Origin of the sequence: Streptomyces sp. NPDC000229, from assembly GCF_040300825.1 — a bacterium.
In the GTDB taxonomy this organism is placed as follows: Bacteria; Actinomycetota; Actinomycetes; order Streptomycetales; family Streptomycetaceae; genus Streptomyces.
This window is the reverse complement of sequence record NZ_JBEPEL010000005.1, coordinates 1-55938: the sequence shown is the minus strand read 5'-3', so window position 1 is coordinate 55938 and position 55938 is coordinate 1. Positions and strand designations below refer to the sequence as shown.

The 55938-nt window shown below is 72.0% G+C and carries 53 protein-coding genes (1 of these 53 only partly in view); 28 read left to right on the top strand and 25 right to left on the bottom strand.

Going from position 1 to position 55938, the window contains the following annotated elements:
* Positions 1-182, top strand: the 3' end of a protein-coding gene (locus ABT360_RS04825; protein ID WP_351810718.1) for an SMI1/KNR4 family protein. The gene continues 472 nt to the left of window position 1, outside the view; only the last 182 of its 654 coding nucleotides appear in the window; the start codon falls outside the window, past its left edge; it ends in the stop codon at positions 180-182.
* A gap of 226 nt (positions 183-408) precedes the next feature.
* The gene (locus tag ABT360_RS04820) at positions 409-2235 is read left to right on the top strand and encodes an acyl-CoA dehydrogenase (protein ID WP_351810715.1); all 1827 of its coding nucleotides are present in this window, start codon (positions 409-411) and stop codon (positions 2233-2235) included.
* 254 nt (positions 2236-2489) lie between these two features.
* Here ABT360_RS04820 and ABT360_RS04815 read toward each other — a convergent pair whose 3' ends face one another.
* Positions 2490-2954: a DUF6083 domain-containing protein gene (locus ABT360_RS04815; protein ID WP_351810712.1), complete on the bottom strand. Its 465-nt coding sequence runs from the start codon at positions 2952-2954 to the stop codon at positions 2490-2492.
* Between the two features lie 134 nt (positions 2955-3088).
* Here ABT360_RS04815 and ABT360_RS04810 point away from each other — a divergent pair, with 134 nt between their 5' ends.
* From ABT360_RS04810 to ABT360_RS04800, 3 genes are all read left to right on the top strand, one after another.
* Entirely contained in the window at positions 3089-4381 is a 1293-nt protein-coding gene (locus tag ABT360_RS04810) for a M18 family aminopeptidase (protein ID WP_351810709.1), read from the top strand.
* A gap of 65 nt (positions 4382-4446) precedes the next feature.
* Complete coding sequence (locus tag ABT360_RS04805; protein ID WP_351810706.1) at positions 4447-4671, top strand: DUF6458 family protein; 225 nt, start codon at positions 4447-4449, stop codon at positions 4669-4671.
* Between the two features lie 60 nt (positions 4672-4731).
* The gene (locus tag ABT360_RS04800; protein WP_351810703.1) at positions 4732-5103 is read left to right on the top strand and encodes a hypothetical protein; all 372 of its coding nucleotides are present in this window, start codon (positions 4732-4734) and stop codon (positions 5101-5103) included.
* A 3-nt stretch (positions 5104-5106) separates the two neighbouring features.
* Here the strand turns inward: ABT360_RS04800 and ABT360_RS04795 are convergent, their stop codons facing one another.
* A complete protein-coding gene (locus tag ABT360_RS04795) occupies positions 5107-6945 on the bottom strand; it encodes an NHL domain-containing thioredoxin family protein (RefSeq protein WP_351810700.1) in 1839 nt (612 codons plus the stop codon).
* Between the two features lie 153 nt (positions 6946-7098).
* Between ABT360_RS04795 and ABT360_RS04790 the strand changes: the two genes are divergently transcribed.
* Positions 7099-7581: an LURP-one-related/scramblase family protein gene (locus ABT360_RS04790; RefSeq protein WP_351810697.1), complete on the top strand. Its 483-nt coding sequence runs from the start codon at positions 7099-7101 to the stop codon at positions 7579-7581.
* A 157-nt stretch (positions 7582-7738) separates the two neighbouring features.
* Here ABT360_RS04790 and ABT360_RS04785 read toward each other — a convergent pair whose 3' ends face one another.
* Positions 7739-8536 carry a carbon-nitrogen family hydrolase gene (locus ABT360_RS04785; protein ID WP_351810694.1) on the bottom strand — a complete coding sequence of 266 codons (798 nt, stop codon included), beginning with the start codon at positions 8534-8536 and terminating at the stop codon, positions 7739-7741.
* A gap of 168 nt (positions 8537-8704) precedes the next feature.
* Between ABT360_RS04785 and ABT360_RS04780 the strand changes: the two genes are divergently transcribed.
* The gene (locus ABT360_RS04780; protein WP_351810693.1) at positions 8705-9529 is read left to right on the top strand and encodes a maleylpyruvate isomerase family mycothiol-dependent enzyme; all 825 of its coding nucleotides are present in this window, start codon (positions 8705-8707) and stop codon (positions 9527-9529) included.
* A 6-nt stretch (positions 9530-9535) separates the two neighbouring features.
* Here ABT360_RS04780 and ABT360_RS04775 read toward each other — a convergent pair whose 3' ends face one another.
* Positions 9536-10840 carry an MFS transporter gene (locus ABT360_RS04775; RefSeq protein ID WP_351810690.1) on the bottom strand — a complete coding sequence of 435 codons (1305 nt, stop codon included), beginning with the start codon at positions 10838-10840 and terminating at the stop codon, positions 9536-9538.
* Positions 10837-11478 carry a GntR family transcriptional regulator gene (locus ABT360_RS04770; RefSeq protein WP_351810687.1) on the bottom strand — a complete coding sequence of 214 codons (642 nt, stop codon included), beginning with the start codon at positions 11476-11478 and terminating at the stop codon, positions 10837-10839. Before ABT360_RS04770 ends, ABT360_RS04775 begins: the two co-directional genes overlap by 4 nt.
* A gap of 292 nt (positions 11479-11770) precedes the next feature.
* On the opposite strand from ABT360_RS04770, the gene ABT360_RS04765 reads away from it, so the two are divergent.
* Positions 11771-12697, top strand: coding sequence for a D-alanyl-D-alanine carboxypeptidase family protein (locus tag ABT360_RS04765; RefSeq protein ID WP_351810684.1), 927 nt, complete (start codon positions 11771-11773; stop codon positions 12695-12697).
* A 64-nt stretch (positions 12698-12761) separates the two neighbouring features.
* Here the strand turns inward: ABT360_RS04765 and ABT360_RS04760 are convergent, their stop codons facing one another.
* From ABT360_RS04760 to pdhA (ABT360_RS04750), 3 genes are read right to left on the bottom strand one after another with little or no spacing between them, the layout of a single operon-like run.
* Positions 12762-14189, bottom strand: coding sequence for a dihydrolipoamide acetyltransferase family protein (locus ABT360_RS04760; protein WP_351811027.1), 1428 nt, complete (start codon positions 14187-14189; stop codon positions 12762-12764).
* A 29-nt stretch (positions 14190-14218) separates the two neighbouring features.
* Complete coding sequence (locus ABT360_RS04755; RefSeq protein ID WP_351810681.1) at positions 14219-15199, bottom strand: alpha-ketoacid dehydrogenase subunit beta; 981 nt, start codon at positions 15197-15199, stop codon at positions 14219-14221.
* 2 nt (positions 15200-15201) lie between these two features.
* Positions 15202-16365 carry a pyruvate dehydrogenase (acetyl-transferring) E1 component subunit alpha gene (gene pdhA, locus ABT360_RS04750; RefSeq protein ID WP_351810678.1) on the bottom strand — a complete coding sequence of 388 codons (1164 nt, stop codon included), beginning with the start codon at positions 16363-16365 and terminating at the stop codon, positions 15202-15204.
* Between the two features lie 357 nt (positions 16366-16722).
* On the opposite strand from pdhA (ABT360_RS04750), the gene ABT360_RS04745 reads away from it, so the two are divergent.
* From ABT360_RS04745 to ABT360_RS04735, 3 genes are all read left to right on the top strand, one after another.
* Complete coding sequence (locus ABT360_RS04745; RefSeq protein ID WP_351810675.1) at positions 16723-17385, top strand: response regulator transcription factor; 663 nt, start codon at positions 16723-16725, stop codon at positions 17383-17385.
* 137 nt (positions 17386-17522) lie between these two features.
* The gene (locus ABT360_RS04740) at positions 17523-17948 is read left to right on the top strand and encodes a pyridoxamine 5'-phosphate oxidase family protein (protein ID WP_351810672.1); all 426 of its coding nucleotides are present in this window, start codon (positions 17523-17525) and stop codon (positions 17946-17948) included.
* Between the two features lie 15 nt (positions 17949-17963).
* On the top strand, positions 17964-18977 hold the full coding sequence (locus ABT360_RS04735; RefSeq protein ID WP_351810669.1) for a phosphotransferase: 1014 nt from the start codon (positions 17964-17966) through the stop codon (positions 18975-18977).
* Between the two features lie 28 nt (positions 18978-19005).
* Here the strand turns inward: ABT360_RS04735 and ABT360_RS04730 are convergent, their stop codons facing one another.
* Positions 19006-20697, bottom strand: a complete 1692-nt coding sequence (locus ABT360_RS04730; RefSeq protein ID WP_351810666.1) for a protein kinase domain-containing protein — start codon at positions 20695-20697, stop codon at positions 19006-19008.
* Positions 20698-21042: 345 nt separating this feature from the next.
* On the opposite strand from ABT360_RS04730, the gene ABT360_RS04725 reads away from it, so the two are divergent.
* From ABT360_RS04725 to ABT360_RS04700, 6 genes are all read left to right on the top strand, one after another.
* Positions 21043-22644 (top strand): protein kinase domain-containing protein, encoded by a 1602-nt coding sequence (locus ABT360_RS04725; protein WP_351810664.1) that lies wholly within the window; start codon positions 21043-21045, stop codon positions 22642-22644.
* Between the two features lie 121 nt (positions 22645-22765).
* Positions 22766-23413, top strand: a complete 648-nt coding sequence (locus tag ABT360_RS04720; RefSeq protein ID WP_351810661.1) for a hypothetical protein — start codon at positions 22766-22768, stop codon at positions 23411-23413.
* An 86-nt stretch (positions 23414-23499) separates the two neighbouring features.
* Complete coding sequence (locus tag ABT360_RS04715) at positions 23500-24162, top strand: PadR family transcriptional regulator (RefSeq protein WP_351810658.1); 663 nt, start codon at positions 23500-23502, stop codon at positions 24160-24162.
* A gap of 92 nt (positions 24163-24254) precedes the next feature.
* The gene (locus ABT360_RS04710; protein ID WP_351810655.1) at positions 24255-25025 is read left to right on the top strand and encodes an ABC transporter ATP-binding protein; all 771 of its coding nucleotides are present in this window, start codon (positions 24255-24257) and stop codon (positions 25023-25025) included.
* The gene (locus ABT360_RS04705) at positions 25022-27886 is read left to right on the top strand and encodes an ABC transporter permease (RefSeq protein WP_351810652.1); all 2865 of its coding nucleotides are present in this window, start codon (positions 25022-25024) and stop codon (positions 27884-27886) included. The genes ABT360_RS04710 and ABT360_RS04705 overlap by 4 nt, the downstream gene beginning before the upstream one ends.
* Before the next feature lie 99 nt (positions 27887-27985).
* A complete protein-coding gene (locus tag ABT360_RS04700; RefSeq protein ID WP_351810649.1) occupies positions 27986-28528 on the top strand; it encodes a bacterial proteasome activator family protein in 543 nt (180 codons plus the stop codon).
* A 304-nt stretch (positions 28529-28832) separates the two neighbouring features.
* Here the strand turns inward: ABT360_RS04700 and ABT360_RS04695 are convergent, their stop codons facing one another.
* The 7 genes from ABT360_RS04695 to pdhA (ABT360_RS04665) all read right to left on the bottom strand — a co-directional run bounded on the left by ABT360_RS04695 (position 28833) and on the right by pdhA (ABT360_RS04665) (position 36872).
* Entirely contained in the window at positions 28833-29822 is a 990-nt protein-coding gene (locus tag ABT360_RS04695) for an NAD(P)H-quinone oxidoreductase (protein WP_351810646.1), read from the bottom strand.
* Between the two features lie 10 nt (positions 29823-29832).
* Positions 29833-30891 carry a potassium channel family protein gene (locus tag ABT360_RS04690; protein WP_351811025.1) on the bottom strand — a complete coding sequence of 353 codons (1059 nt, stop codon included), beginning with the start codon at positions 30889-30891 and terminating at the stop codon, positions 29833-29835.
* 20 nt (positions 30892-30911) lie between these two features.
* Positions 30912-32246: a molybdopterin molybdotransferase MoeA gene (locus tag ABT360_RS04685; protein ID WP_351810643.1), complete on the bottom strand. Its 1335-nt coding sequence runs from the start codon at positions 32244-32246 to the stop codon at positions 30912-30914.
* Positions 32243-33181 carry an NTP transferase domain-containing protein gene (locus ABT360_RS04680; RefSeq protein ID WP_351810640.1) on the bottom strand — a complete coding sequence of 313 codons (939 nt, stop codon included), beginning with the start codon at positions 33179-33181 and terminating at the stop codon, positions 32243-32245. The genes ABT360_RS04685 and ABT360_RS04680 overlap by 4 nt, the downstream gene beginning before the upstream one ends.
* 102 nt (positions 33182-33283) lie before the next feature.
* Positions 33284-34714, bottom strand: coding sequence for a dihydrolipoamide acetyltransferase family protein (locus tag ABT360_RS04675; RefSeq protein WP_444852178.1), 1431 nt, complete (start codon positions 34712-34714; stop codon positions 33284-33286).
* Complete coding sequence (locus tag ABT360_RS04670) at positions 34714-35739, bottom strand: alpha-ketoacid dehydrogenase subunit beta (RefSeq protein ID WP_351810634.1); 1026 nt, start codon at positions 35737-35739, stop codon at positions 34714-34716. The genes ABT360_RS04675 and ABT360_RS04670 overlap by 1 nt, the downstream gene beginning before the upstream one ends.
* Positions 35736-36872: a pyruvate dehydrogenase (acetyl-transferring) E1 component subunit alpha gene (gene pdhA, locus ABT360_RS04665; RefSeq protein ID WP_351810631.1), complete on the bottom strand. Its 1137-nt coding sequence runs from the start codon at positions 36870-36872 to the stop codon at positions 35736-35738. The genes ABT360_RS04670 and pdhA (ABT360_RS04665) overlap by 4 nt, the downstream gene beginning before the upstream one ends.
* A 183-nt stretch (positions 36873-37055) precedes the next feature.
* Between pdhA (ABT360_RS04665) and ABT360_RS04660 the strand changes: the two genes are divergently transcribed.
* Entirely contained in the window at positions 37056-37583 is a 528-nt protein-coding gene (locus ABT360_RS04660) for an Lrp/AsnC family transcriptional regulator (RefSeq protein WP_444852176.1), read from the top strand.
* Positions 37584-37840: 257 nt separating this feature from the next.
* Here the strand turns inward: ABT360_RS04660 and ABT360_RS04655 are convergent, their stop codons facing one another.
* Positions 37841-38434, bottom strand: coding sequence for a TetR/AcrR family transcriptional regulator (locus ABT360_RS04655; RefSeq protein ID WP_351810629.1), 594 nt, complete (start codon positions 38432-38434; stop codon positions 37841-37843).
* Positions 38431-39963 carry a 3-hydroxyacyl-CoA dehydrogenase gene (locus ABT360_RS04650; RefSeq protein WP_351810626.1) on the bottom strand — a complete coding sequence of 511 codons (1533 nt, stop codon included), beginning with the start codon at positions 39961-39963 and terminating at the stop codon, positions 38431-38433. Before ABT360_RS04650 ends, ABT360_RS04655 begins: the two co-directional genes overlap by 4 nt.
* Positions 39964-40086: 123 nt before the next feature.
* Between ABT360_RS04650 and paaN the strand changes: the two genes are divergently transcribed.
* Positions 40087-41781: a phenylacetic acid degradation protein PaaN gene (paaN, locus tag ABT360_RS04645; RefSeq protein ID WP_351810623.1), complete on the top strand. Its 1695-nt coding sequence runs from the start codon at positions 40087-40089 to the stop codon at positions 41779-41781.
* Between the two features lie 49 nt (positions 41782-41830).
* On the opposite strand, the gene ABT360_RS04640 is transcribed toward paaN, so the two are convergent.
* Genes ABT360_RS04640 through ABT360_RS35335 form a run of 3 tightly spaced genes read right to left on the bottom strand, consistent with a single transcriptional unit; the run spans position 41831 to position 44927 of the window.
* Complete coding sequence (locus ABT360_RS04640) at positions 41831-42478, bottom strand: TrmH family RNA methyltransferase (protein ID WP_351810620.1); 648 nt, start codon at positions 42476-42478, stop codon at positions 41831-41833.
* Positions 42475-43683, bottom strand: a complete 1209-nt coding sequence (locus ABT360_RS04635) for an HTTM domain-containing protein (protein ID WP_351810618.1) — start codon at positions 43681-43683, stop codon at positions 42475-42477. Before ABT360_RS04635 ends, ABT360_RS04640 begins: the two co-directional genes overlap by 4 nt.
* Positions 43680-44927: a DUF5819 family protein gene (locus tag ABT360_RS35335; RefSeq protein ID WP_444852175.1), complete on the bottom strand. Its 1248-nt coding sequence runs from the start codon at positions 44925-44927 to the stop codon at positions 43680-43682. Before ABT360_RS35335 ends, ABT360_RS04635 begins: the two co-directional genes overlap by 4 nt.
* A gap of 118 nt (positions 44928-45045) precedes the next feature.
* Between ABT360_RS35335 and paaA the strand changes: the two genes are divergently transcribed.
* From paaA to ABT360_RS04600, 6 genes are all read left to right on the top strand, one after another.
* Positions 45046-45999 (top strand): 1,2-phenylacetyl-CoA epoxidase subunit PaaA, encoded by a 954-nt coding sequence (gene paaA, locus ABT360_RS04625; protein ID WP_351810615.1) that lies wholly within the window; start codon positions 45046-45048, stop codon positions 45997-45999.
* Complete coding sequence (gene paaB / locus ABT360_RS04620; protein ID WP_351810612.1) at positions 45996-46283, top strand: 1,2-phenylacetyl-CoA epoxidase subunit PaaB; 288 nt, start codon at positions 45996-45998, stop codon at positions 46281-46283. The genes paaA and paaB overlap by 4 nt, the downstream gene beginning before the upstream one ends.
* Positions 46280-47008, top strand: a complete 729-nt coding sequence (paaC, locus tag ABT360_RS04615; protein ID WP_351810610.1) for a 1,2-phenylacetyl-CoA epoxidase subunit PaaC — start codon at positions 46280-46282, stop codon at positions 47006-47008. The genes paaB and paaC overlap by 4 nt, the downstream gene beginning before the upstream one ends.
* Complete coding sequence (paaD, locus tag ABT360_RS04610) at positions 47002-47511, top strand: 1,2-phenylacetyl-CoA epoxidase subunit PaaD (protein ID WP_351810607.1); 510 nt, start codon at positions 47002-47004, stop codon at positions 47509-47511. Before paaC ends, paaD begins: the two co-directional genes overlap by 7 nt.
* A complete protein-coding gene (locus ABT360_RS04605) occupies positions 47512-48573 on the top strand; it encodes a 2Fe-2S iron-sulfur cluster-binding protein (RefSeq protein ID WP_351810604.1) in 1062 nt (353 codons plus the stop codon).
* Positions 48574-48664: 91 nt separating this feature from the next.
* On the top strand, positions 48665-49798 hold the full coding sequence (locus tag ABT360_RS04600; protein ID WP_351810601.1) for an acyl-CoA dehydrogenase family protein: 1134 nt from the start codon (positions 48665-48667) through the stop codon (positions 49796-49798).
* Positions 49799-50386: 588 nt separating this feature from the next.
* On the opposite strand, the gene ABT360_RS04595 is transcribed toward ABT360_RS04600, so the two are convergent.
* The 3 genes from ABT360_RS04595 to ABT360_RS04585 form a co-directional block, all read right to left on the bottom strand.
* A complete protein-coding gene (locus tag ABT360_RS04595) occupies positions 50387-50731 on the bottom strand; it encodes a rhodanese-like domain-containing protein (RefSeq protein ID WP_351810598.1) in 345 nt (114 codons plus the stop codon).
* Between the two features lie 54 nt (positions 50732-50785).
* Positions 50786-51586 (bottom strand): hypothetical protein, encoded by an 801-nt coding sequence (locus ABT360_RS04590; protein WP_351811017.1) that lies wholly within the window; start codon positions 51584-51586, stop codon positions 50786-50788.
* Positions 51587-51730: 144 nt separating this feature from the next.
* Positions 51731-53167, bottom strand: coding sequence for a DUF2252 domain-containing protein (locus tag ABT360_RS04585; RefSeq protein WP_351810595.1), 1437 nt, complete (start codon positions 53165-53167; stop codon positions 51731-51733).
* 310 nt (positions 53168-53477) lie between these two features.
* Here ABT360_RS04585 and ABT360_RS04580 point away from each other — a divergent pair, with 310 nt between their 5' ends.
* The gene (locus tag ABT360_RS04580; RefSeq protein ID WP_351810593.1) at positions 53478-53903 is read left to right on the top strand and encodes a MarR family winged helix-turn-helix transcriptional regulator; all 426 of its coding nucleotides are present in this window, start codon (positions 53478-53480) and stop codon (positions 53901-53903) included.
* Positions 53904-54038: 135 nt separating this feature from the next.
* Here ABT360_RS04580 and ABT360_RS04575 read toward each other — a convergent pair whose 3' ends face one another.
* Positions 54039-54761, bottom strand: coding sequence for a GbsR/MarR family transcriptional regulator (locus tag ABT360_RS04575; RefSeq protein WP_351810590.1), 723 nt, complete (start codon positions 54759-54761; stop codon positions 54039-54041).
* Positions 54762-54982: 221 nt separating this feature from the next.
* On the opposite strand from ABT360_RS04575, the gene ABT360_RS04570 reads away from it, so the two are divergent.
* Positions 54983-55654: a DUF4097 family beta strand repeat-containing protein gene (locus ABT360_RS04570; protein ID WP_351810587.1), complete on the top strand. Its 672-nt coding sequence runs from the start codon at positions 54983-54985 to the stop codon at positions 55652-55654.
* Between the two features lie 13 nt (positions 55655-55667).
* The coding region (locus tag ABT360_RS04565; protein ID WP_351810584.1) for an ATP-binding cassette domain-containing protein at positions 55668-55938 on the top strand (271 nt) is incomplete at its 3' end.

Below are 55938 nucleotides of genomic sequence, written 5' to 3'. Positions count from 1 at the left end.
TCTGCCTGTCCACCGTCGGGTGCGCCCGGCGCCAGTGGCTGGTCGTGTCCGGCCCCGAACGGGGCCGTATGTGGGACGACCCGCGCTGCGACGACGCCGACCTCGCGCCGATGGGCGTCACCTTCGCCGAGTGGTACCTGGACTGGCTGGCCGACGCGTACCGCACGGCCGGACTGGCGTGACGGTCAGCACTCCGCGCGAGCTCACCGGCACCCAGCGTGCCGCTTTCCGCGGGCTCCCCCGGGCCACCCGGGCCGCCACCGCGCCCTGCCCGGGGCGGCCGGGGGCGTAACGCGTCACAGATCGGCCGAAAGGGTTGCTCTTATTACCGACGGGTAGCATCATCGTAGCTACTTGCTGGTACGTGTACGAGGATCCCGCCTCCCCGAGCCTTACGGAGCCGTCGCCATGGGGCACTACAAGTCGAATCTCCGCGACATCGAGTTCAACCTCTTCGAGGTCCTCGGGCGCGACAAGGTCTACGGCACCGGTCCGTTCGAGGAGATGGACGTCGAGACCGCGAAGAGCGTCCTGGACGAGATGCGCCGTCTCGCCGAGAACGACTTCGCCGACTCCTTCGCGGACGCCGACCGGAACCCGCCGGTCTTCGACCCGGAGACGAACACCGCGCCGATCCCGGAGACGTTCAAGAAGTCCTACAAGGCCTTCATGGACTCCGAGTACTGGCGCCTCGGCCTGCCCGAGGAGATCGGTGGCACCACCTCACCGCGCTCCCTGATCTGGGCGTACGCGGAGCTGATCCTCGGCTCGAACCCGGCGATCTGGATGTACTCCTCCGGCCCGGCCTTCGCCGGCATCCTCTTCGAGGAGGGCAACGAGGCGCAGAAGAAGATCGCCGAGATAGCCGTCGAGAAGCAGTGGGGCTCCACCATGGTCCTCACCGAGCCGGACGCCGGCTCGGACGTGGGCGCGGGCCGCACCAAGGCCGTGCAGCAGGACGACGGCTCCTGGCACATCGAGGGCGTGAAGCGCTTCATCACGTCCGGTGAGCACGACATGTCGGAGAACATCCTCCACTACGTGCTGGCCCGCCCCGAGGGCCACGGCCCCGGCACCAAGGGCCTGTCGCTGTTCCTCGTGCCGAAGTTCCACTTCGACTGGGAGACCGGCGAGCTGGGCGAGCGCAACGGCGTGTACGCGACGAACGTCGAGCACAAGATGGGCCTCAAGGCGTCCAACACGTGCGAGATGACCTTCGGCGACAAGCACCCCGCCAAGGGCTGGCTGATCGGCGACAAGCACGACGGCATCCGCCAGATGTTCCGCATCATCGAGTTCGCCCGCATGATGGTCGGCACGAAGGCCATCGCCACCCTCTCCACGGGCTACCTGAACGCGCTGGAGTACGCCAAGGAGCGCGTGCAGGGACCCGACCTGGCGAACTTCATGGACAAGACCGCGCCCAAGGTCACCATCACGCACCACCCCGACGTGCGCCGCTCGCTGATGACGCAGAAGGCGTACGCGGAGGGCATGCGCGCCCTCGTCATGTACACCGCCGCCATCCAGGACGAGATCCAGATCAAGGAAGCGGCCGGCGAGGACGCCAAGGCGCTGATCGGCCTGAACGACCTGCTCCTGCCGATCGTCAAGGGCTACGGCTCCGAGCGGTCCTACGAGCAGCTCGCCCAGTCGCTCCAGACCTTCGGCGGCTCCGGGTACCTCCAGGAGTACCCGATCGAGCAGTACATCCGTGACGCCAAGATCGACACCCTGTACGAGGGCACGACCGCGATCCAGGGCCAGGACTACTTCTTCCGCAAGATCGTCCGCGACCAGGGCGCCGCGCTGAACGCCCTCTCCGAGGAGATCAAGAAGTTCCTGGCCGTCGGCACCGGCGGCGAGGAGCTGGCCCCGGCCCGCGACGCGCTCGCCAAGGCGGCCGTGGACCTGGAGGGCATCGTCGGCAAGATGCTGACCGACCTCACCGCCACCGGCGAGGACGTCAAGAACATCTACAAGGTCGGCCTCAACACCACCCGCCTCCTCATGGCCTCCGGTGACGTGGTCGTCGGCTACCTGCTGCTGCGCGGTGCCGCCGTCGCGGCGGAGAAGCTGGAGACCGCCTCCGCGAAGGACAGGACGTTCTACCAGGGCAAGATCGCCGCGGCGAAATTCTTCGCAGCGAACGTCCTGCCGGGCGTCTCCACCGAGCGCGCCATCGCCGAGGGCATCGACAACTCCCTGATGGAGCTGGACGAGGCCGCGTTCTAGTCCCAGTACGCGACCGGTCCAAGGCGGCCCGCTCCCCCGAGGTTCCCGGGGGGCGGGCCGCCGTCGTTCGCTGGGTCACCGAGACAGCGATTCACCGGGACACCGGGTCATCGGGTCATCGGGTCACCGAGCGCGGCGTCCCCGCGTCACCGGGGCGCCCTCACCGAGACACCCGGTCACCGAGACGCCGGATCACCCTCGCCGGGCTCACCGATTCGCCGAATCGCCGAATCGCCGAGACACGGCGCCCCGCGTCACCGGGCGGTGCACACCGAGAAGTGGCTCACCCGGCAGGTGCCCGACGGCACCGCCCCGCGCAGTTGGACCGCCGTGCCGTCACCCGCCACGTACCACCGCTCGCCGCGCGGGACGCCCGCGACGGGGCGCTCGCCCGGCTCCATCGCCACCCAGCGGCCGTGCACCGTGCGGTGCCACCGTGCCTGGGCCCCGCAGAAGCGACAGGTCATCAGCGAGCCGGTGCGCGAGGGGCGCGGCTGCGCGGGTATCGAGGCACGAGGCGCCGCGGGGGCCGAGGCCCGCAGCGTCGCGGCGGTCACGGGCAGGATGTCCCCGAGGCGCACGGGGTCCCGGTCCGGGGTGCCCGTCGCCGCGGTGGTGCACGCCGCGCAGAGCGACATCCCGAGCGCGGCGCTCCACTCGGCCCCGGGCGTTTCGCATGCGGCACAGACGGGCGAGACGGGCATGGTCGTCGTGGTCACCAGTGCACCTCCGGTCGCGACCGGCGAGTCAGCGGACTGCTGTCCCGCTACGTCTTCCGATAGTCGCAGCCACCACTGACAACGGGCCGTTCACGACCGTTCCCCGCACCGGCCCCGCCCGTAAAGTGAGGGCCATGAGCAGCTCATCCCCCCGCTTCGACCGCGGTCACACCGACGACCTCATGACCTTCCTGGCGGAATCCCCGACGCCGTACCACGCCGTGGCCAACGCCGGTGAACGGCTGGAGAAGGCCGGCTTCCGGCAGCTCGACGAGACCGCCGCCTGGGACGGTACGAGCGGCGGCAAGTACGTCATCCGCGGCGGCGCGATCATCGCCTGGTACGTGCCGGAAGGCGCCGACCCGCACACCCCCTTCCGGATCATCGGCGCCCACACCGACTCGCCCAACCTCCGGGTCAAGCCGCAGCCCGACATGGGCGCGTACGGCTGGCGGCAGGTCGCCGTCGAGACGTACGGCGGAACCCTGCTCAACACCTGGCTCGACCGCGACCTGGGCCTTTCCGGGCGGCTGACGCTGCGCGACGGCAGCCACCGGCTGGTGAACGTCGACCGGCCGCTGCTGCGGGTGCCGCAGCTCGCGATCCACCTGGACCGGCAGGCCAACGAGGGCCTCAAGCTGGACCGTCAGCGGCACATGCAGCCCATCTGGGGCCTGGGCGACGACGTCCACGAGGGCGACCTGATCCGGTTCGTGGCCGAGGAAGCGGAGGTGACCGCCGGTGACGTGGCCGGCTGGGACCTCATGGTCCACGCCCTGGAGGCGCCCGCCTATCTGGGCCGGGACCGGGAGCTGCTGGCCGGTCCGCGCATGGACAACCTGCTGTCGGTGCACGCGGGCGTGGCCGCCCTGGCCGCCGTATCGACCGCCGGCGAACTGGAGTTCATCCCCGTACTCGCCGCCTTCGACCACGAGGAGAACGGCTCCGAGTCCGACACCGGCGCCCAGGGCCCCCTCCTCGGCGGCGTCCTGGAGCGGTCCGTCTTCGCGCGTGGCGGCGGCTACGAGGACCGGGCGCGCGCCTTCGCGGGAACGGTCTGCCTGTCCTCGGACACCGGACACGCGGTGCACCCCAACTACGCAGAACGCCACGACCCCACGCACCATCCGCGCGCGGGCGGCGGCCCCATCCTCAAGGTGAACGTCAACCAGCGGTACGCGACGGACGGCAGCGGCCGGGCCGTCTTCGCGGCGGCGTGCGAGAAGGCGGGCGTGCCGTGGCAGACGTTCGTGTCGAACAACGACATGCCCTGCGGCACGACCATCGGCCCGATCACCGCCGCCCGCCACGGCATCCGGACCGTGGACATCGGCGTGGCGATCCTCTCCATGCACAGCGCCCGCGAACTGTGCGCCGCCGACGACCCGTTCCTGCTGGCCAACGCCCTGGTCTCGTTCCTGAAGTAGCCCGCCCCGCGTAGGTGTTGCGGGGCGGGGTACCCGCAACACCTACTGACGAGGAGGCGAGAATCATGGGCCTGGGTGGCTGCATCATTCTCATAGCGGTCGGGGCGATCCTCACCTTCGCGACCGACTGGGAAGCACAGGGCGTCAATCTGGACCTGGTGGGGCTGATCCTCATGGCGGTCGGCATCATCGGAGTCGCGACGTTCACGAGTATCGCCAGGCGCCGCAGGGCGGTTGTCCCGCCGGTCGCGCCGACGGTGGTCGACCCGACGGACGACCGGCGCTACTGAGCCGTTCGCGACCGAAACATCGAAACATCTGCGAAAGGCCGTGCCTGACACCGTGTCGGCATGGTTCTGCTGGGACAACAGACGGCTCTCGTACGCCATCGGGGGCCGAAACGGCGGGTGTTCTGGAGCGCCGTCGCCGCGGCCGTGGCGCTGGCGGCGACCGTCGGCGGCTATGCGATCCACGCGTACGACGGGCGGCCCCCGTGGGGCACGGACATCGCCTATGAGGCGGGTTTCCTCCAGGGCAACCGCATCCGCCACTCCGACGTGACCGGAGAGCGGGTGCGGGAGCTGCTGGGGGGCGGCTGCGCCCGGATGGAGGCCGAGGGGCTGGGCGGCCGGAAGGCCACCCACAACCCCGCGGTGTGGGTGGCCGGTTGCCTGGACGGGGCGGCGGGAAGGCCGTCCCGGCACCAGGGCCTGGCGTACTGACCCCTACGCGGTGTCCATCCCCGCGAGGATCAGCGGCAGCCGGGTGGCGCCCGACTCCGTGACCTTCACCGGGACGCCCCAGTCCTGCTGGTGGACGTGGCAGGCCGGGTACTCGTTCGCCGGGTCGTCGTCGCAGGACGCGGCCATCGCGGACACGTGCAGCACGCCCTCGGTGACGGCCGGGTTCAGCACCAGCTCCCGGGACAGGTCCGTGCCGGTGCCCTCGCCGGAGGCGAGCAGCTCCGGCGGCGTGGAGGACACCAGGAGCCGCGTGGAGGGGCCGTACCGCTCGTCCAGCTTCTGGCCGGTCGGCGCCCGGAAGACGACGTCCAGCTTCAGCGTGCCGGGCGCGATCTCGGTCGCCTCGCGCCGCGTGCGGTGGGCCACCGCGGCCACCTGGACGGCTTCCTCCGGGAGCCGCAGCCGGGTCAGCCGGTGCCGGGCCGACTCCACGACCACGATGTCGTCTCCGACGAGCACGGCATCGCTCGGTTCGCGCAGGTCGGTGGCGAGGGTGGTGACCTCACCGGCGGCCGGGTCGTAGCGGCGCAGGGCGTGGTTGTACGTGTCCGACACGGCGACCGAGCCGTCCGGCAGGGCGGTGACGCCCAGCGGGTGCTGGAGCAGCGCCTGGCCGGCCTCGCCGTCGCGGTGGCCGAAGTCGAACAGTCCGGTGCCCACGGCGGTGTGGACGGCGCCCTCGGGGTCGACCCACCGCAGGGCGCTGGTCTCGGAGTCGGCGACCCACAGGCGCTCGTCGGTGGCGGCGAGCCCGGACGGCTGGGCGAACCACGCCTCGGCGGCCGGCCCGTCGACGAGGCCCTCGTTCGTCGTCCCCGCCGCCACCCGCACGGTGCCGCGCTCCGGGTCGTACGCCCACAGCTGGTGGACGCCCGCCATGGCGATCCACACCTCGTCCCGCCACCAGGCGACGTCCCACGGCGACGACAGGGCGACCTCGCGGGCGGGCCCGGCGGTGGGGGACCCCTGCCACCACTGCGCGCCGGTCCCGGCGACGGTGGACACCTCACCGGTGCCGGGGTCCAGCACCCGCAGGGCGTGGTTGACGGTGTCGGCGACCACGACCCTGCCGTCGGGCAGCAGGCACAGCCCCTGCGGCTCGTTGAACCGCGCCTCGTCCGCCTTCCCGTCGACGAGGCCGCGCTCACCGGTGCCGTACCGGCGTACGACGGTCTCGCCGTCCGCCGCCAGCTCCACCACCTGGTGGCGGGTGGTGTCGGTCACCAGGAGGTTGCCGCTGTCGAGCACGAGCGCCTTGCCGGGGAACCGGAGGTGCGTGGCGACGGGCTCCGGCGGTACGTAGGGCCCGTCCCCGCGCCGCAGGGTGCCCTTGGCCTCGTGCTCGGCCTCCAGTTCCTCGACGAGCGTCTCGATCGCCTTGGCGTGACCCTCACCGGCGTGCTGGGCGACGACGTACCCCTCGGGGTCGATGACGACGAGCGTCGGCCAGGCCCGTACGGCGTACTGCTTCCAGGTGGCGAGCTCGGGGTCGTCGAGGACGGGGTGGTGGACCTCGTACCGCTCGACGGCGTCGACGACGGCCTGGTGCTCGGCCTCGTGGACGAACTTCGGCGAGTGCACGCCGATGATCACGACGGTGTCCCGGTGCTTCTCCTCCAGCTCGCGCAGCTCGTCCAGGACGTGGAGGCAGTTGATGCAGCAGAACGTCCAGAAGTCGAGGATGACGATGCGTCCTCGCAGGTCGGCGAGGGTGAGCTGGTCACCACCCGTATTGAGCCAGCCGCCCTTGCCGATCAGCTCGGGGGCACGGACACGGGCACTGCGGGGCGCGGGGGCGGGCGCCGGGGCGGCATCGTTCATGGTTCAAGCTTGCCATCCGGCCGTGACCGTCCGGTCACGTCCGTACGACGCGGGGTGCAGCCACAGGGCCGTTGGCATGCCCCGTCACCCGCCGTTGGGGGCGTCCTTCCCGGTCGGCCGGGCGACGGCGGCCCGGCCGGGTACGCATCCCTCATGAGATACCTCGTACGCGACAAGATCTTCGCCATCGGCGACGACTACTGGATCGAGGACGAGAACGGCGCCCACGCCTTTCTCGTCGACGGCAAGGCGCTCCGGATGCGCGACACCCTGGAACTGAAGGACCCGGCGGGGCGGGTGCTGGTCACCCTGCGGGCGAAGATGCTCAGCGTGCGCGGTGCGATGACCGTGGAGCGGGACGGGCAGGTCCTCGCGACCGTCCGCCGCAAGCGGCTGTCGCTGCTGCGCAACCACTACCGGGTGGCCCTGGAGGGAGGGGCGGAGCTGGACGTCAGCGGGCGGATCCTGGACCGGGAGTTCACCGTCGCCCGGGACGGCGAGCTGGTGGCGCACATCTCCCGCAAGTGGCTGCGGGTGCGCGACACGTACACCGTCGACGTCGTACGGGACGACGCCGACGCGGCGCTGCTGATCGCGGTGGCGGTGTGCGTGGTCCGGATGGCGGAGAAGGACTGAACCGGCCGCGCGCCGGGACGGGCGGGTGCCCCCGCGGGCGTGCCGGAGCCCCGGCGGGCACGTGCCCGGGCGGGCGGACACGTGCCCCGACGGGCAGGCACCTGCCCCGACGGGCAGGCACCTGCCCCGGCGGGCGGGCACCCGGCGGGCGTGAGCGTCAGGCGCGCGGTGAGGGCACGCCCAGGCGGCGGTCCTTGAGGGCGGGGAACTGGTCGCGGGTGGTGGCCACGAGGGCCGGGTCGAGGTCCACCGTGAGGACCTCCTCCGCCTCGCCCGCCTCCGCGAGGACCTCGCCCCAGGGGTCGACGACGAGGCTGTGGCCCGCCTGGGGGACGCCCGCGTGGGTGCCGGCGGTGCAGCAGGCGAGGACGTACGCCTGGTTCTCGACCGCGCGGGCGCGGGCCAGCAGGGTCCAGTGCTCGCGGCGGCGCGCGGGCCAGCCGGCCGGGACGGCGAAGGCGAGGGCCCCGGCGTCGACCAGGCCACGGAAGAGTTCCGGGAAGCGGAGGTCGTAGCAGGTGGCGACGCCCAGCGGCAGGCCGGGCACGGGGACGGTGACGAGTTCGTCGCCCGCCGCCATCATCACGGCCTCGCCCTTGTCGAAGCCGAAGCGGTGGATCTTGCGGTACGAGGCGACGAGGTCGCCGGACGGGGAGAAGACGAGGGCGGTGTTGTAGAGGGCGCCGTCGGGGGCGCGTTCCACGATGGAGCCCGCGTGCAGCCAGACGGAGGCGTCCGCGGCCGCCTTCGCCATGGCCTCGTGCGTCGGGCCGGTCAGCGGCTCGGCCTCGGCCTCGAACGACTCGTACGCGAAAGCTCCCACCGGCCACAGTTCCGGCAGGACCACCAGGTCGGCGACCCCCCGCTGTTCGGCCACCAGGGAAGTGACGCGGGCTCTGCGGGACTTGGGCGATTCATCCGGATCTACTGCGATCTGGAGCAACGAGGCGCGCACACTACCACCGTCCTGGCATTCGAGTCGTCAACACGGGCCTACGATCGTCACACGAAAGCACTGCCGGGGTGCCTGCCCGCAGCGTACTGTTTCTTTCCGGGGGCCACCCCCGGACCCCCGGTAGCTGCCGCAGCACCCAGCCCGCGTACGAACCGCCCGAGGGGTCCCGTGACCGTCCATCCCAGCCTCCAGCCCTACGCCGACGCCTGGACCCACTCCATCGAAGCGATATCCGAGCTGGTGCAGCCGCTCGTCGAGGGGGAGTGGAATCGAGCCACGCCCTGCCCCGGCTGGTCGGTGCGCGACATCGTGTCGCACATCATCGGCATGGAGTGCGAGATGCTGGGGGACCCGCGCCCGATCCACTCGCTGCCGCGCGATCTCTTCCACGTACGCAGTGACTTCGCGCGCTACATGGAGATGCAGGTCGATGTGCGCCGGCACCACACCGGGCCGGAGATGACCGCCGAGCTGGAGTACACGCTCATCCGCCGCGCCCGCCAGCTGCGCAACGAGAACCGCTCCCCCGAGACCCTGATCCGCGCCCCGCTCGGCGCCGAGCAGTCCCTGGAACTGGCCTACCGGATGCGGGCGTTCGACGTCTGGTGCCACGAGCAGGACCTGCGCACCGCGCTCGTCAAGCCGGGCAACCTCGACTCCCCCGGCGCGTACGTGGCGCGCGACAACTTCCTGACCGTCCTGCCGAAGGTGGTCGCCAAGGACGCGGGCGCGCCGCCGAACACGGCGGTCGTCTTCGACGTGCACGGCCCGGTGGAGTTCCTCCGTACGGTACGGGTCGACGCCGACGGCCGTGGCTCCGTGGACGGCGCGCCCTCGCTGGGCCCGGCCGTGACGATCGCCACGGACTGGGAGACGTACGTACGCCTCGCCTGCGGGCGGGTGCGGCCGGCCGCCGTCGCGGACCGGGTCAAGGTGGAGGGCGACACGGAGCTGGCGGACGCGATCCTCCGCAGCTTCGCGATCACCCCGTAAGGTCCCTCACACGGGGACGTGGACGGTCTCCACCCGGCTCGCCACCAGCCGGTCCCGTTCCCGCCGGGCCGTGCGGGCCCGTAGCCGCATGATCTGCGCGACGCCCAGGGCCTGGAGCACGAAGACGGCACTGAAGGCGATCCGGTAGTCACCGCCGGTGGCGTCCAGCAGGACGCCGACGGCGAACAGGGTGGTGATGGACGCGGTGAAGCCGCCCATGTTGACGATGCCGGACGCCGTGCCCTGCCGCTCCGGCGGGTTCGCCGGCCGGGCGAAGTCGAAGCCGATCATCGACGCGGGCCCGCAGGCGCCGAGGACGACGCACAGGGCGGCCAGCAGCCACATCGGGGCGTGGGCGCCCGGGTACGCGAGGGTGGCCGCCCAGACGGCGGCGGTGGCCGCGACGGTGCCGAGCGCGAGCGGCACGCGGGCTCCGTGGTGGCGGGCGATGATCTGGCCGTAGGTCATGCCGAAGACCATGTTGGAGAGCACGGTCAGCGTCAGCATGTCGCCGGCCGCTCCGCGGGACAGGCCCTGCCCCTCGACGAGGAAGGGCAGCCCCCACAGCAGCAGGAACACCATGGCCGGGAACTGGGTGGTGAAGTGCACCCACATGCCGAGCCGGGTGCCGGGCTCGCGCCATGACTGGACGATCTGCCGGCGGACGTACGCCACGCCCGCGTGGTGCGCGGGCTCCGGCTCGTACCCCTCGGGGTGGTCCTTCAGGAACACCAGGAGCAGCACGAGGACGACCACCCCGGCCAGCGAGCTGCCGGCGAACGTCGCCGTCCAGCCCAGCCCGTCCAGGGTCCGCGCGATCACGATCGTCGAGACGAGGTTCCCGACGACCCCGAAGAGCCCCGCGACCTGCGCGATCAGCGGGCCTCGCCGGGCCGGGAACCAGCGCGACCCCAGCCGCAGCACGGAGATGAAGGTCATCGCGTCGCCGCAGCCGAGCAGCGCGCGGGAGGCCAGCGCCATGCCGTACGAGGGCGAGAGCGCGAAGCCCAGCTGGCCGAGGGTGAACAGCACCACACCCAGGGTGAGGACCTTCTTGGTGCCGAGCCGGTCGACCATCAGGCCGACGGGTATCTGCATGCCTGCGTAGACCAGCAGCTGGAGGATGGAGAAGGTGGACAGGGCGGAGGCGTTGACGCCGAAGCGGTCGGCGGCGTCCAGGCCGGCGACGCCCAGGGACGTACGGAAGATGACGGCGACGAGGTAGACGCAGACGCCGACGCCCCAGACGAGGGCGGCGCGGCGGCCGCCGGGCGGGTCGGAGGGCAGGGACACGGCGGTGGAGCTGCTCACCGGCCCTCACCCCTGACCAGGACCTTGACGCGGCTGACATGGCGGTGCACGCACCGGGCGGCCTCCTCCGTGTCGCCGGCGCGGAGGGCGTCGAGGATCTCGGCGTGCTCGGCGATGTTCTTGGCGACGCGGTCGGGGTGGGCCTCCATCACGGCGACGCCCATGCGCAGTTGCCGGTCGCGCAGCTGGTCGTAGAGGCGGGAGAGGATCTCGTTGCCCGCGTGACGGACGATCTCGGCGTGGAAGCAGCGGTCGGTGACGGCGACGGCGGCGAGGTCGCCCTCGTCGGCGCGCAGCCGCTGTTCCTCCAGCAGGTCCTCCAGCCGCTCCAGGAGCGAGACCGGGGCGGGGACCGCCTTGCGGACGGCGAACTCCTCGACGAGGAGCCGGGTTTCGACGACGTCGGCGATCTCCTGTGCGGAGACGGCGAGGACCAGGGCGCCCTTCTTGGGGTAGAGCTTCAGCAGCCCTTCCATCTCCAGCTTGAGCAGCGCTTCGCGTACGGGCGTACGGGACACCCCGACGGCCTCGGCGAGCTCCCCTTCGGTGAGGAGCGTCCCGCCCTGGTAACGGCGGTCGAGGACGGCTTGCTTGACATGGGTGTAGACGCGGTCGGCTGCGGGAGGGGCGGAAGGCATGCACACAGCATAGATACAAGAGGGGTGCATCAGGGGGAGCCTGCGGGGAGGTAGGACGGAACTCACAGACCCCAGGGGCATCCTGTGCCCCACACCACGTGACCTGTATCACGTGGCCTGTATCACGTGGCCTGCATCACACTTACCGCTCATCCTCAGGAATCCCGAACTCCCGTACATCCCTTGGGCGGGTTCGGAGGTCTCCTCATGGGCACCGGTTTTCCGGCCCGCCAGGTTGAGGCGTTTTCGACGTCCTCGAGACTCGAACTCGGAGCGTTTTCTTTTGATATCGATGAACACGGCCGTGCGCCGCACCGCCACGGTTGTCCTCTCGGGCGGTCTGCTGCTGACCGCCTCCCCGCTCGCGGCCCCGGCCGCGGCGGCCACGCCGATCCCGTCCATCAGCGCCAAGGGCGCCTTCATGGTGGACCAGGCGGACGGCAAGGCCATCTACGGCAAGGCCAACACCACCCGCCGTCAGATGGCCAGCACGACGAAGGTCACGACCGCGATCGTGGTCCTCACCACACCGGGCGTGGACCTCAACCGCAAGGTGACCATCAAGCAGGAGTACCGCGACTACGTGGTCCGCAACGGCGCGAGCACCGCCGACCTGCGTACCGGCGACAAGCTGACCGTCCGCCAGCTGCTGTCCGCGATGATGCTGCCGTCCGGCAGCGACGCCGCGTACGCCCTCGCCGACACCTTCGGCACCGGCACGACCACCGCCGCCCGGACCAAGTCGTTCATCAGCAAGATGAACGCCAAGGCGAAGCAGCTCGGCCTGACGAACACGATGTACGACTCCTTCGACGGCATCTCGGCGGCCGGGTACAACTACACGACCCCGCCCGAGCTGGCGAAGATGGCCCGCCACGCCTTCAGCAGCGCCGTCTTCCGCGACATCGTCAAGGCGACGTCGTACAAGACCACGGCGACCACCAGCACCGGCGCCACGCGCACGTACACCTGGTACAACACCAACAAGTTGCTCGGCTCCTACAGCGGCGCCGTCGGCATCAAGACCGGCACCGGTACGGCGGCCGGCCCGTGCCTGGTCTTCGCGGCCACCCGCGGCACCAAGACCTACGTGGGCGTCGTCCTGAACGCCCCCGACCGCTTCAACGACGCGGCCAAGCTGCTGGACTTCGGCTTCGGCTCCACGACCGCCAGCACCATGGAGCTGCGCTCCCTCCCGTCGGGCGCCCAGCGCGACTGACCGGCACGCACACGGTGAAGGGCCCGGACGCGACTACGCGTCCGGGCCCTTCCGCGTACCGGGCTCAGGCCCAGGTGATCAGCCGCTTGGGCTGCTCCAGGATCGCGGCGATGTCCGCGAGCACCTTGGAGCCCAGCTCCCCGTCGACCAGCCGGTGGTCGAACGAGAGGGCCAGCGTGGTGACCTGACGGGGCTTCACCTTGCCCTTGTGGACCCACGGCTGGAGCTTGATCGCCCCGACCGCGAGGATCGCCGACTCGCCCGGGTTGAGGATCGGCGTACCGGTGTCGACGCCGAAGACGCCGACGTTGGTGATGGTCACCGTGCCGCCCTGCATGGCCGCCGGGGTCGTCTTCCCCTCGCGGGCCGTGGACACCAGTTCACCGAGAGAGGCGGCCAGTTCGGGCAGCGTCTTGTCGTGCGCGTCCTTGATGTTCGGCACGATCAGGCCGCGCGGCGTGGCGGCCGCGATGCCCAGGTTGACGTAGTGCTTGAGCACGATCTCCTGGGCGGCCTCGTCCCAGGAGGCGTTGATCTCCGGGTTGCGCTTGATCGCGACGAGCAGGGCCTTGGCGACGAGCAGCAGCGGGTTGACCCGCAGCCCTGCCATGTCCTTGTCGGACTTGAGCTCCTCGACGAGCTTCATCGTGCGGGTGACGTCGACCGTGATGAACTCGGTGACGTGCGGCGCGGTGAAGGCGGAACCGATCATCGCCTGGGCGGTGGCCTTGCGGACGCCCTTGATGGGGATCCGCGTCTCGCGCGTCCCGCCCGCCACGGCGGCCTCGGGCTGCGGCTCCGGCCGCGGGGCCGGCTGCGGTACGGGTACGGCGGCGGGCGCGGCGACCGAGGCGGCGGCCAGGGACACCGCGGCGTGCACGTCCTCGCGGGTGATGATCCCGTCCGGGCCGGTCGGGGTCACCGTCGCCAGGTCGACGCCCAGGTCCTTGGCCAGCTTCCGCACGGGCGGCTTGGCGAGGGGCCGGGAGGCGGGGGCGGCGGGGGCGGGGGCCACCGGGGCCGCAGGCGTGTGGCCGTTCAGCTCGCCCTGGACGGCGGCCTGGGCGGCGGCGCCCGCGGCGACCTGCTCCGCCGGGGCCGTGGCGCCCTTGCGCGGGCGGCGCTTGGTGGACGTCTCGGCGACGCCGTAGCCGACCAGCACGGGCTGCCGGCCCGTCGGCTGGGCGGGCTCACCGGTGCCGGCGGCGTCCTTGGCGGCAGGCTCCTCGGCGGCGGGCTGGGCGGTCTGCGGCTGCTCGGCGGCGGCGCCGGGGGCCACGTTCACCGAGATGATCACCTCGCCGACGTCGACCGTCGTGCCCTCGGGGAAGCGCAGCTCGTGGACGACCCCGTCGTACGGGATCGGCAGTTCCACGGCCGCCTTCGCCGTCTCCACCTCGCAGACGACCTGGCCGTCCGTGACGGTGTCACCGGGCTGGACGTACCACTTGAGGATCTCGGCCTCGGTGAGCCCCTCGCCGACGTCCGGCATCTTGAAATCGCGGATCACAGCGGGTCTCCCTAGTACGCGAGCGAGCGGTCGACGGCGTCGAGCACCCGGTCCAGGCCCGGCAGGTATTCCTCTTCCAGCCGTGCCGGCGGATACGGCGCGTGGTAGCCGCCCACGCGGAGGACCGGTGCCTCCAGGTGGTAGAAGCACCGCTCCGTGATGCGGGCGGCGATCTCGGCGCCGGAGCCGTAGAACACCGGGGCCTCGTGCACGACGACCAGCCGGCGGGTCTTCTCGACCGACGCCTGGACGGCGTCGAAGTCGATCGGGGACATCGACCGGAGGTCGATGACCTCCACGGACCGGCCCTCCTCGGCGGCGACCGCGGCGGCCTCCAGGCAGAGCTTCACCATCGGGCCGTACGCCACGAGGGTCAGGTCGGTGCCCTCGCGCACCGTGCGGGCCTTGTGCAGCTCGCCCGGGATGGCCTCGGTGTCGACCTCGCCCTTGTCCCAGTAGCGCCGCTTCGGCTCGAAGAAGATCACCGGGTCGTCGCTCTGGATGGCCTGCTGGAGCATCCAGTACGCGTCCGACGAGTTCGACGGCGAGACCACCTTGAGGCCCGCGACGTGCGCGAACAGCGCCTCGGGCGACTCGCTGTGGTGCTCCACCGCCCCGATGCCGCCGCCGTACGGGATGCGGACGACGACCGGCAGCTTGATCTTGCCGAGGGCACGGGCGTGCATCTTGGCGAGCTGCGTGACGATCTGGTCGTACGCGGGGAAGACGAAGCCGTCGAACTGGATCTCCACGACCGGGCGGTAGCCGCGCAGCGCGAGCCCGATCGCCGTGCCGACGATGCCCGACTCGGCGAGCGGGGTGTCGATGACCCGCTCCTCGCCGAAGTCCTTCTGGAGCCCGTCGGTCACCCGGAACACGCCGCCGAGCTTTCCGACGTCCTCGCCCATGACGAGGACCTTGGGGTCGGTCTCCAGGGCCTTGCGCAGCGACTCGTTGAGCGCCTTGGCGAGGGGGAGCTTCTGTACAGCCATGGTTACTTGACCTCCCCGTCCGCGAAGGACGCCTGGTAGGCGGCGAACTGCGCGCGCTCCTCGTCGACGAGCGCGTGCCCGTCGGCGTACACATGGTCGAACATCGCCATGTGATCGGGGTCGGGCATGGCTCGAACGGCCTCGCGGACGCGCTTGCCGAGCGACTCCGACTCCGTCTCCAGTTCCTCGAAGAACGCGGCGTCCGCCAGTCCCTGCTTCTCCAGGTACGTGCGCAGCCGCAGGATCGGGTCCTTGGCCTCCCACGCGGCCCGCTCGTCGTCGAGGCGGTAGCGGGTCGGGTCGTCGGAGGTGGTGTGGGCACCCATGCGGTAGGTGAACGCCTCGACGAGCGTGGGGCCCTCGCCGCGGCGGGCGCGCTCCAGCGCGGACCGGGTCACGGCCAGGCAGGCGAGGACGTCGTTGCCGTCGACGCGGACGCCCGGGAAGCCGAAGCCCTGCGCGCGCTGGTAGAGCGGGACGCGGGTCTGCTTCTCGGTCGGCTCGCTGATGGCCCACTGGTTGTTCTGGCAGAAGAACACGACCGGGGCGTTGTAGACCGCGGAGAAGGTGAACGATTCGGCGACGTCGCCCTGGCTGGAGGCGCCGTCTCCGAAGTACGCGATGACCGCGCTGTCGGACCCGTCCTTGGCGACGCCCATGGCGTAGCCGGTGGCGTGCAGGGTCTGCGAGCCGATGACGATCGTGTACAGGTGGAAATTGTTGCTGGTGGGGTCCCAGCCGCCGTGGTTGACGCCACGGAACATTCCCAGCAGGTTCGTCGGATCGACCCCGCGGCACCAGGCCACACCGTGCTCGCGGTAGGTCGGGAAGACGTAGTCGTCGTCCCTGAGAGCCCGGCCGGAGCCGATCTGGGCGGCCTCCTGGCCGAGCAGCGAGGCCCACAGACCCAGCTCGCCCTGGCGCTGGAGGGAGGTGGCCTCGGCATCGAACCGGCGGGTCAGCACCATGTCGCGGTACAGGCCGCGCAGCTCTTCGGGGCTGATGTCGATGTCGTACTCCGGGTGCTGGACGCGCTCACCCTCGGGCGTCAGCAGCTGTACGAGCTGGGGCTCGGCGCTCTGGGCGCCGGATGCCTTGGTTCCGCTCGCGCTGGTGCGCTTACTGCTGCGTCGCGGCTTGCGCGCGGCAGTGCCTTCCACGGTCACGTGCGTGCTCCTCCGTCTGTCCGGCCCCCGGGGTCCGCCGGGATGGCTGGGATCCCCCCTGCTCCTTCAGAGCCAGGGGGAGCGGCTCGCCTGTCTCCGTACGTGTGCACGGGGTGGGTGCCCTCGGCCGGGAACAGGCGTGACAGGTGCCCCGGCGAGCCCCCTGTCATAGGCACGTTACCCAGTGCACCGCATTACTGCGAAACCCCCTTTGACCTGCGTTTTTGCTTGGATTTCCAAGTAAATCGCAAAGGGGTGGACAAATGACTGGTCACAGCCTTGTGAGCCGCCGGAACAGGGGGCACGTTATCCCGCGCACCCCGGGCACGGGAAGAGTCAGTATGTGAGACTGAGGCCGTGCGCGAAGAAGGAAAAATCACCGTATTTCTGTTGGACGACCATGAAGTCGTCCGGCGCGGCGTCCACGAAATGCTCTCCGTCGAGGACGACATCGAGGTCGTCGGAGAGGCCGGCACGGCGGCAGATGCCCTGGTCAGGATTCCGGCGACCCGTCCGGATGTCGCGATTCTCGACGTACGTCTCCCCGACGGCAGCGGTGTCGAGGTGTGCCGCGAGGTGCGGGCCCTGGATGAATCCATCAAATGTCTGATGCTCACCTCCTTCGCGGACGACGAGGCCCTCTTCGACGCGATCATGGCCGGCGCCTCCGGGTACGTCCTCAAGGCGATCCGCGGCACCGAGCTGCTGACGGCGGTACGGGACGTGGCGGCCGGCAAGTCCCTGCTGGACCCGGTGGCCACCGCCCGCGTACTGGAGCGGCTGCGGGACGGCAACACCCCGAAGGGGGACGACCGGCTGGCGGCCCTGACCGAGCAGGAGCGCAGGATCCTCGACCTGATCGGCGAGGGGCTGACGAACCGCGCGATCGGCGAGCGGCTGCACCTGGCCGAGAAGACGATCAAGAACTATGTGTCGAGCCTGCTGTCGAAACTGGGCATGGAGCGGCGCTCGCAGGCGGCGGCGTACGTGGCCCGGATGCAGGCCGAGCGGCAGCGCTGACGTACGTACGCGTACAGGAGACCGCCGACGTACGCGTACATGGGACGGCCGACGTACGCGTACACGGGACTTAGGTCCCGGCGCGGGGGGCCGGGAGGCCTCTTTCCGGGCGGAGGGGCGTCGCCGAGAGTGGAGGCATGCCCTCCACCGACGCGATCGAGCTTCTCGGCCGGGTCCGCTACGGCCGGGTCGCGACGAGCAGGCGGGCGATGCCGTTCATGGCGCCCGCCCGGCACATCCTGGCCGACGGCGGGGTCGTCCTGCTGCTGCACCGCGGCCTGGGCTGTCACCGGACCTGCGACGGCGGCGTCGTGACGTACGGGGCGGACAACTTCGGCTCCGGCGCGGACCTGCTGTGGTCCGTCCAGCTCACCGGGACCGCACACGTCGTCGGCCGGCCGAGCGAGGACGAGCTGGCGCTGTTCGGGCCGGTGCCGCGCCGGATGGACGGCGAGCCGTTCGAACCGGCGTACCTGCGGATCGAACCCCGGTTCGCCACCGTCCACTCCCTGGACTGTTCCGTGGAGCGTTCCGCCGAGCGACATTCTCGACACGCTCCGTGATCTAACATTTGGTGAGTGCCGCGCTCATCTGCAACCGCCGCCCCACCCGTGAGTGCGCTCCTGCGCCGTTACGACAACCCGGGCGAGCCCCTCTCGTGCGTACCCGTCACCCAGGGCCTCCTGAACCGCGGCTACCGGCTCGCCACCACCCACGGCGCCTACTTCCTCAAGCAGCACCTGGACGCCCCCACCGCCGACCGCGACACCATCGTCCGCCAGCACCGCGCCACCCAGCGCCTGCACGCCCTCGGTGTCCCCGTGGCCCCGCCGCTGCCCGACGCGGAGGGCGACACCGTCGCGGAGATCGACGGCCGCTGCTACGCCCTGCACCCGTGGATCGAGGGTCGCCACCGGGCCGGCGCCCAGCTCACGGCGGCCGGCTCCCGCCGCCTCGGCGCGCTGCTCGGGCTCGTGCACACCTGCCTGGAGCAGGTCATGGAGTCCCACAGCGGCCATCAGTACCGCAGCGCCGACCCGGAGGAGACGTTCCGGGTCATCGACCGGCTGCTGGCCCTGGCGCGGGCCCGGCGCCCCCGGGACGCCTTCGACGAGCTCGCCGAGCACCGGCTGCTGGAGCGGCGGCGGCTGCTGGCCGACCATGCGCACCGCCGCCCGCCGCCGGCGTCGGCGGGCGGCTGGGTGCACGGGGACTTCCACCCGCTGAACCTGCTCTACCGGGGCGCGGAGCCCGCCGCGATCATCGACTGGGACCGGCTGGGCGTGCAGCCCCGGGCGGAGGAGGCGGTCCGGGCCGCCGCGATCTTCTTCGTACAGCCGGCCGGTGGCCTGGAGCTGGGGAAGGTACGCGCCTACGCGCGCGCCTACCGGCGGGCGGCCGGGGCGGACTCGGCGGAGCTGGCGGCGGCGGTGCACCGCGTGTGGTGGGAGCGGCTGAACGACTTCTGGATACTCCGCTGGCGCTACCAGCTGCACGACGGCAGGGCCGACCCGCAGTTTCCTGCGGCGTCGGCCCTGGCGGTGTGGTGGACGCGGGAGTACGAGGCGGTGTGCGACGCCTTCGCCGGGTGAAGCGGGGCGCGGGCGGCCGCCCGGGGGCTCAGGCTCCGCCGACGCCGGTGGTCGTGGCGCCCTGGTCGGTGTTGCCGGTGGTGGCGCCGCCCTGGTCGGTGCCGCCGGTGGTGGTCCCGCCCTGGTCGGTGCCGCCGGTGGTGGTCCCGCCCTGGTCGGTGCCGCCGTCGGTCGTCCCGCCCTGGTCCGTGCCGCCGTCCGTCGTCCCGCCCTGGTCCGTGCCGCCGTCCGTCGTCCCGCCCTGGTCCGTGCCGCCGTCCGTGGTCCCACCCTGGTCCGTGCCCTCGGTGGTGCCGGGCGTCGAGGGGACGCCGCCGGTCGGCGGGGGCGGGTTGTTGGTGTGGGGCTGCGAGGGGACCTCGGGGTCCTGGTTGCCCCAGTTGCCACCGTTGTTGCCACCGCCGCCGCCCGTCGAGCCGCCCGGGTCCTGCGTCTGCTCGTCGGTCTTCTCGTCGGACGGCGAGGGGCTGGTGGTGTCACCGGGCTTCGACGGCGCCGTGGTGGCCGGGGGCTTCTTGTTCTTGTCGTCCACCGGCTTCCTGGTCTGGTCGAGCGCGTACGCCACACCCGCCACGATCGCGATCAGCGCGAGCGCCGCGAACAGCCACATCTTGCCGCGGCCGCTTTTGCGGCCCTGCCCGCCGTCGTACGCGTACGCGCCGTCGTCCGGGTTCGGCGGCGGCAGGAGCGGGCCTTGCGAGGTGTCCCCGTGCGTGGGGTGGCCCATCGCGGTGGTCGCCGCGATTCCGACGGCCGCGGGGCGGCCGCCCTCGTGCATCTCGACCGGGCCGGTGTTCCAGGTGCCGGTGTGGCTGCCCTGCTGCTGGATCATCTGGAGCCCGTACTGGACCAGCCCGCGCATCTCCTCGGCGCTCTGGAACCGGTCGTCCGGGTCCTTCGCGAGGGCGCGCATGGCCAGCCCGTCCAGCTCCGGCGGGGCGACGTCGGAGACCTCGGACGGCGGGACCGGGATGTCCTGGACGTGCTGGTAGACCACGGACAACGGTGTCTCGCCGGTGAAGGGCGGGCGCAGCGCCAGCAGCTCGTACAGCAGACAGCCCGTGGCGTACAGGTCCGAGCGGTGGTCGACGGCCTTGCCGAGCGCCTGCTCGGGCGAGAGGTACTGCGGGGTGCCCATGACCATGCCGGTCTGGGTCATCGTCGACTGGGCGCCGTGCAGGGCCCGCGCGATGCCGAAGTCCATCACCTTGACGGCGCCGCTGTGCGTGATGATCACGTTCGCCGGCTTGATGTCACGGTGCACGATGCCGTGCTGGTGCGAGTAGGCGAGGGCCTCCAGCACACCGGAGACGATGATCAGCGCCTGCTCGGGCGGCGGCGCCTCCGCGTTGATCAGCAGGTCACGGATGGTGCGGCCCTCGACCAGCTCCATCACGATGTACGGCACGGACTGGCCGTTCACGACGTCCTCGCCGGAGTCGTACACGGCGACGATGGCATGGTGGTTCAGCCCGGCGACCGACTGGGCCTCGCGGGTGAAGCGGGCCTTGGAGACCGGGTCCTCGGCGAGGTCCGCGCGCAGCAGCTTCACGGCCACGGTGCGCCCCAGCCGTACGTCCTCGGCCGCGAACACCTCCGCCATGCCGCCGCGACCGAGACGATGGGTCAGCCGGTAGCGGCCGTCTCCGACGAGTCCGCCGACGCCCCAATCGGCGGACTCCGGCGCTCCGCCGCCGCCTGCCTCGGATTCGGATGCCATCAGTCCTCGCCGTCGTTTCTGTCCGCTTGCTCTGCGCGTGCGGTGTGCCGCCGTGTCTTAAGGGGTACTACGTCACGTCACGCTACAGCCTTCGCGCGCCGTGCCGGTTCGAGATTGACCGGCCATCCAACCCGCTCCACGTACACCTGTGCAAATTCGCGGCTGGTTCCATGGCGGTCCGGTACGAGTCCGGTAACACTTCCGAGACGCTTCTTGTGCGTACGGTCACGGAACGGGCACCCGGCTTGACGTGTCTCTGACCTCGGGCAGACTTGGGCCGTAAAACCGGATCACCGCGATTCACCGCGGCCACTTCACGGACGCGCGCGCACGGGGGAGCAAGACATGAGCCAGGACGGCGCACAGGGCCGCTATGCGGGCGGCTCGGTGGCGGGCGGCCGGTACCAGCTTCGCGACCTGCTCGGCGAAGGCGGCATGGCGTCCGTGTATCTGGCGTACGACAGTGCGCTGGACCGGCAGGTCGCCATCAAGACGCTGCACACCGAGCTCGGGCGCGAGCAGTCGTTCCGCGAGCGGTTCCGCCGCGAGGCCCAGGCCGTCGCCAAGCTCCAGCACACCAACATCGTGTCGGTGTTCGACACCGGCGAGGACGACCTCGGCGGCTCGCTGATGCCGTACATCGTCATGGAGTACGTGGAGGGCCAGCCCCTCGGGTCGGTGCTCCAGGCGGACATCCAGCAGCACGGCGCGATGCCCGCCGACAAGGCGCTCAAGGTGACGGCGGACGTGCTCGCCGCCCTGGAGACCAGCCACGAGATGGGCCTGGTCCACCGGGACATCAAGCCGGGCAACGTGATGATGACCAAGCGCGGCATCGTCAAGGTCATGGACTTCGGCATCGCGCGCGCCATGCAGTCGGGCGTCACCTCGATGACACAGACCGGCATGGTCGTCGGCACCCCGCAGTACCTGTCGCCGGAGCAGGCCCTGGGGCGGGGCGTGGACGCGCGCTCCGACCTGTACTCGGTCGGCATCATGCTGTTCCAGCTGCTGACGGGACGGATCCCGTTCGACGCGGACTCGCCGCTGGCCATCGCGTACGCCCATGTACAGGAGGAGCCGGTCGCGCCGTCCTCCATCAACCGGTCCATCACGCCGGGGATGGACGCGCTGGTGGCACGGGCGCTGAAGAAGAACCCGAACGAGCGCTTCCCGAGCGCGGCGGCCATGCGGGACGAGTGCCTGCGGCTGCTGTCGGCGAGCCAGGGCCAGACGAGCGCGCCGGTGATCGTGCAGGGTGCGCCGCACGCGAGCAGCGGCGCGGGGGTCGGCTCCGCGGTGTTCCCGCCGGTCGACCACACCACCCCGGCGCCCGGCCCGCACAGCGTCCAGACGCCGTACCAGCCCTACGGCACCCCGGCGCCCACGCCCTCCTACGGGTACCCGCAGCAGGCGCAGGCTCCCGCGTACCCGACGCCCACCCCGCCGCCGTACACGATCTCCCCGCAGACCTCCGCCCCGGCGCCTTCGAGCGGAAGCGGCGGCAAGAGCAACATGCCGCTGATCATCGGTGCGATCGCGGTCGCCCTGCTGGCGATCGGCGGTCTCGTCACGGCCATCGCCCTGAGCGACAACGACGAGGACCCGGGCACGCGCGCCGGCGGGGGCGACGCCAGCCAGTCGGCCGAGGCGGGCCACAAGCCGCCGGAGCGCCACCGGACGATCGAGACCACCGAGTGCACGGACGCCTCCGAGGACAGTGACGACCCGGCGAAGGTGCGCGCGCCCAGCTTCACGTACCACGACGTGATCTCGGTGAAGAGCTGTCTCCAGGCGGCGGGCTGGAAGTTCAACATCAGGGAAGAGGACAACCCGCAGTTCGCCGAGGACCAGGTGATCTCCCAGTTCCCGACCGAGGGGACGGCCGTGGTGCCCGGTAACCAGACGTTCGAGCTGACCGTCGCGACGGGTGACCCGGGCGAGTAACCCCTGTGGGTGGCCTTGGGGCCGCCCGGGATGCCGGAGCGCCACCCGCGTGTGACCCTGAGTGCGTTGTGGAGCCGGTCGTGACGGCTCCTGGCGGCTCGGCACGGGAGGGGGTCACCCGGTGGCTCCAAGGTTCGACGCACGGTGCGCGACGGCGGTCGCTGTCCTGCTGCTGGCCGCGTCCTCGATGTGGGGCGTCCCGGCCGCGTACGCGGAGGAGTCCGAACCCGCCGCGGAGCCGGACGTAGGTCTCGTCCGGCCCAGTGACAACGCCTCCGGTGCGTCCGCCGCCGCTTCTCCTTCCGCGTCGCCCTCGCCCTCTGCCTCCGGTTCGGGCTCCGGGCCCGGCGCCGTGCCCGGTTCCGTCCTCGGGCCGACGCGGAACGCCGCCGCCTCGCCATCCCTCGCCGGGCGGCCGGCCGGGGAGGGACGGCAGCGGCCCGGGCGGCCGGTGTCGCCGTCCGTGAGCGCGCCCGGGAGTGTGTCGCCGGGCGAGCCGTCCGGCCCGGCCGACCCGTCACGTACCGAAACGGCAACAGCGCCGGGCCTGCCGTGGGGCGAGGAGCCGGAGGCGGAAGCGGTACCGGAGACGGAGTCCCCGGCGGCCGCCGACACGCCGCACTCGCCGCCCGCCGCGGCGTACGAACCCGCCGCGCAAGCCGCCGACACCTTCGCTGACCGGCAGATTCCCGTGCTCACCCTGGGCGTGGGCCTGGCCATGATGGGCCTCGGGCTCGGCTTCCTCGGGCTGCGCATAAGGCGCCGCTGACCACTCGCCGTCCTCCTTGAGACGGACCCTCGAGGTCCGTCTGAGGACGCTTGTCGGCATGGACATACTCGGTATACATACTGAGTATGTCCATCCGTCACGGGCTCCTCGCCCTTCTCGAACGCGGCCCGCGCTACGGCTCGCAGCTCCGTACGGAGTTCGAGTCGCGCACCGGCTCGACCTGGCTGCTGAACGTCGGCCAGGTCTACACGACGCTCAGCCGTCTGGAACGCGACGGCCTGGTCGAGCAGGGCGGTGAGGACGAGGCCGGGCACGCGCTCTACGCGATCACCGGCGCCGGCCGGGAGGAACTCAAGGTCTGGTTCGAGAAGCCGGTCGACCGCACCAGCCCCGCCCGTGACGAGCTCGCCATCAAGCTCGCCATGGCGGTCGGCGCACCGGGGGTGGACATCCGGAACGTGATCCAGTCGCAGCGCCGCCACACCGTCAAGGCGATGCAGGACTACACCCGGCTCAAGGCACAGGCCATCACCGCCCTGGAGAGCGGGGCGGCGCGGGAACGGGACGATGTGGCGTGGCTGCTCGTCCTTGAACAGCTCATCTTCCAGACGGAGGCCGAGGCGCGGTGGCTCGACCACTGCGAGGCCCGCCTGATCCGGCTCTCGGCCGCCGCCGGGCCTCTTGGGGACGCCGGCCCCCGTGACCCGGCCGGCCCTCGTGACACCGCCCGGGCCGTACCCCCGCACGCGCCCGAGCCGAGCCGGGCGGCCTCCCGGCCGGGGACCTGACCGGCCCCGTTCTTCGCCGCACCGACCATCCCGTACACATCCGCTCCGTACGCCTGCGCCGCACGCGTACGTCCAAGGGGGGACCCCTCTCCATGTCATCGCCAGCGTCATCGCCCGCACGCTCGTCCCAGCAGCCTCCGCAGCCCGTGCTGCAACTCCAGAACCTGACCCGGGTCCACGGGTCGGGGGCCACCGAGGTACACGCCCTGCGCGGCATCGACCTCGACGTCTTCCCCGGTGAACTCGTCGCCGTGATGGGCCCGTCGGGCTCCGGCAAGTCCACGCTCCTCACCATCGCGGGCGGCCTCGACACCCCCAGCTCCGGCCGGGTGATCGTGGAGGGCACCGACATCACCGCCGCCGACCGCAGGACACTCGCCGCCCTCCGCCGCCGGAGCATCGGGTACGTCTTCCAGGACTACAACCTCATCCCCGCGCTCACCGCCGCCGAGAACGTCGCCCTGCCGCGCGAACTCGACGGCATCTCCGCCCGCAAGGCGCGGCGCGAGGCGATCGCCGCGCTGGAGGAGATGGACCTCGGGCACCTCGCCGACCGGTTCCCCGACGAGATGTCCGGCGGCCAGCAGCAGCGCGTGGCGATAGCCCGGGCGCTGGTCGGCGACCGGCGGCTCGTCCTCGCCGACGAACCGACCGGCGCCCTGGACTCCGAGACCGGTGAGTCCGTGCTCGCGCTGCTGCGCGCCCGGTGCGACGCGGGCGCCGCGGGCGTCCTGGTCACCCACGAGCCCCGGTTCGCCGCCTGGGCCGACCGGGTGGTGTTCCTGCGGGACGGCGCGGTCGTCGACCAGACGGTCCGCAGCGACGCCGACTCCCTGCTCACGGGCCAGGCGGCCGAGCGGTGAACAACTGGTTCCACTCATGGCGTGCCGCGGTGCGCATCGCCCGCCGTGACGCCTGGCGATTCAAGGGCCGCAGTTTCCTGGTCCTGGCGATGATCGCCCTGCCGATCCTCGGTGTCAGCGCCGCCGATCTGACCCTGCGCACCTCGGAGTTGTCCACCGAGGAGAAGCTGGCCCGCACGGTCGGTGCCGCCGACGCCCGGATCGTCGACCCCGGCTACGGCGGGGTGCCGATCCTCCAGCACCCGCTGGAGGAGAACTCCATGCCGGTGGGCGACTTCGAGAACAAGCCGTGGCCCGAGGGCACGACGGACGTCACCAAGGCCTTCCCCGCGAACTCCACGGTCCTGACCGACTCCGTGGGCGGCGGCAAGATCCGCACCGCCCACGGCCTCCTCCAGACCGAGATCCGGGAGCTCAAGGCGGCCGACCCGATGGCCAGGGGCATCCTGTCCCTCCAGGACGGCCGGTTCCCCGAGAAGCCCGACGAGGTCGCCGCGACGACCCACTTCCTGGAGTCCAGCGGGCTCGGCATCGGTTCGACGGTGGCCGCACGGGGCCTCGACCGCGAGTACCGGATCGTCGGCGCCTACGAGCTGCCCGACGACCTCAAGGCCGATCAGCTGAACGCACTGCCCGGGGCCTTCCTGGACCCGCTGGGCAAGGCGGTGGACGCGGCCGGGCTGGCCGGAACGGGCAAGAGCACCACGCACCTGCTGGCCCTGCCCCGTTCGGCGGGCAGCGACGGTTTCACGTGGAACATGGTCAAGGAGGCCAACGCCAAGGGCGTCATGGTGATGTCGCGTGCGGTCGCCCTCGCCCCGCCGGCCGACTCCGACGTCCCGCTGTTCCAGCAGGACGGCTGGGGCGACTACGGCGACAGCGCCGCCGCCCAGGCCGCCGCGCTCGCCGCAGCCGGAACCATCGTGGGCCTCGCGATGCTGGAGATCTGTCTCCTGGCCGGTCCCGCCTTCGCCGTCGGCGCCCGGCGCTCGCGGCGCCAGCTCGGGCTGGTCGGTGCCAATGGTGGTGACCGCCGCCACATCAGGGCGATCGTCCTGGCCGGCGGGCTGGTGATCGGCTTCGCCGCCGCTGTCGTCGGCACGGTGCTCGGCGTGATCCTGACCTTCGCGCTCCAGCCCGTGCTGGAGGACTACATGGGCCAGCGCTTCGGTGCCTTCGACATCCGGCCGCTGGAATTGCTCGGCATCGGACTGCTCGCCGTGCTGACGGGCCTGCTGGCCGCGGTCGTTCCGGCCGTCACCGCGTCCCGTCAGACCGTGCTCGCCTCGCTCACCGGCCGCAGGGGCGTGCGCCGCAGCAGCCGGGTACTGCCCGTCGTGGGCCTGATCGCCGCCCTGCTCGGCGCCGCGATCGCGCTGTACGGGTCGGTCTTCTCGGACGAGTTCATCCTCGTCGCGGGTGGCAGCGCCCTCGCCGAGCTGGGTGTCGTCGCGATGACCCCCGCCCTGGTGGGCCTGTTCGGGCGCACCGGCCGCTGGCTGCCGCTCTCGCCGCGCCTGGCGCTGCGGGACGCGGTGCGCAACCGGGGGCGTACGGCCCCCGCCGTCGCCGCGGTGCTGGCCGCGGTCGCGGGCACGGTCGCCGTGGCCACGTACCAGGCGAGCGACGACGCCCAGCAGCGGGCGGCGTACGAGGCCCGGTTGCCGCACGGTGCGGTCTCCGTCGTCGTGCAGGAGGGCGGCGGACGGGACGTCCCCACGGTGAGCGACGCGGTGCAGAAGAACCTGCCCGTCGACGTGCGGGCCGATGTGGACCGGATCGTCGTGGGCAAGGCCACCTGCGAGATGTACGGGGACGCCAAGGGCTGCGGCCGTCACGAGGTCGTCACCCCCAAGGCCAACGAGTGCCCGCTGTGGGTGTATTCGCCCGACGGCTCGGACGCGTCCGACAAGTACACCAAGGCCGAGCGCCGCAAGCTCGCCCAGGACTGGCGCTGCAAGGAGACGCCGAGCATGGCGTACACCGAGACCGGCCTGGTCGTCGCCGATGCCAAGCTGCTGAAGGTGCTGGAGATCCAGGACCCGGCGGCCGAGAAGGCACTGGCCGAAGGAAAGGTCGTGTCGTTCTCCCGCACGATGGTCGACGCCAAGTGCAAGCTGCGCATCAAGCTGATCGCCGACTCCGACAAGGCCGAGGAAGCCATGGCGCAGGGCAAGGAGCCGCCGGGCGAGATCAAGTCGTTCGACGCGTACCAGGTCGCCCGGGGCACCGAGTCCTACGGTCTGGCCGGCATCCTGCCGCCTGCCGCGGCCAAGGCGGCGGGCATCACGACGGTGCCGTTCGGCGCGTACTTCTCGACCGACCGGATGCCGACCACGGAGCAGCGCCAGAAGCTCGACGAAGACCTCGCCACGACAGGTGCCGGCGCCGAGCTCCATGTGGAGGAGGGCTTCGTCAGCGAGAACAGCATCGTGCTGCTGGCGCTGACCGTCTTCGCCGGGCTGATCACGATCGGTGCGGCCGGTATCGCCACCGGTCTCGCCCAGGCGGACGCCGAGGCCGACCTGAAAACGCTGGCCGCCGTCGGTGCGCCGCCGCGGGTACGGCGGACGCTGAGTGGCTTCCAGTGCGGGGTGGTCGCCGTGATGGGCGTGCTGCTCGGTTCGGCGGCAGGCGTCCTGCCGGCGATCGGGCTGCGGCTGACCGAGCGGCGCCAGCAGATGAACTGGTACGAGGCGGCACTGGACCAGGGTGGTCTGATGGACATGCCGCATGTGCCGATCATCGTCCCGTGGGAGACGCTGGCCGCCCTGCTCGTCGTCGTCCCGCTGGGCGCCGCGGTCCTCGCCGCGCTGGTGACCCGCTCGCGCGGGGCGCTGGCCCGGCGCGCGGCGACGTAACGGGCAGGAACGTTGCGCTTGTGCCCCCGTACGAGGGTGGATCACCCTCGTACGGGGGCAGACCGTGTGGTGACGCACCTGTGCGAGAGAATGGCTGGCATGGAGATGCCGAGGAATGAACGGTCGCATGAGAACCCCCAGATCCTGGTCGTAGGCCAGGACGGCATGGCGCTCGGCGGCGGTGACGGTGACGACGAGTCGCGCGAGGTCCCGGTGACGGAGATGGTCGAACAGCCCGCGAAGGTCATGCGCATCGGCAGCATGATCAAGCAGCTTCTGGAAGAAGTCCGCGCGGCACCTCTCGACGAGGCCAGCCGGGTGCGCCTGAAGGAGATCCACGCCAGCTCGGTGAAGGAGCTGGAGGACGGCCTGGCGCCGGAACTGGTGGAGGAACTCGAGCGTCTCTCCCTGCCGTTCACGGACGAGGCGATCCCCTCCGAGGCAGAACTGCGCATCGCGCAGGCTCAGTTGGTGGGCTGGCTGGAGGGCCTTTTCCACGGTATCCAGACGGCGCTGTTCGCCCAGCAGATGGCGGCCCGCGCCCAGCTGGAACAGATGCGCCGGGCGCTGCCGCCGGGCGCGCCGACCGATGACGACGACGACCGCGGCCACGGCGCCATCCGCTCGGGCCCGTACCTCTAGCCCCACCCGGGGCCCGGCTGCTCCGGGGCCCGGTCGATCCGGGGGCCCGCCCGAGGCCCGGCCCACCCTGTGCGCCGGGCCCGGTCCCTGCCGGCGGCCGGTTGACCCGGGACCCGGTTGATCCGGGACCCGGTTGATCCGCGGCCCGCTACAGGGTGGGCGGATGGGCCGGGTGAAGGGCCAGGGGGCGGATGGGCCGGGTGAAGGGCCCAGGGTGGGCGGCCGTGGCCGCGAGACGAGTGGCCCTTGCGACCAGGGCCCGGGCCGTGGGCCCGGGCCGGGCCGGCGGAGTCCGGCGTGGGGCTCAGGCGGCGGTCGGTGTGACCAGCAGGACCTTGCCGACGTGGGAGCTGTCCTGCAGCGTCCGGTGGGCCTCCGGTGCCTCCGGCATGGGGTACGTGCGGTCCACGACCGGGCGGACGGCACCCGCGCCGATCAGCGGCCAGACGTGCTCCCGTACGGCGGCGATGATCGCGGTCTTCTCCTCCAGCGGCCGCTTGCGCAGCGACGTCGCCGTGACCGCCGCGCGCTTGCTCAACAGGGCGCTCAGGTCGAGCTCGGCCTTCCGGCCGCCCTGGAGGCCGATCACCGCGAGCCGGCCGTTCACGGCGAGCGCCTCGATGTTCCGCTCCAGGTACTTGGCGCCCATGATGTCGAGGATGACGTCCGCGCCCGCCCCGTCCGTCGCCTTGTGCACCTCCTCGACGAAGTCCTGCTCGCGGTAGTCGATCAGGATGTCCGCGCCCAGCTCGGCGCAGCGCGCCAGCTTCTCCGGGCCGCCCGCCGTCACCGCGACCCGCGCGCCCACCGCTTTGGCGAGCTGGATCGCCATCGTGCCGATGCCGCTGGCACCGCCGTGCACCAGGAGCGTCTCACCCGGCCGCAGGTGCGCCACCATGAAAACGTTCGACCAGACCGTGGCGGTCACCTCCGGCAGCGCCGCCGCCGTCACCAGGTCCACGCCTTCCGGCACGGGCAGCAACTGCCCCACCGGCACGGTGACCTTCTCGGCGTAGCCACCCCCCGCCAGCAGCGCGCACACCTCGTCGCCGACGGCCCATCCGGCCGCCCCCGGTCCGAGGGCCGCGATACGGCCGGAGCATTCGAGGCCCGGGTACGGGGACGCACCGGGCGGAGCATTGTAGAAACCCTGCCGTTGCAGGAGATCGGCACGGTTGACGGCGCTCGCCACCACCTCGACGAGGACTTCTCCCTCGCCGGGGACGGGATCGGGGACCTCGGCCCAGACGAGCGCCTCGGGACCACCGGGTTCAGGAATTGTGATCGCATGCATGGCCGCGAGGCTACTCCGGCGGTGTGCTGAGCGGTGGCACACTGCTCGCCCGGACGATGGTGATCAGGCGGTCCGTCAACTGGAGCGGGCTTGCCGCCGGATCGTCGTAACCGAGCAGCCGGTGCCCACGCAGGACGCTGATCACCAGGTCGTCCGTCTCACGCACGTTCTTGCCCACCTCGGCCTTTATGACCGGCCGTTCGACCAGGTCGAGTCCGCTGCCCTGCTGGATCAGGTCCTCCATGACCGTGCCCGCGCTGGGGCTCAGTACGGACAGGCCCAGCAGCCGGCCGGCCGCGCTCGCGCTGGTGATCACGGCGTCCGCACCGGACTGGCGCAGCAGCGGCGCGTTCTCCTCCTCCCGTACGGCCGCGACGATCTTCGCCCCGCGGTTGAGCTGGCGAGCCGTCAAGGCGACCAGGACAGCGGTGTCGTCGCGCTGTGTCGCGATGACGATCTGCCGGGCGCGCTGCACTTCGGCACGCAGCAGCACGTCACTGCGGGTCGCGTCGCCGATCACGCCCGTGAACCCGTCCGCGTTCGCCGTCTCGATGACCTTGCTGCTCGGGTCGACGATGACGATCTGGTCCTTCTTCAGCCCGGTGGCGCACAGCGTCTGGATCGCCGACCGGCCCTTCGTACCGAAGCCGATGATGACGGTGTGGTCGCGCAACGTGGACCTCCAGCGGTTGAGCCGCCACTCTTCCCGGGTCCGTTGGGTGAGGACCTCGAGAGTGGTACCGACCAGAATGATCAGGAACAGCACGCGCAGCGGGGTCACCAGCAGCACATTCACCAGCCGTGCGCTGTCGCTGTGCGGAACGATGTCGCCGTAACCCGTCGTCGACAGGGTCACGGTCGCGTAGTAAATGGCATCGAGGAAGTCGACGCCTTCGTCGGCGTTGTCGTGGTAGCCGCCGCGGTCGACGTAGACGATGAGGACGGTCAGCGCGAGGACGAACAGCGCCATCAGCAGCCGCTTGCCGACCTGGCGGAGGGGCTTTTGGACGATCGGGTTGGGAAGCCGGATCTGCCCGCCCACGAGATGCTCCTCGGCGCGGCGGGCCATCGCATCCTGGCCAGGAAGTTTCACGTGAAACACCCCTCGGTGGTCGCCGCCCAGGGCAGGTCGAGAATCTCCAGTACGTCCCCGGGCCGGGCACCACCCGGCGGGACGACCGCGAGCCCGTCCGCCGCCGCGATCCCGCGCAGCATGGCCGGGCCGTTGTAGTGCAGGGGCACGACGCGCCCGGAACCGCGCCCGGGGGCGTGCCCCGTCGCGCGTCCCGCCGCGTTCCCCGTGGCGTGGCCGTCCTCGTGGGCGACCGGCACGAGCCGGGTGTCGTGCGGGTGGCCGTGCACCTCGTCGCGTACGGCGGCCCGGTACGGTGCCGGGATCCGGCGTCCCGCGAGGCCACGGAGCAGCGGCTCGGCCAGGGTGAGCAGGCCGGAGACGGCCGCGAGCGGGTTGCCGGGCAGACCGACCAGGTATGTGGCCGGGGTGAGCCGGGCGAGCAGCATCGGGTGCCCGGGGCGGACCTTCACCCCGTCGACCAGCAGCTCGGCGCCCGCCTTGCGCAGCACGGGGTGGACGTGGTCGACCGGCCCCGACGCGGTGCCTCCGGTGGTGATCACCACGTCCGCCCCGGACTCGGTCACCGCCGCATACAGCGCGTCGGCGTCGTCCCCGATGCGCCGGGTCACGCCGACGTCCGCGCCGAGCGCGCGCAGCCAGGGCGCGAGCATCGGACCGAGGGCATCGCGGATGAGCCCGTCGTGCGGCAGGCCGGCCGCGAGGAGCTCGTCGCCGAGGACCAGGACGTCGACTCTCGGTCGTACGACGGTGTGGAGTTCGTCGTACCCGGCGGCTGCGGCCAGTCCGATGACGGCCGGCGTGACGGGTGTCCCGGCGGGCAGGAGCCGGTCGCCGGAGCGGCATTCCTGGCCGCGCGGCCGGATGTCCTGCCCATGGGTCACCTCACGCCGGGCGTGCAGGTGGCCGGTCGCGTCCGTACGGGAGTGCTCGCTGCGGATCACAGCGGTGGCGCCGGTCGGGACGCGGGCGCCGGTGGCGATCCGTACCGCCTCGCCGTCGGGCAGCGGAGGGGTCTGCGCGTGCCCCGCCAGGACGGAGTCGCCTTCGTGGATCCGCCAGGGGCCGGGGCCCGCGACGGCCCACCCGTCCATGGCGGAGGTGTCGAACGACGGCAGGTCGGTGAGCGCGGTCAGCGGCTGGGCGAGCACACCGCCCAGCGCCTGTCCGAGAGCCACCCGCCGTGTCCGGGTCGGGCGGGCCGTGCCCAGGCGTGCGGCGGTGGACCGGGCCTCGGCCCAGGGCGTGGCCCGGTGCCGCTCCTGCTTCGGGGCCCGGGACCCGACCAGGGCGAGGGCTTCGTCGACGCCGTCGACCTCCGGCTCGGTCATCCGGCGCCGGTCCCGCTGTCGGTTCCCTGGCCAGCCGCGCCGCCGGTCCCGCCGCCGGTTGCCCCGCCGGTTGCCCCGCCGGTCCCGCTGTCGGCCTCGTTCGCCCAGCGGTCGGCGAGGGCGGACGCCTTGCGCGCGGCTTCGGCCACCGCCGCGGATACGGCTTCGGGGCCGCCCGCGGCGGCCTTGGCTGCGGCGTAACCCACCAGGAAGGTGGTGAGCGGGGCGGCGGGGCGGGCGACCCCGTGCGCGGCGTCGCGGGCCAGGTCGAGCAGGACGCCGGTGTCGACGTCCAGTTCGATGCCGAGCTCGTCCTTGACTGCGGTGATCCATTCGTCCAGCACGTTCCCATGCTCCCTGATCGTGGCCCGGGCCGTGGCGATGTCCTCCCAGGTGTCGCAGTCGAAGGAGGCGAGGGGGCCGGACGGGATACGGAGGAGGTCCAGCTCCTGGACGAGCAGCCGCAGCGGCAGTCCGGTCAGGTTGCCGTGTTCGGCTGCCAGGAGGGCGAGTTCGCGGCGCAGCGGCTCGGTCCGGTAAGCGGCGACGAGCGGCTGGTCCCGCCCGTCGGGGTCCACGGACAGCACGCCCTCGGCGCTCCCGTTCGCCAGCGCGTCGACCAGGGTGCGTACGCCACCGTCCTGGAGGAAGGGCAGGTCGCCGCTCAGGACGACCACGGTGTCGGCCTCCACGTGCCGCACGCCCGCCGCCAGCGCGGCCAGCGGCCCGCTGCCCGGCGGTTCCTCCCGTGCCCACACCACGGGCCGCACGGTGGCCCGCCGCCCGCCCACGACGACGGCGCGTCCGGCTTCGCGGCAGGCCCCCAGCACACGGTCGAGCAGGGTCCGCCCGCCGATGCTCACGCCCGGCTTGTCCACGCCGCCGAGCCGCCTTGCGGCACCCCCGGCGAGCACGACGACGTCAAATGGGGTCACGGCACCAGTATCCCCAGGCATGCTCCCGCACCCACCCCCGGGGCGGCCGGGGCCGGGACGCGTGCACCCCCGCCCCCGCCCCCGGCCCGGGCCCCTGGACCGTCAGAGGGTCCGCAACAGCACCGCCGGATGCTCCACGCAGTCCGCCACGTACCGGAGGAAGCCGCCTGCTGTGCCTCCGTCGCACACCCGGTGGTCGAAGGTCAGCGACAGCTGGACGACCTGCCGGACAGCCAGTTCGCCCTCGTGCACCCACGGCTTGGGGACGATCCGGCCGACGCCCAGCATCGCCGCCTCGGGGTGGTTGATGATCGGCGTCGAGCCGTCGACCCCGAACACGCCGTAGTTATTCAGCGTGAACGTGCCGCCCGTCAGCTCCCCGGGCGTCAGCGTCCCGGCCCTGGCGGCTTCCGTCAGGCGGGCGAACTCCGCCGTCAGGGACTCCGCCGTGCGGCTGTGCGCGTCACGGACGACGGGGACGACCAGGCCGCGGTCGGTCTGCGCCGCGAAGCCCAGGTGCACCTCGGGCAGGCGCACGATCTCCCGCGCGGCCATGTCCACCCTGGAGTTGAGCTCCGGGTGGCGCGCGAGCGCGGCGACGCAGATCCGCGCGAGGAGCGCCAGGAGAGAGATCTTCGGTCCTCCGGCCGCGTTCATCGCGGCACGCGCGGCCATGAGCTCGGTCGCGTCCGCGTCGACCCAGCAGGTCGCGTCGGGGATCTCGGTCCGGCTGCGGGACATCTTGTCGGCGACCGCACCGCGTACGCCGCGCAGCGGCACCCGCTCACCGGCGCCGGCCGGCACGGCCGCCGCCTCGGGCGCTTGGGCGGGCGCCGGGTCGGACGCCTGGGCAGCCGCCGCCACGGGCGCGGCCACCGCGCGCTCCACGTCGGCCCGCAGGATCAGCCCGTCGGGGCCCGAGCCGCGCAACTGCCGCAGGTCGACGCCCTTTTCCCGGGCCAGCTTCCGTACGAGCGGTGAGATCACCGGCACCGGTCCGTCGGAAGGCGCGGGAGACAGCTGTGCGAGGCCCGCCGGTGCCGGGGCGGCGGGGCCCGCCGGTGCCGAGTTCGCCGGTGCCGAGTCCGCCGGTGCGGGCGTCACCGGTGCGGGAGTCACCGGTACCGCCGCCGGACCGGCCGTCTCCCGCCGGACCCGCCGCCTCCGAGCCGCCGGGGCGGCCGTGCCGTACCCGACGAGCACGTTCCCCGAGCCCTCCTCGGAGGAGCCGGACGGACCGGTCGAGCCCGACGGGTCGGCCGAGGGAGCCGAGCCCGGGGCCGACGTCGCACCCACCGCCACCGTCAACAGCGGGGCTCCGACCGGAAGTTCCGCACCCTCCTCGCCGAACCGCGCGGTCACCACGCCCCCGTAGGGGCACGGCACCTCGACCATGGCCTTGGCCGTCTCGACCTCGACGACCGGCTGGTCGATGGCGACGACGTCCCCGACGTCCACCAGCCAGCGCACGATCTCCGCCTCGGTGAGGCCTTCGCCGAGGTCCGGCAGCTTGAACTCCAGCACCTGGGCCATCAGCTCTGTGCCTCCCACTGCAGTCGCGCCACGGTGTCCAGGATCCGGTCCACGCCCGGCAGGTGGTGCCGCTCCAGCATCGGCGGCGGGTAGGGGATGTCGAAACCGGCCACCCTCAGCACCGGCGCCTCCAGGTGGTGGAAGCACCGCTCCGTGACGCGAGCGGCGATCTCCCCGCCCGGTCCGCCGAAGCCGGACGACTCATGGACGACGACGGCGCGCCCCGTGCGCCGTACCGACGCGCAGACCGTCTCGTCGTCGAAGGGCACCAGCGACCGCAGGTCGACGACCTCCAGGTCCCAGCCCTCCGCCTGCGCGGCCTCGGCGGCCTCCAGGCACACGGGCAGGGACGGCCCGTAGGTGATGAGGGTGGCGCTGCGGCCCGTCCGCCGCACGACCGCGCGCCCTATCGGCTCGACCGGGTCGGGCGCGTCCGGCGACCACTGGGCCTTCGACCAGTACAGCCGCTTGGGCTCCAGGAAGACGACCGGGTCGTCGGAGGCGATCGCCGCCCTCAGCAGCCCGTAGGCGTCGGCGACCGTCGCGGGCGTGACGACATGGAGCCCCGGAGTCGCCATGTAGTACGCCTCGGACGAGTCGCTGTGGTGCTCGACGCCGCCGATCCCGCCGCCGTACGGCACACGCACCACGATCGGCAGCGGCATCGTGCCCCTGGTCCGGTTCCGCATCTTCGCGACATGGCTGAGCAGCTGTTCGAACGCCGGGTAGGCGAAGGCGTCGAACTGCATCTCGACGACCGGCCGCAGCCCGTACATCGCCATGCCGACGGCCGTGCCCAGGATGCCCGCCTCGGCCAGGGGGGTGTCCCTGCAGCGGTCCTCGCCGAACTCCTTGGCGAGCCCGTCGGTGACCCGGAAGACACCGCCGAGCGTGCCGACGTCCTCTCCCATGACGTGGACGGACGGGTCCTCGGCCATCGCGTCGCGCATGGCGCGCTGGAGCGCCTGCGCCATGGTCGCGGGCTTGGTGGCGGGCTTGGGCGCCGCGTTCGCCACGGTCGTCATCGTGCCTCACCCTCGGCTTCGAGCTCGGCGCGCAACTGGGCCGCCTGCTCCCGCAGTTGTGCCGTCTGCTCGGCGTACACATGCGCGAACAGGTCCATCGGGTCCAGCTCGGCGTCCGCGTTCATCCGCTCCCGCAGCCGCGCCGCCATCGTCTCGGCGTCCTCGGCCGCCTGCCGTATGCCGTCCTCGTCGAGGAGGCCGCGCTCGGTCAGCTCGTGCTCGAGCAGCCGGATCGGGTCGTGCTCCCTCCACGCCTCGACCTCGCTGTCGCCGCGGTACCGGGTCGCGTCATCGGCATTGGTGTGGGCGTCGATGCGGTACGTCACGGCCTCGACGAGCGTGGGACCGCCTCCGCGCCGCGCGCGGGCGACGGCCTCGGAGAGCACCTGGTGCACGGCCGCCGCGTCATTGCCGTCGACGAGCCGGCCCGGCATCCCGTACCCGACGGCCTTGTGGGCCAGGGACGGGGCCGCGGTCTGCTTGGCGAGCGGCACGGAGATCGCGAAGCCGTTGTTCTGTACGAGGAAGACGACCGGGGCCTGCCAGACCGCCGCGAAGTTCAGCGCCTCGTGGAAGTCGCCCTCGCTGGTGCCGCCGTCGCCGACCATCGCGAGGGCCACCACGTCGTCGCCCTTGAGGCGGGCCGCGTGCGCCAGGCCCACGGCGTGCGGCAGCTGGGTGGCGAGCGGCGTGCAGAGCGGCGCGACGCGGTGCTCGTGCGGGTCGTACCCGGTGTGCCAGTCGCCCCGCAGCAGGGTCAGCGCCTGTACGGGGTCGAGGCCGCGTGCCACGGCGGCGAGGGTGTCACGGTACGAGGGGAAGAGCCAGTCCCTGTCCTCCAGCACCAGGGCGGCGGCGACCTCGCAGGCCTCCTGGCCCGTGCTCGACGGGTAGACCGCCAGCCTGCCCTGCTTGGTGAGGGCCGTCGCCTGCGTGTTGTACCGGCGGCCGCGCACCAGCTCGGCGTAGAGCCTGCGCAGCAGCTCGGGCGCGAAGCCGGCCGCGGCGTCCGTGCCCAGCACCCGGTACGGCTCGGGGTCCGGGAGCAGCGGTGCGGGGTCGGTACGCGGCTTCCACGCCGGGGGCGGGGTGGGCCGGTAAGGGGCGGCACCTGGCAGCTCTTGGACCGTCATGACAGCACCTCCTCGTGGGAGCGGGCATATAGACCCGAAGGGGGACGCGACTGTGACGCGCCTCACCTACCGATTGTTCGGTCGTGGCGGCATTTTGGCTACAGGTGCCTTCGGTCTGTGGACAAACGGTTCTCCACAGCCTGGGATAGAGACAGGTCGTCCATGGATGAGAGGCGGGGGGACATGGCAGCTGAACAAATGGCCGACGGCAGGGATCAGGGCGGGCCAAATGACGAGCCTCAGGCGCCGCCGCGGCCGCTCGACGCGATCGACCGCGACATCCTCCGTATCCTCCAAACGGATGGCCGCGCCTCGATACGCTCCGTGGCCGACCGCGTCCATGTGTCACGCGCGAACGCCTACGCACGGATCAACCGGCTCATCGAGGACGGGGTGATCCGCGGCTTCAGCGCCCGTGTCAACCACGAGCGGGCGGGTCAGGGCGCCTCCGCGTACATCACGCTGAAGATCGTGCAGAACTCCTGGCGCACGGTCCGCGAGCAGCTCCAGGCACTGCCGGGAGCGGCACACATCGCCCTGGTCAGCGGCGACTTCGACGTGCTGCTGCTGGTGCACACGCCGGACAACCGCACCTTGCGCGAACTGGTCCTGACCAGGCTCCAGGCGATCCCGGAGGTGCTCTCCACGCGCACGCTGCTGGTCTTCGAGGAGACGGACCTCAATCGGCGGCCCCTGACGGACGAGCTCTGAGGGCCCGGCTGACGGCCCGGCTCTGAACGGCCCGGCTGACGGCCCGGTGACGGCCCGGCTCTGACGGAGCCCTTTGGCGGAGGGCCCCGGCGGAGCGTCCCTGACGGACGGGGTCTCACGGCACCGCCCCGCCGGGGCGTTCGGTCACGGGCCGGGGGCATGACCTTCGGAGACGGCGTTACGTCATGACGTTCGGTGGCCGGGGCTCAGCCATGACCTTCGGAGCCGGCGGTCAGCCGGCCGTTCCGCGACCGGCTTCAGGGGCTCGTGCGCAGGCCGTCGAAGGCCAGGTGGACGACCGTCTCGATGACCTGCCGGCGCTCGGCGTCACCGCCCGGCTGCGGCCGGTACCACTCCACCAGCGAGTTGACCATGCCGAAGAGCAGCCGGGTGGCGAGCCGTATGTCCACGTCGGCGCGCAGGTCGCCGTCCGCGGCGGCGGCCTTGAGCAGGTCGGCGACCCGGTGGTCGAACTCGCGACGGCGTTCCAGGGCCCACCGCTCGGTCTTGGTGTTACCGCGTACGCGCAGCAGCAGCGTCACGTACGGCAGTTCGTCCATCAGGACCTCGACGGTGCGCCGGGTCACGTGCTCGACCCGCTCGATGGCCCGTCCATGCGCGGCGCCGGGCTCGTCGAGGACCGCGAAGAGGCCGTCGAGCGCCCGGCTGACGGCACGCCGCAGCAGTTCCTCCTTGCCCGCGACATGGTGGTAGATCGAGGACTTGGAGATACCGGCCGCCTTGGAGAGATGCTCCATGGAGGTCCCGTCGTAACCGCGCTCATTGAAGACGCGGACGGCGACGGAGAGCAGCGTCTCGGGGGTGTACGTGTCGCGCTTGGCGGTGGTCATCGGCTGTCCTGGTCCTTCATGGCGGCCCTCTCCTCGTGGTCCTTGCGGGCGATGCCGAGGCAGGGGGCGTAGCGGCCGGTCGGGTAGCGCTCGTGCAGGGCACGCAGCATGTCGGCCACGTACTCGTAGCCGAGCAGGGCGCCCCACTCCAGCGGCCCGGCCGGGTAGTTGACGCCGAGTCGCATGGCCGTGTCGATGTCCTCGGCGGAGGCCACGCCACGCTCGACGGCGTCGACGGCGAGGTCGACCAGCATCGCGACCGTACGGGCGACGATCATGCCCGGCACGTCGCCGATCACCGTGACGTCCTTGCCGAGCGCCTGGAAGAGGCCGATGGCCTCCTGGAGGGTTTCGGGCGCGGTGGCCGGGGCGGTGGAGAGGGCGATGCGGGTGGCGGTCGTGTAGTCGTGGGCGAGGTCGAAGAAGACGACCTCCTCGTCCACGTACTCGAAGAGCGACTCGCCGTGGGCGAGCATCAGCCGGCCGCCGCCCGGCAGGGTGAGGTGGTGGCCGTGCTTGCGGCGGCGGACCTTGATCCCGGCGCGCTCGATCATGCCGACGAGGGGCTCGGCATGGCCGAGGCGGCCGTGGACGGTGACCGCGGCGGGCGCGGGTGCGGGAGCCTCGGTGGGAACCGCCGGCCGCTCGGCCCCCTCGGCGTACGGGTACCAGCCCTGGCCCGTCTTGCGGCCCAGCCGCCCGGATTCGACCAGGCGCCGCTGCGCGAGGGACGGGGTGAACTTCGGGTCCTGGTAGAAGGCCTCCCAGACGGACCGGGTGACGGCCTCGTTGACGTCCTGCCCGATCAGGTCGGTCAGCTCGAAGGGGCCCATCCTGAAGCCGCCGCACTCGCGCAGGACCGCGTCAATGGTGGCCGGGTCGGCGGCCCGCTCCTCGTACAGGCGCAGCGCCTCCGCGTAGAAGGGGCGGGCGACGCGGTTGACGATGAAGCCCGGGGTGTCGGCGCAGCGCACCGGCGTCTTGCCCCACTCCTTCGCGGTGGCGTACGCGCGCGTGGCGGCGGTTTCGGCGGTGGCGAAGCCGCTGACGACCTCGACCAGCGGGAGCAGCGGGGCGGGGTTGAAGAAGTGCATGCCGACGAAACGGCCGGGCAGCCGCAGCGCTCCGGCGATGGCGGTGACGGAGAGCGACGAGGTGTTGGTGGCGAGCAGGCAGTCGTCCGGGACGATCTTCTCCAGTGCGGCGAAGAGCTCCTGCTTGACGTCGAGCCGCTCGACGATCGCCTCGATCACCAGCGCGGCGTCGGCCAGGCCGTCGAGGGCGTCCGCCACGTGCAGCCGGCCGGCCGCCGCGTCCCGCTCGACCGGCGACATCCGGCCCTTCTCGACGAGTCGGCCGAGCCGTCCGGTGATGGCTTCGGCGGCCTGCCGGGCGCGGTCGGGCACCGTGTCGTGGAGGCGTACGGGGTGCCCGGCGACCAGGGCGACCTGGGCGATCCCCTGACCCATGGTGCCGGTGCCCACGACAGCGACGGTACGGCTCCGCTCGATGGCCATGTTGTCGGTCATGACAGTGATCCTCCCCGATGAGTTGTCCACAGGTTCGGGAGGCCCCCTTGTCCCGACCGATCGTTCGGTTACTCTAGCTCTGTCCGCCTGTCCCTGCCCAGCTCGACGAGGAGTTGGTCCGCCATGGCCGCCGCTCAGCTCACCACCGACCACCTGACCGAGAGGCACCGCTCCACGCTGGAACAGGCCCTCGAAGCCATCCGCACGCGGGCCTACTGGTCCCCGCACCCCGAGCACCCGAAGGCGTACGGGGAGAACGGCTCGCTGAGCGCCGCCGACGGCCTCGATGCCCACAAGGCCACTCTCGGCGCCCGCTTCGAGCTGGACCAGCCGGGCACGGACGGCTGGACGGGCGGTGAGGTCTCGCCGTACGGCCCGGAGCTCGGCGTGGAGTATCCGCACGCCGACGTGGACGTCCTGCTGCCGGCGATGCGCGTCGGCATGGGCGCCTGGCGGGACGCCGGCCCCGAGACCCGCGCCTTGATCTGCCTGGAGATCCTGTCCCGCATCAGTGCCCGTACGCACGAGTTCGCGCACGCGGTGATGCACACCAGCGGGCAGGCTTTCATGATGGCGTTCCAGGCGGGCGGGCCGCACGCGCAGGACCGCGGCCTGGAGGCGGTGGCGTACGCGTACGCCGAGCAGGTCCGCACCCCGCTGGTCGCCGACTGGTCCAAGCCGCAGGGCAAGCGGGACCCGCTGGAGCTGCGCAAGTCCTTCACGCCGGTGGGGCGCGGCATCTCCCTGCTGATCGGCTGCAACACCTTCCCGACGTGGAACGGTTACCCGGGGCTGTTCGCCTCCCTGGCCACGGGCAACCCGGTGCTGGTCAAGCCGCACCCCCGCGCCGTGCTCCCCCTCGCCCTGACCGTACGAGTGGCGCGCGAGGTGCTGGCCGAGGCGGGCTTCGACCCGAACCTGGTCGCGCTGGCCGTCGAGCGGCCGGGCGAGGGCATCGCCAAGGACCTGGCCGTCCGCCCGGAGATCCGGATCATCGACTACACCGGCTCCACCTCCTTCGGCGACTGGCTGGAGGCCAACGCCCGGCAGGCGCAGGTCTACACGGAGAAGGCGGGCGTCAACACGGTCGTCGTCGACTCGACCGACGACTACAAGGGGATGCTGTCCAACCTGGCCTTCTCGCTGTCCCTGTACAGCGGCCAGATGTGCACCACCCCGCAGAACCTGCTGATCCCCCGCGACGGCATCACGACGGACACCGGCCCCAAGTCGTACGACGAGGTGGTCGCCGACCTCGCGGCCGCGGTGTCCGGACTGCTCGGCGACGACGCCCGGGCGAACGCCCTGCTGGGCGCCATCGTCAACCCGGACGTGAAGGCCCGGCTGGAGGCGGCCGCGGGTCTCGGCGAGGTCGCCCTGGCCTCGCGCGACGTGGCCAACCCCGACTTCCCCGACGCGGTCGTCCGCACGCCCGTCCTGGTCAAGCTGGACGGCTCCAAGCCGGACGCGGAGGCGGCGTACATGTCCGAGTGCTTCGGCCCGGTCGCCTTCGCCGTCTCCGTCGAGTCGACCACCGACGCGCTGGAGCTGCTGCGGCGCACGATCCGCGAGAAGGGCGCGATGACGGTCGGCGCGTACACCACCTCACCGGACGTCGAGCGGGCCGTCGAGGAGGTCTGCCTGGAGGAGTCGGCGCAGCTCTCGCTGAACCTGACGGGCGGGGTGTACGTCAACCAGACCGCGGCGTTCTCCGACTTCCACGGCTCGGGCGGCAACCCCGCGGCGAACGCCGCCCTGTGCGACAGCGCTTTCGTGGCGAACCGCTTTCGGGTCGTCGAGGTGCGCCGCCCGGCGTGACGGCTCCCGGGGGCAGGCCCCCGGCTGGGGGTCCCCTCTGGACGAAGCCCTAGGGGGAGATCTCCGCGTACCGCTGCACCCAGGCGTGCATGGCGATCGCCGCGGCCGCACCCGCGTTGATCGACCGGGTGGAGCCGAACTGGGCGATCGAGCAGACCATCGTCGCGTGCTTGCGGGCCTCCTCGGTGAGGCCCGGGCCCTCCTGCCCGAACAGCAGGACGCAGCGGCGCGGCAGCTCGGTCCGCTCCAGCGGCACGGCGCCGGGGAGGTTGTCGATCCCGATGATCGGCAGTTCCTCGGCGGCCGCCCAGGCGGTCAGCGACTCGGTGTCCGGGTGGTGGCGCACATGCTGGTACCGGTCGGTGACCATGGCGCCGCGCCGGTTCCAGCGGCGCCGGCCGACGATGTGGACCTGCTTCGCGAGGAAGGCGTTGGCCGTCCGGACGACGGAGCCGATGTTGAAGTCGTGGCCCCAGTTCTCGACAGCCACATGGAAGTCGTGGCGCCGGGTGTCCAGGTCGGCGACGATCGCCTCCCGCCTCCAGTACCGGTAGCGGTCGACGACATTGCGCCGGTCGCCGTCGGCGAGCAGCGCGGGGTCGTACCGCTCGTCCTCCGGCCAGGGCCGGGGGTGCGGACCGACGCCGATCTCGGGGCCGTAACCGTCGTCGTACTGGAGTGGGGTCTCGCTGCTCACCCCACGAGGGTACGGGGGGCGGGCTCCCCGCCGTCGTGCCGCTGCTGCGGGAGCACTTTCCCGGTCCGCGGCAGCAGCCGCTCCCCGCCGCGCCGGACGCGGGCGCCCAGCCGGACCAGGAAGACCGTCGGCAGGAAGACGGCATCGGCGGCAATCATGGCGAGCGAGAAGAACGGCAGCCCGAGCAGCAGCGCGATACCGGCGTGCTCGAGCATCATCGCCACCAGCAGGACGTTCTTGACCCGCCGGTTGAACAGCGTGAAGGGGAAGGCGACCTGCACGATGACCGTGCCGTACGTCACGAGCATGACCATCACACCACTGGCGGCGAGCAGGTCGGAGAGGAACGGCCAGGGGGTGAAGTAGTCCAGCTTGAGCGGGTAGTACAGCGCGGTGCCGTCCTGCCAGCGAGACCCCTGGATCTTGTACCAGCCGGCTGTGGCGTAGATCAGGCACACCTCGGCCATGATCACGGCGAGCGTGGCGTTGTGGACGAGATTGGCGAGGACATCGGCCAGGACGCGCGGCTGGCCCGGCGCGTACCGGCACACCAGCCACCACACCCCCTGCGCGGCCCACAGCAGCCACAGCAGCACCAGCAGCCATGGCTCGCCGGTCCGGTCGAGGAACAGCGTCGCCGCCACCAGGCCGAAGGCGAGAACCGACCACATCACCGGCCCCAGCGGGTCGCGCACGGCATCCGAGCGCGCCGCACGGCGGGCGTCGAGGGACCAGACCTGGCTGCACCGGGTCAGGACGAGGTAGATGGCCATCAGGTGGATGACGTTGTCACCGCCGTCGCCCATGAAGATCGAGCGGTTCTGCAGCGACAGCACGCCCACCATGAACAGCACCGACATGGTGCGGGTGCGCCAGCCGATCAGCAGCAGGACGCTGGACAGCACGGCGAGGGCGTAGACGCTCTCGAACCAGAGGGGACTGTCCGACCACATCAGGACCGTGAAGGCGTGGTTGTTCGCGATGAGCTGCTGGCCCATCTCCCACGACCAGGGGCCGTCCGGTCCGTACAGCTCGTGGCGGTTGGGGAACTCGCGCAGCAGGAACAGCAGCCAGGCGGCGGAGAAGCCGATGCGTACGACAGCGGTCTGGTACGGGCCGAGGGCCGTGCCGGTGACCTGCTGGACGGCGCGGGCGAGCCGGCGGTCGAGCGGCTCGGTGCGGGCGCGGGCATTGCTCGGGTTCACTTGTCCGCCTCCGTACGGCCGCCGCTGATACCACCGGGCAGGTCGGCCGCTGTCACGGTCCACCACGGGAGCACCCGGTAGTAGGGCCGGGTGTCGGTCTTCTCGTCGCTCCACACCGGGGCCTCGACGCCCTGGGTGGCGGAGCGCAGCTGTATCCGCTCGATCCTGCCGCCGAGCCGGTGCCCTTCGAGCCGCAGCATGGCGATGCGCCGGATGTAGCGCTCGGAGAGCTGCCCGCGCATCCCGTTGGGGCGGTTGTCGTTGGTGTGCGAGTTCACGTAGAAGTCCCAGCCCCGGCGGAGCTCGTTCTGGTTCACATGGCTGGGGAAGAGGTTGCCCCGGATCGCTTCGCCGTCGTCGGCGGAGAGGTCGATCCACCCGGTGGTCCTCCGCCCGCCGTCGCTCCCCACGACCTCGGCGCGGACGTGGACGGCGATGTTCTGCTGGAGGGGGTTGGGTGCGAAGAGCTTCCAGTTCTGCTCGAACTCGGGGAAGACCCAGTCGTCCACGGCCTTGCCGTGCTGCTTGGTGAGCGTGTTCGAGGGCGCGACGTGCAGAAACGCCATGGCCAGGTGGACGCAGGCGAACATCCCCACGACGGCGAGTGAAACGGCCGCCACGACCTGGTACGGCAACGACAACGCGGCCACCCCGACGGCTCCCGCCCGGGCGCCTGCGGTCCCCGCCTCCCCCGGCCCATACGCGGCCGGGCCACCAACTGCCCCGGCCGGCACGCTTCCGTGCTCCGGCGGCCCCCCGTCGCCCTCCGCCGCACGCCCGCGCCCGCCCTGCCGGGCGGCCGGGGCCTCCGGGCGGGGGGCGGCGGGGTGGGGGTCGGGCCCGGAGTCGGGGGCGGTGGCGGAGTCGCGGTCGGGCCCGGAGTCGGCGTCGGCGGAGTCGGGGGCGGTGGCGGAGTCGGGCGTGGACCAGGACGGGATGGCGGCCTGCGGGCGACGGGTCCGGGTGGGTGCCGGGTCGGCGGCCGTGGGGGCGGGGCTCCGCTCCGGGGCCGCGGTGGAGGGCGACGCGGGGTCGGGGGACCGGGGCGTCGCTCGATCGGCGTAAGGGCCAACCGGAGATGTGCGGGCGGGATCCGGGGCCGGGGCGGGCCCCTGTTCGGGGCCGGATTCCGGGCCGGGGACGGCGGAGGGCGTGGCTTCGGCGGGAGAGGTCACACCCTCGGAGCCTTCCGTGTCGGTGGCGCGCCCGGCGCGGCCCCCGGCCTCCTTGTCGTACGAGTCCATCCCGCCCCGTTCCCGTTCCCCATCAATCAGCCGGAGTTATCCACAGGGTTGACACCATACGGGCCGCCGACTCACCATTGAAGTCATTCAACCGAACGATCGGTCGGTAGGGGGCCCGATGACGGCAGTGACTGCGGACACGCAGGAGGCGTACGAGGCGGTGTTCGACGCCACCGTGGCCGCCGACGAGCGGATCGAGCCGCGCGACTGGATGCCGGAGGCGTATCGCGCCACGCTCGTCCGGCAGATCGCCCAGCACGCGCACTCCGAGATCATCGGCATGCAGCCGGAGGCGAACTGGATCACTCGCGCGCCCTCGCTCCGGCGCAAGGCGATCCTGATGGCCAAGGTGCAGGACGAGGCCGGGCACGGCCTGTATCTCTACAGCGCCGCCGAGACCCTCGGCACGAGCCGCGACGAGCTGCTCGACAAGCTCCACACCGGTCGCCAGAAGTACTCTTCGATCTTCAACTACCCCACGCTGACCTGGGCCGACGTCGGCGCCATCGGCTGGCTCGTGGACGGCGCCGCGATCACCAACCAGGTGCCGCTGTGCCGCTGCTCCTACGGCCCGTACGCGCGCGCGATGGTGCGGATCTGCAAGGAGGAGTCGTTCCACCAGCGCCAGGGGTACGAATCGCTCCTCGCCCTCTCCCGGGGGACCCCGGAGCAGCACGCGATGGCCCAGGACGCGGTGAACCGCTGGTGGTGGCCGTCGCTGATGATGTTCGGCCCGCCGGACGACGAGTCGTCGCACTCGGCCCAGTCCATGGCCTGGAAGATCAAGCGGCACTCGAACGACGAGCTGCGCCAGCGGTTCGTCGACATCTGCGTCCCCCAGGCGGAGGCGCTGGGCCTCACCCTCCCCGACCCCGACCTCCGGTGGAACGAGGAGCGCGGGCACTACGACTTCGGCCCGATCGACTGGACCGAGTTCTGGGACGTCCTCAAGGGCAATGGGCCCTGCAACGAACAGCGCATCACCCAGCGCCGCCGCGCCCACGAGGAAGGCGCCTGGGTCAGGGAGGCCGCGGCGGCGTACGCGGCGAAGCACGGGGAGGCGACGGCATGACGACCAGCGACTGGCCGCTGTGGGAGGTGTTCGTGCGCTCGCGCCGCGGGCTGTCCCACACGCACGCGGGAAGCCTCCACGCACCGGACGCGCAGATGGCGCTCCGCAACGCACGCGACCTGTACACCCGCCGCAATGAGGGCGTCTCCATCTGGGTGGTGGCGTCCACGGCGATCACCGCCTCTTCGCCCGACGAGAAGGACCCGTTCTTCGAGCCTTCCGCGGACAAGCCCTACCGGCACCCGACCTTCTACGAGGTCCCGGAGGGGGTGAAGAACCTGTGACCGCCACCGTGAACACCGCCGCGGCGCTCGCCCTCGGCGACGACGCGCTGGTGCTGTCCCACCGGCTGGGGGAGTGGGCGGGGCACGCCCCCGTCCTGGAGGAGGAGGTCGCGCTCGCCAACATCGCGCTGGACCTGCTGGGCCAGGCACGGGTTCTGCTGTCTTTCGTCGGGGACGAGGACGAGCTGGCGTATCTGCGCGAGGAGCGGGCTTTCCGCAATGTGCAGCTGGTCGAGCAGCCGAACGGCGACTTCGCCCACACCATCGCCCGGCAGTTGTACTTCTCCACCTACCAGCGGCTGCTGTACGGCCGGCTGGCGGCAGCCGGCGACGGTGGCGGTGAGCTGACCGGGCTCGCGGCGAAGGCCGTCAAGGAAGTCGCGTACCACCAGGACCACGCCGAGCAGTGGACGCTGCGGCTGGGTGACGGCACCGCCGAGAGCCATGAGCGGATGCAGCGCGCCTGCACGGCACTGTGGCGCTTCACGGGCGAGGTGTTCCAGCCGTTGGAGGGGCTGGACGTCGACTGGCAGGAGCTGGAGTCCGACTGGCTGGCCTCGGTGACAGCGGTCATGGAGCGGGCCACGCTGTCCGTGCCGGAGGGCCCGCGCACGGGAGCGTGGAGCGCCGGTGCGGGACGCCAGGGCCTGCACACCGAGAGCTTCGGCCGGATGCTCGCCGAGATGCAGCACCTGCACCGCAGCCACCCGGGGGCGTCATGGTGACCGGTACGGCGGACATGACGGCGCTGGAGGCGGAGCTGAGCCGGCTGGCCGGCTCGGTTCCCGACCCCGAGCTGCCGGTACTGACGCTGGAGGAGCTGGGCGTGCTGCGTGGGGTGCACGTCCTCGCCCCCGGCCGGGTGAAGGTCGAGCTGACACCGACGTACACCGGCTGCCCCGCCGTCGAGGCAATGTCCTCGGACATCGAGCGTGTGCTGCACGAGCACGGCATGGAGGAGGTCTCCGTCGTCACGGTCCTCTCCCCGGCCTGGTCGACCGACGACATCAGCGCGGAAGGGCGCCGCAAGCTCGCCGAGTTCGGCATAGCGCCACCCCGCCATCAGGGTGCCGGCGGCGGGCCGGTGCCGGTCACGCTGGCCATCCGCTGCCCGCACTGCGGCTCGACCGAGACGGAGCTGCTGAGCCGCTTCTCCTCCACCGCCTGCAAGGCGCTGCGCCGCTGCACCGCCTGCCGTGAACCGTTCGACCACTTCAAGGAGTTGTAGATGTTCCATCCGCTCCGGGTGAGCGAGGTCGAGCGGCTCACGGACGACTCGGTCGCCGTCACCTTCGCGGTACCGCCCGAGCTGCGCGAGGCCTTCCGCCACATCCCCGGCCAGCATCTCGCCCTGCGGCGCCAGAGCACGAGCGGCGAAGAGATCCGCCGTACGTACTCGATCTGCTCCCCCGCCGCCCCCCAAGGCGAGGACCCGGTTCTCCGCGTCGGCATCAGGCTGGTGGACGGCGGTGAGTTCTCCACGTACGCGCTCAAGGAACTCACGGTCGGTGACACGGTCGAGGTCATGGAGCCGATGGGCCGGTTCCTCCTGCCGCCGCGCCCCGGGCACTTCGCGGCGATCGTGGGCGGCAGCGGGATCACCCCCGTGCTGTCCATGGTCTCGACGCTGCTGGCCCGCGAACCCGAGGCCCGGTTCTGCCTCATACGCAGTGACCGTACGGCGGCCTCGACGATGTTCCTGGAGGAGGTCGCCGACCTGAAGGACCGGTATCCGGGCCGCTTCCAGCTGGTGACCGTGCTGTCGCGGGAGGAGCAGCAGTCGGGTCTGCCGTCCGGGCGGCTGGACCAGGAGCGGCTGGCCGCGCTCCTTCCCGCGCTGCTTCCGGTGAGCGAGGTGGACGGCTGGTTCCTGTGCGGGCCGTTCGGGCTGGTCATCGGTGCCGAGCGGGCACTACGGGGGCTGGGCGTGGACCGTGGCCGTATCCACCAGGAGATCTTCCACGTGGACGACGGTTCGGCGCCCGCCGCCGTGCGGGTGGCCGCGGTGCCGGCGCACGCCACGCTCACCGCCACTCTCGACGGCCGGTCGGGCACCTGGCCGGTGCAGGAAGGGGAGTCGCTGCTGGAGACGGTGCTCCGGAGCCGCTCGGACGCGCCGTACGCCTGCAAGGGCGGCGTCTGCGGCACCTGCCGCGCGTTCCTGGTCACCGGCGAGGTCCGGATGGACCGCAACTACGCCCTGGAAGCGGAGGAGACCGACGCGGGTTACGTACTGGCCTGCCAGTCCCACCCGGTGACGCCGGAGGTGGAACTCGACTTCGACCGCTGAGTACGTCGTCTCGGCACCATTCCCTTCCCCTAGAACCTGTTCTATCTTGACGGTCCGTCAGATGAAGTGGGCGCGCGGGGAGGCAGGGGCTGTGGACTTCACCTTCAGCGAGGAACAGCAGGCGGCCGTCGAAGCGGCGAAGGCGGTCTTCTCGGGCGTCGCGCCCGATGGCGTACCGAGCCCGGCGCTCACAGCGGGCGCGGTGGCCCAGGAGTTCGACCGGGCGCTGTGGGCCAGGCTCGCGGCGGCAGACCTGCTGAGTCTGGTGCTCGCGCCCCGGCACGGTGGCGCGGGCCTGGACCCCATCGCTCTCTGCCTGGTGCTGCGCGAGTCCGCCAAGGTGCTGGCGCGCGTGCCACTGCTGGAGACCAGTGCGGTCGCGATGGCCTTGGAGCGCTATGGGGACGCCGACTTGGCCGGCGAACTGCTCCCCCGGATCGGCCGTGGCGAACGGGTGCTCACGGTCGGCGCCCATGGCCGAAGCGGCCACGATCCGGCGGAACTGGCGGTGACGGCCCGCCGGGACGGCAACCGCTGGGTGCTCGACGGGATGCAGACCAGCGTCCCGTGGGCGCGGTGCGCGGACCGTATCGCGATACCGGCGCACACCCCCGGGGGCCACGCGGTCATCGCCCTGGTGCCCCGCGACCACGAGGGCGTCACCCTCGCGGACCAGGTCTCCACGAGCGGCGAGTTGCTCGCCGAGGTACGGCTCGACTCCGTGCGGGTCACCGACCGCGAGGTGATCGGCACCGAGGGCGCCTGGGAATGGCTGCGCGGGCTGCTCACCACCGGCACATGCGCGCTGGCGCTGGGGCTCGGCGAGGCCGTCCTCGCGATGACCGGGGCGTACACCGGCAAGCGCGAACAGTTCGGGCACCCGATCGCGACCTTCCAGGCCGTGGCCGTCCAGGCCGCCGACCGTTACATCGACCTGCGGGCCATGGAGGTGACCCTCTGGCAGGCGGCCTGGCGGATCGGCTCGGGCGCCTCCGGAGCGCTCCCCGCCGCCGGGGACATCGCGGTGGCGAAGATCTGGGCCTCCGAGGGCGTACGGCGAGTCGTGCAGACGGCCCAGCACCTGCACGGCGGCTTCGGCGCGGACACGGACTACGCGCTGCACCGCTACCACGCCTGGGCCAAGCAACTGGAACTGTCCCTCGGCCCGGCCGCCGCCCACGAGGAGGCGCTCGGCGACCTCCTGGCCGCTCACCCCCTGGCCTGACCGCGGCCCGGCCCCCGACTGGTCCGCTGGTCCGCCGAACTGTTCCGCAGGCCTGGCCCACGGCACGAGCCGCCACCCTGACCCACCGGCCTGGCGCACCGGGCGGGCGGGCCGGTGAGTCGGTGGGTCGGCGGGTCGGCCTGACCGCTTACGCCGACCGCCGGCTGTCCGTGGGCCGGCCCCGCCGAGCTGTCCGTGGGCCGGCCCCGTCGGCTGTTCGTGCGCCCGCCCGCCGAGCTGACCCGCCCAGGGCGGCCCCGGCCGGCCATCAGCCTGACCCGCCGGGCCAACTGCCGGGCTCGACCCGCCGCGCGGACCTGCCTGACCCGCCGGACCAATCGTCCTCCTCGACCCACCGCGCAGGACCGCCTGACCCGCGGGCCTGACCGACCCGCCGCGCAGGACCCGCCTGGCCCCCGGACCTGGCCGACCCACCGCGCGGACCTGCCTGACCCGCCGGACCAACTACCCGCCTCGACCCACCGCGCAGGACCGCCTGGCCTCCGAGTCGGCCGGCGGCCCGGCCGGAACCCGCCCGGCCGCCGATCTGATCCGCCTGGCCGGCTGGTCCACGGGGCCTGCCCCGCGCTACAGAACGACGGCGGGGCTGCCGTTGTCGGTGACCATGGGGCGGCCGGCGCCTTCCCAGGCGAGCATGCCGCCGTCGATGTTCACGGCGTCGATGCCCTGCTGCACCAGGTACTGGGTCACCTGGGCCGAACGGCCGCCGACCCGGCACATCACATAGGCGCGGCGCCCGTCGGCGACCGCCTCGGTCACCTCGCCGAACCGGGCCACGAAGTCGCTCATCGGCACGTGCAACGCGCCCTCGACGTGCCCGGCCGCCCACTCGTCGTCCTCACGGACGTCGAGCACCAGTCCGTCGGCCGGCACCGACGCGGCGTCCACGGTGGGCAGCGATGCGAAGTTCATGGATCAGGCCTTCTCTCGTCGGTGGGGGTACATCCCGACGCTACTGCACAACCACTACTGAGCGAGCGCCGCCAGCTCCGCCTCACGCTCGGCGACCTGCGCCAGCAGCTGCTCGGCGATCTCCTCCAGCAGCCGGTCGGGATCGTCGGGCGCCATCCGGAGCATGGCGCCGATCGCGCTGTCCTCCAGGTCCCGCGCCACCACGGTCAGAAGCTCCTTGCGCCGGGCCAGCCATTCGAGCCTGGCGTACAGCTCCTCGCTCTCGCTGAGCTCGGTGGCCGCCGGCGCGGGGCCCGCCGCCCACTCCTCGGAGAGTTCCCGCAGCAGCGCCTCGTCACCACGCCCGTACGCGGCATTGACCCGCGTGATGAACTCCTCCCGCCGCTGCCGCTCCTTCTCCTCACGCGCCAGGTCCGGATGCGCCTTGCGCGCCAGCTCCCGGTAGAGCTTGCGCGCCTCGTCACTCGGCCGGACCCGCTTGGGCGGCTGCACCGGCCGGTCGGTGAGCATCGCGGCCGCCTCGGGGGGCAGGCCGTCGGAGTCCATCCAGTCGCCGAACAGTTCGTCGACGCCCGGCATGGGCATCACCAGCGCCCGCGCCGACTGCGCCTTGCGCACGTCCTCCGGGTCACCGGTGCGGGCCGCCTTCGCCTCCGCGATCAGCGCGTCCAGCTCGTCCAGCCGCGCGTACATCGGGCCGAGCTTCTGGTGGTGCAGCCGGGAGAAGTTCTCCACCTCCACCCGGAACGTCTCCACCGCGATCTCGAACTCGATCAGCGCCTGTTCCGCCGCGCGCACCGCCCGCTCCAGCCGCGCCTCCGGCCGCTCAGCCGCGTCGGCCACGCCGTCGGCCACGCCGGCCGTACCGGCTCCGTCACCGGTCGGGCCACCGGCCACGTCGGCGGTCGGGACGTCGGTCTCGTCGGCGGTCGGGGCACCGGTCACGTCGTCGTTCGGGGTCGTCACCCGACCAGCGTACGGGCGGACGGCCCCGACCCGTCACACCCCCAGCTCGGCGGCTATGCGCCCGCTCCTGACCGCCGCGAGCAGATCGGCGTGATCGGCCTCCGTCCGGTCCGCGTACGCCACGGCGAACCGTGCCACGGCCTCGTCCAGCTCGTCGTTCTTGCCGCAGTACCCGGCGAGGAGCCGGGGGTCGGCGCTGTGCGCGTGCGCCCGGGCCAGCAGGGCACCGGTCATCCGCCCGTAGTCGTCGACCTGGTCGGCCGAGAGCGCCGTCGGGTCCACGCTGCCCTTGCGGTTGCGGAACTGCCGCACCTGGTACGGCCTGCCCTCGACCGTCGTCCAGCCCAGCAGGTTGTCGCTGACCACCTGCATGCGCTTCTGCCCGAGCACCACGCGCTGCCCCTCGTGCGCCACCTCCGCCACGGGGAAGCCCACCCGCGGCAGGTACGGCAGCAGGGCGGAGGGCCGGGCCTCCTTCACCTGGAGCACCAGCGGCTCGCCCCGGTGGTCCAGCAGCAGCACCACGTACGAACGCGTGCCCACGCTCCCGGTCCCCACCACCCGGAACGCCACGTCATGGATCGCGTACCGCGCGAGCAGCGGCAGCCGGTCCTCCGGCAGCGTCTCCACATACGCGCCGAGCGAGGCGGCGACCGCCGCGGCCTCCGCGTCCGGCACTCGGCGCAGCACCGGCGGCGCGTCCACGAAACGCCGCCCGCCGTCCGGGCACTCCTCCGTGGCCTTGGCGGCGAACCGGGCACTGGTGTTGCCGCGCGCCTTCTCCGCCACCCGCTCCAGCGTGCCCAGCAGGTCGCGTGCGTCGGTGTGCGAGACCAGTTCCTCGTCGGCGATCGCGTTCCAGGCGTCCAGGACGGGGAGCTTGGCGAGCAGCCGCATGGTGCGCCGGTAGGCGCCCACCGCGTCGAACGCCGCCGCCCTGCACACGTCCTCGTCCGCGCCCGCCTCCCGACCGGCCAGCACCAGCGACGTCGCCAGCCGCTTGAGGTCCCACTCCCACGGGCCGACCACGGTCTCGTCGAAGTCGTTCAGGTCGATCACGAGCCGGCCGCGCGCATCGCCGTACAGCCCGAAGTTCGCCGCGTGCGCGTCCCCGCATATCTGCGCGCCGATGCCGGTGACCGGCGCACCCGCCAGATCGTGCGCCATCAGCCCGGCGGCGCCGCGCAGGAACGCGAACGGCGTGGCGGCCATCCTGCCCACCCGTATCGGCGCCAGCCCGGGTACCCGCCCCCGGCTCGACTCCTCCACCGCGCGCACGGCGTCCGGCCGCGCGCCGGAGAGCTCCAGCGAGCCGTGCGCCGACCGCGGCACCCGCTCCCGCAGCGCCTTGCCCCGCTCCTTCGGCGAGCCCTCTCCGCGGTCCGCGGACGCGAACCCCGGCACCACCGGTATGCGCTCGCCACCACCGGTTCCGCGCCGCGCCGGCATCGCTGTCCGGATGTCACCCATGAGCCCCGTCCCCGTTCACCATCGCCCAGTTGCCCCAGACGGTACCTCCGCCACCGGCCACCCGTCCCGGCCTGTGGACAACCGGCAGTCCCGGTTCGGACGGCGACCGCCCCCTGCGGCCCGCACGGCGCGCGCTTCGGGGATGTGGAAGGCGCCCAGGTACGCGAGCCCGTGCCGACGCACATCGGCAGCGGTGTCAGCGGATGACCGAGCACATGACGGAGCGGACTCGCGGTACCCGTACCACCACCCGCGTGCGCCCTCCGCGACGGGGCCGAGGGTGAAGCCACCGAGGACGGTGACACAGACCATGCCAACCGGACGCGACGAGTCGGTCGACACCATCCAGCGCGAGTTGACGGCGTTCGCCCGCCGCGCCCGCGCCACGGCCGCGCGGCTCCACCCGGAGCTGTCCCTCGTCTCGTACACGCTGCTCGCGCACATCGACGACCAGCACGGTTGCCGCGCAACCGACCTCGCCGCCCACTACCTGCTCGACAAGTCGACCGTCAGCCGGCAGGTCGCCGCCCTCGAGAAGCTGGGCCTCGTCGAGCGCCGCCCCGATCCCGCCGACCACCGCGTCCAGGTGCTGCACCCCACGGAAGCCGGCACCCGGGTCCTCTCGTCCACCCACGCCAGCCGCCGCGCCGCCTACCAGGAACGCCTCGCCGACTGGTCCACCGAGGACCTCGACCGCTTCGCCGCCTACCTGCTCCGCTACAACCGCAACGCCTGACCTGTCCGGAGAGACCCCGGAAAAGGGAACAGCGCTCGGTGGTACGCGACTGCGGCTGCCGGGCGAGGCGCTCGGCCAAGGCCCCGCCGGGCCGCGGCCGGCACGACGGGGTCGTCGGCCGGGCAATACGGCTGTCTATGAGGGCGTTCCGGTTTTCGCGTGGAGAACGTCGCGCGCCTGCTCCGCGGCGCGGGCGAGGCTCTCGGAGACGAAGTCGAGGAAGCGGGCGACGTTCTCGAGGCGGGTGGCGGCCGGTGTGTCGGGGCCGAGGACGCCGACGCCCTGCCGTGCGGTCTCGACGATCTGGGCGGTGGACCGGACGCTGGCCATCATCGACTGGTACCAGATGTCGTCGTCGACGACATAGCGCTCGCGCCGGCGTTCGTCGCGTTCCCGGCGGATGAAACCCTGGCTGTCGAGGAACGCGATCGCTTTGGAGACGGACGCCGGGCTGACCTGGAGACGCTGGACGAGTTCGGACGCGGTGAGGCTGCCGGAGTCGGTGAGGGTCAGGCAGGCCATCACCCGGGACATCATCTTGGGCATGCCCGAGGCCATGAGGACGGGGGTGAACGTCTCCTCGAACTCCCGTACGGCCTCGGGGTCGCGTCCGTGAGCCTGCGCGGGCAGCTCCATCCCCCGGGGCGCGGCCTGCCTGCGCCGGTGGGCGCGGCGTTCGGTGGCGCGGTGGGCAAGGTCGGCGCGGTAGGCGGCGGGGCCGCCGTTGCGCATCACTTCACGTGTGATCGTCGAGGTCGGACGATCGAGACGTCTGGCGATCTCCGCGTAGGCGAGGCCGTCGGCCAGCCCCAGCGCGATCTGCTGACGTTCCTGCTGGGTGAGCCTGCCTCCCGGCATCGTGGTCTCCTTCGTTCTCCCTGATGCCCCAGGGTAGCGTTCACCCCTATTTCATTGCAACGAGTAGGCCCCACGGTGTTGCATTAAATAGGAGCCCATTGCAACGAATTCTCTGACTTCACCTGCACTGACGCCGATTTCCTGCAACAAGGCTATTGAGCGATCCATGAATGCAACGTAGCGTTTCCAATGTCAGAAACGACGAGCCGAAGGAACGCAGCATGCAGAAGTTCGACACTCCCGCCGCCATCTCCGCCGTCCTCGACATCCCCGCCGGACGCATCCGGTTCATCGCCGCCGACCGGGCCGACACCGTGGTCGAGGTCCTGCCCGCGAACGCCTCGAGCGGCCGAGACGTGAAGGCTGCGGAGCAGACCAAGGTCGAATACGGCGACGGCGTCCTGCGGGTCGAGGCCGCACCGGCGAAGAACCGGATCCTCGGCCACTCCGGATCCATCGAGGTGACCATCCAGCTGCCCGCCGGCTCCCGCGTCGAGGCGAAGGCGGCCAGCGCCGAGATCCGGGGCGTCGGGCGGCTCGGCGACGTCACCTTCGAGGCCGCGCAGGCCACGGTCAAGCTCGACGAGACCGCGAGCGCCCGCCTCACCCTCCTCGCCGGCGACATCTCGGTCGGCCGTCTGGGCGGCCCCGCGGAGATCAGCACTCAGAAGGGCGACCTCCGCATCACCGAGGCCCTGCGCGGCACCGTCGTGCTCCGCACCGAGCACGGCGGGATCTCGGTCGGCGCCGCCAGCGGAGCCTCCGCCTCCCTGGACGCCGGCACCACCTACGGCCGGATCCACAACGCCCTCAAGAACACCGACGGCGCCGCCGCCGACGTGAACATCCACGCGACCACCGCCTTTGGCGACATCACCGCCCGCAGCCTCTGAAGGAGCACCCATCATGACCAACTCGGCCATCGCGGCGAACGGGCTGCGCAAGTCCTACGGCGACAAGGTCGTGCTCGACGGCATCGACCTGTCGGTGCCGGAGGGCACCGTCTTCTCCCTCCTCGGCCCCAACGGCGCCGGCAAGACCACCGCCGTCAAGATCCTGTCCACCCTCATCACCGCCGACGTCGGCGACCTGCACGTAGGGGGCCACGACCTGTCCGCCGACCCGCAGGCGGTCCGCTCCGCGATCGGCGTCACCGGGCAGTTCTCCGCCGTCGACG

Excerpts from the sequence above, each read along its gene's own strand:
- ABT360_RS04820 (WP_351810715.1), top strand. The coding sequence starts at position 409 with ATGGGGCACTACAAGTCGAATCTCCGCGACATCGAGTTCAACCTCTTC.
- ABT360_RS04810 (WP_351810709.1), top strand. The coding sequence starts at position 3,089 with ATGAGCAGCTCATCCCCCCGCTTCGACCGCGGTCACACCGACGACCTC.
- ABT360_RS04805 (WP_351810706.1), top strand. The coding sequence starts at position 4,447 with ATGGGCCTGGGTGGCTGCATCATTCTCATAGCGGTCGGGGCGATCCTC.
- ABT360_RS04800 (WP_351810703.1), top strand. The coding sequence starts at position 4,732 with ATGGTTCTGCTGGGACAACAGACGGCTCTCGTACGCCATCGGGGGCCG.
- ABT360_RS04795 (WP_351810700.1), bottom strand. The coding sequence starts at position 6,945 with ATGAACGATGCCGCCCCGGCGCCCGCCCCCGCGCCCCGCAGTGCCCGT.
- ABT360_RS04790 (WP_351810697.1), top strand. The coding sequence starts at position 7,099 with ATGAGATACCTCGTACGCGACAAGATCTTCGCCATCGGCGACGACTAC.
- ABT360_RS04770 (WP_351810687.1), bottom strand. The coding sequence starts at position 11,478 with ATGCCTTCCGCCCCTCCCGCAGCCGACCGCGTCTACACCCATGTCAAG.
- ABT360_RS04765 (WP_351810684.1), top strand. The coding sequence starts at position 11,771 with ATGAACACGGCCGTGCGCCGCACCGCCACGGTTGTCCTCTCGGGCGGT.
- ABT360_RS04760 (WP_351811027.1), bottom strand. The coding sequence starts at position 14,189 with ATGCCGGACGTCGGCGAGGGGCTCACCGAGGCCGAGATCCTCAAGTGG.
- ABT360_RS04755 (WP_351810681.1), bottom strand. The coding sequence starts at position 15,199 with ATGGCTGTACAGAAGCTCCCCCTCGCCAAGGCGCTCAACGAGTCGCTG.
- ABT360_RS04740 (WP_351810672.1), top strand. The coding sequence starts at position 17,523 with ATGCCCTCCACCGACGCGATCGAGCTTCTCGGCCGGGTCCGCTACGGC.
- ABT360_RS04730 (WP_351810666.1), bottom strand. The coding sequence starts at position 20,697 with ATGGCATCCGAATCCGAGGCAGGCGGCGGCGGAGCGCCGGAGTCCGCC.
- ABT360_RS04725 (WP_351810664.1), top strand. The coding sequence starts at position 21,043 with ATGAGCCAGGACGGCGCACAGGGCCGCTATGCGGGCGGCTCGGTGGCG.
- ABT360_RS04715 (WP_351810658.1), top strand. The coding sequence starts at position 23,500 with ATGTCCATCCGTCACGGGCTCCTCGCCCTTCTCGAACGCGGCCCGCGC.
- ABT360_RS04710 (WP_351810655.1), top strand. The coding sequence starts at position 24,255 with ATGTCATCGCCAGCGTCATCGCCCGCACGCTCGTCCCAGCAGCCTCCG.
- ABT360_RS04700 (WP_351810649.1), top strand. The coding sequence starts at position 27,986 with ATGGAGATGCCGAGGAATGAACGGTCGCATGAGAACCCCCAGATCCTG.
- ABT360_RS04695 (WP_351810646.1), bottom strand. The coding sequence starts at position 29,822 with ATGCATGCGATCACAATTCCTGAACCCGGTGGTCCCGAGGCGCTCGTC.
- ABT360_RS04690 (WP_351811025.1), bottom strand. The coding sequence starts at position 30,891 with ATGGCCCGCCGCGCCGAGGAGCATCTCGTGGGCGGGCAGATCCGGCTT.
- ABT360_RS04685 (WP_351810643.1), bottom strand. The coding sequence starts at position 32,246 with ATGACCGAGCCGGAGGTCGACGGCGTCGACGAAGCCCTCGCCCTGGTC.
- ABT360_RS04675 (WP_444852178.1), bottom strand. The coding sequence starts at position 34,714 with ATGGCCCAGGTGCTGGAGTTCAAGCTGCCGGACCTCGGCGAAGGCCTC.
- ABT360_RS04670 (WP_351810634.1), bottom strand. The coding sequence starts at position 35,739 with ATGACGACCGTGGCGAACGCGGCGCCCAAGCCCGCCACCAAGCCCGCG.
- pdhA (WP_351810631.1), bottom strand. The coding sequence starts at position 36,872 with ATGACGGTCCAAGAGCTGCCAGGTGCCGCCCCTTACCGGCCCACCCCG.
- ABT360_RS04660 (WP_444852176.1), top strand. The coding sequence starts at position 37,056 with ATGGCAGCTGAACAAATGGCCGACGGCAGGGATCAGGGCGGGCCAAAT.
- ABT360_RS04655 (WP_351810629.1), bottom strand. The coding sequence starts at position 38,434 with ATGACCACCGCCAAGCGCGACACGTACACCCCCGAGACGCTGCTCTCC.
- ABT360_RS04650 (WP_351810626.1), bottom strand. The coding sequence starts at position 39,963 with ATGACCGACAACATGGCCATCGAGCGGAGCCGTACCGTCGCTGTCGTG.
- paaN (WP_351810623.1), top strand. The coding sequence starts at position 40,087 with ATGGCCGCCGCTCAGCTCACCACCGACCACCTGACCGAGAGGCACCGC.
- ABT360_RS35335 (WP_444852175.1), bottom strand. The coding sequence starts at position 44,927 with ATGGACTCGTACGACAAGGAGGCCGGGGGCCGCGCCGGGCGCGCCACC.
- paaA (WP_351810615.1), top strand. The coding sequence starts at position 45,046 with ATGACGGCAGTGACTGCGGACACGCAGGAGGCGTACGAGGCGGTGTTC.
- paaB (WP_351810612.1), top strand. The coding sequence starts at position 45,996 with ATGACGACCAGCGACTGGCCGCTGTGGGAGGTGTTCGTGCGCTCGCGC.
- paaD (WP_351810607.1), top strand. The coding sequence starts at position 47,002 with ATGGTGACCGGTACGGCGGACATGACGGCGCTGGAGGCGGAGCTGAGC.
- ABT360_RS04605 (WP_351810604.1), top strand. The coding sequence starts at position 47,512 with ATGTTCCATCCGCTCCGGGTGAGCGAGGTCGAGCGGCTCACGGACGAC.
- ABT360_RS04595 (WP_351810598.1), bottom strand. The coding sequence starts at position 50,731 with ATGAACTTCGCATCGCTGCCCACCGTGGACGCCGCGTCGGTGCCGGCC.
- ABT360_RS04585 (WP_351810595.1), bottom strand. The coding sequence starts at position 53,167 with ATGGGTGACATCCGGACAGCGATGCCGGCGCGGCGCGGAACCGGTGGT.
- ABT360_RS04580 (WP_351810593.1), top strand. The coding sequence starts at position 53,478 with ATGCCAACCGGACGCGACGAGTCGGTCGACACCATCCAGCGCGAGTTG.
- ABT360_RS04575 (WP_351810590.1), bottom strand. The coding sequence starts at position 54,761 with ATGCCGGGAGGCAGGCTCACCCAGCAGGAACGTCAGCAGATCGCGCTG.
- ABT360_RS04570 (WP_351810587.1), top strand. The coding sequence starts at position 54,983 with ATGCAGAAGTTCGACACTCCCGCCGCCATCTCCGCCGTCCTCGACATC.